This is a genomic window from Stenotrophomonas sp. STK17_22 (genome assembly GCF_051983905.1).
GTDB lineage: Bacteria > Pseudomonadota > Gammaproteobacteria > Xanthomonadales > Xanthomonadaceae > Stenotrophomonas > Stenotrophomonas maltophilia_A.
The window spans coordinates 2,986,728-3,042,949 of sequence record NZ_CP197010.1 but is presented as its reverse complement, the minus strand read 5'-3'; the positions used below and the strand labels follow the sequence as shown (position 1 = coordinate 3,042,949).

Here is a 56,222-nt window from a genome sequence, read left to right as displayed (position 1 = left end):
TCTGCAGCAGGTCGACGTCGGCATTCCACAGGCCCTTGGTCGAGCCGAACACCAGGCGGAAGGCCGAAGAAATGGGCGATTCGGCTTCGTTGCCGGAGTTGCCTTCCTTCATGCCGGGCAGGATGCCGGTATTGCCCGGCAGCTGGCCGCCCGGGCGGGCGAAGCCGTAGGCGAAGTTGCCATTGCGGTTCTGGAAGCTGATGCCGATCTGCTTCAGTGCGGTCTTGTTGAACTCGACCACCTTGACCTCGACCTGGACCACGCCGCCGCTGCTCACCGTGGATGCGTCGGCAAGCAGGCCATCCTTGCCCAGGGCCATGGCGGCAGTCTTCTGCTCCTGCATGTGCGACAGCACGCTCTCGGTGCTTCCCTGCAGCAGGCCCTGATTGTCCTGCTGGGTGAATACCAGCCCGTTCGCGCCGGCATCGGCCGCACCCTGCACCGCACTTTGTACCCGCACCTGCAGGCGCTGTGGTTCGGTCTGCTTGCGGTGCCAGAGCAGGAGCGTGGTGGTGCCCGGCGCCTTGCCGACCAGCAGGGCCTGGCGTTGGCCGCGCAGCATCACGATATCGGCCACGCCCGGATCGGCAATGGCGACCCGCTCCAGATCACCCGGCAGGGTCCAGGGGCGCTGCTCACGCGCCTGCAGCACCAGGTCGTCGGCGGCCACGCTTGTCGCCGGTGCCAGCAGCACCAGCAGCAGGGCCAGCCAGCGCTGGCGGGGGGAAGGGCGTGGACTGCGGCGACGTTCGGTCATGGATGCGCTCGATGCAGGTCAAAGGGAACCACGGGGGGCGGAGCTGTCACCTCGGATGATTTCGATGCCCGATGCGCGTGGGGCGCTGCGCCGTGGTGCGGGTGCGTGTGCCGGGGCATCCTGGGTGCTGCGCGCGGGCGCGTTGCTGCGGCCGGCCAATGCATCGCCGTCGATGCCGGCGAAGGCGTGATTCTCTGGCCGCTGCAGCGCAAGCTGCTGTTCCGCATCCAGGCCACGCAGGGGATCAATCACCCCGCGTGCCTGCGGGAACAGCGCCAGATCGGGCTGGCCGGAATCGGCAGGGTTGCGCAGGGCGAGGAACAGCTTGCCCTGCTGTGCACCCAGCAGCAGCCGGTTGGCATCGGCCACCGACACCGCCAATACCGCGCTGCGTGCCGGCTGGGCGGTCCCGCTGCCCGTGCTCTGGGTGCTGCTGCTTCCGGTGATGTCGGCGGCGCGCGGATCGTTGCGGCCATCAGCCTCGTTGCTGGCAACAGCGTCATGGTTGGCCGGGGCGATGTCCTGCTGGCCATAGCTGAGCACGCGCAGGCGCGACAGCAGCAGGCGCGTCTGCGCTGCGTCGGCCGGGCCGCTGGGGTTGGATTGGGCAGTGCGCAAGTTGAGGAACACGTCGACGAAATCACCGGGCAGGATGCGGTTGCCGGCCCCCACCAGCTCGTCGACCGGGACCGCGAGTGCGCGTTCCCCGGGGCGCAGCTGCAGCGAGAATCCCTGCGCGAGTGCGTTGCTGCTGATCGCCGTGCCTTCGGCGATGTCCTGCACCGGCACCTTTCCGACCACGGCGGAAATGCTGGTGGCGGCACCGGAAACCGGGGCGCTGCGCTGTGCGAGACGCAGTCCGTTGGCAGAGATCGGTTCGCCGGCCGGCAGTCGCGCCACCGCTTCCACCACGGTGATCGCCTGGGCTTCGCTCTGCGTTACCGGGGCAACCGTTGCCGGTGCGGCCGGCTTGCGCCCGATCATCAAGGCGATCACCGCCAGCAGCACGGCCAGCCCGATCAGGGCGACGGCAGCAATGCGGGTCAACTTGAGCATGGAACCGTCTCCTGTACCGAACGTCAGTTGCCGCTGCCGAGGTCGAGCTGAGCGACCGCGACGCTGCGGATGGGAGCCCGCATCACCCACTTGTAAAGCGTGGCGGTGCCGGGCAGGAAGGGATGGCTTGCGTAGTCGTAGCTGACCGTCACGGTCATGCACTGGGCGCTGGCCAGTCCGGCGCAGGGGGCCTGCGCGGAAACCAGAATGGCGTTGTTTCCGCCATTGCTGCAGTCGACCGGCTGACCCGAGAAGTTCAGCAGCCACTGCATCGAACTACGCGCTGCAACGCAGGCGGCAGTACGGCGTTCGTTGGCGCTGCCATAGCGCAGCGATGCACGTGCACCCTCGGCCGAGGCGGTTGCCAACGTCTGCTGGGCCGCCATGATCATTACGCCGGAGAACGTGAACAGCAGCAGCGGCAGCAGGCCCAGCATCAACATCAGCGCGAACTCGATGCTGGCCGCGCCACGTTGCCGGCGTCGGTTGTGGATGTTCATGCCACACCTCCGTACGTGCTGATCAGGACCCAGGCGATGGCGGATACCGCCAGGTAGGCGGCGTAGGGAATGCCTTGGCGTCCCTGGCGGGCGCTCTGCATCCCGCGCAGCGCCGGGTGCGAATGCCATTGCGAACTTGCCCGATGCATATGGGCTTGAAGGCCGATGGGCAGTACTGGACCCAACCGTCGCGATACCAGCACCAGTGCGGCATGTGCGCCCGCTGCCAGGCTGGCCGCGATCCAGATCGGCAGTAGTGCCTGCCAGCCCAGCATCAATCCCAGTACCGAAAAGAACTTGACATCACCGGCGCCCATCCAACGCACTGCATGGAAAGGCAGCAATGCGACCAGGCCGAGCGCCGCGCCGGCAACGTGGGAAGCCCACGGCAGGCGCGGCGCGTTGAACTGTCCGGCGATGAGCACGACAACGGTGATCGCGCATGCGGACAGCAGCCAGGCGTTGGGCACCCGACGGGCGTACAGATCGCTGATCGCGATCCGCAGGCACACACCGATGGCCAGCAATCCCAGCAGTGTCATGGCACCCTCCATTGTCCGTCAGTGGACGGTCAGCCGCCGCCTTCTGCAATGAGCCGCAAGCGCAGCCGACGGCTGCGCGCGGTCCCGGTCAGCCCCCGCCGCCGGCAGGCGGTGCTGCACTACCGGAGGCCTTGGTGGCCAATGCGGAGAGATTGGTGAACAAGGTCTCGAAGAAGGACTTGATCTGCGCATTGCCGACCGCGATCAGGATGCCGGCAATCACAGCCGCCAGCAGGCCGTACTCGAGTGCGGTAACGCCATCTTCTTCCTTCAGGAACTTGCGGATCGATGCGTTCATGACGTTTGTCTCCCTCTACCTGTCTGCTACAGGACACCTGTTGGGCGGTGGCCCGGCTCCGCCGGGATCGTCCGTGGACCTCCGCACGTCCTGGCGGAGGAGGCACGGCGGGATGGACCCGCTGTGCTCAAGCAGGGTGATCGTTTCCAGGCGGGACGCCGTTCGCGCAACCGCGACCGCGCGGCGCGGGGCCGGTGGTCGACGTGTCGAGCGATACGTGCATGGTCATGCTGTCCCCCTGGGTGCGGTCATTATCAAAGACCGGATCACCGTGTTATCGACTTTGCCTGAATGGCGGCCGGCTGCAACCGGAACCTATATGCAAATTCGGCAGAATCCCATTGCTCCTTAATTTTCAGGCCGGGTTCTGTGACGGAAATCCGTTCGCCCGCACAACGATTCATCGACGTGCAGATAATGTGAGGCAGGCTTCAGGTCGCATGCGAAAACCGTGCCAAACGCGACAATCTGATTTTCACCTCTGTATCCATCTTATTCAACGCGGTGCAGATGTTTACCCCGCTGAATTATCGGGCATACTCGCATTCAAGTACTCGCGTTTCTTTTGGGGTCCGCACCTTGGCGGCGCGCATTCCGGTGATGGAATAGATTCCATGAGAGGTGCGCGCCCTGTCAGGCAGTGGGGGCCGTACCGCACGGCGGATAATCGGGGGGACGACACTGTCATGGTCGATGGTGGGGTAGGAGACAGCGACGACAGCGGCCTGCGGTCGATCGACCTGGCGACGCTGAGCGGCGTGCTTCGTGTATGTGATGTCGAACTGCTTCTGCTCGATGGCAATGGGCCGCGGGCGGCCTTCGCGTCACGCGTGCACGAGGAGGCGTTGTTCTGCAGCATCAGCTGTGGATTCCATTGCCGTGGACGTTTCATGCTGCCCCCGGACTGGGCGATGCTGGGGTATCTGCATGCGACCGATGAAACCCTGAGCTGGTGCCATGGCGTACCGCTTGCCCCTGGGATGGCGCTGACCGTGATGCCCGAGGGCATCAGCGAGTTCACCCTGAGCCCGGGCACGCACATGACCCTGATGCTGGTGCCGGTGGCACGGGTGCAACGCAAGCTGACCGAATTGAGCCTGCGCAGCACGCCGCCGGCCGGACAGGCGCTTTCACTGTTCAATCTCGCCAGCGAGGCCGCCCCGCTGGCACAGCATTACCAGCAGCTGCACCTGCAGCTGGGCCAGGGCACGGGCCTGCAGCCGGAAGAAACCGAGCGGCTGCTGCACGAACACGTGCAGGCACTGCTGGGTGCGGGTTCCGCCGAACGCCCAGGTTGCAGCCGTGCGCGGCGCACGCATTATCTGATCGCACAGCGGGCGGAAAACTTCATGCGCCTCAACCTGCGCCGCAATATCTACATGAATGAGATCTGCGACGCTGCCGGTGTCAGTGAGCGTGGGTTGCGCTACGCGTTCGAGGACCTGTTCGGTACGTCGCCCAATCGTTACCTGTCGATGCTGCGCCTGTGCGCAGCCTGCCGCAGCCTGTCGATGGCCGATTCCAGCCGCCGTTCGGTCAAGGCCATCGCCCTCAGTTGTGGCCTGTGGGACCTTTCGCGTTTCGCCGACAACTACCGCAAGGTCTTCGGTGAACTGCCGCGTGACACGCTGATGCGCGCACCCGCGCAGATCGGCCAGCCCGCCTGATCCAGGCCCCATAAGGGTTTCCCGGCGGTTCCTGCCGGAATTGCATATCCGCTTGCCGATATGGTTGCCGCTTCTGCATAACCGGCTGCCGATTCCGACCGTGGATTTGCCGGAATGCGCGATTGCCGTGCCGGAATGAAGTGCGCAGCCGCTGTTGCAAACGCTGAAATGTCAGTCACCTGCCTAACGGCAAGTCCACTGACATTCCAGTTGTTCGCCTACGGGGGAAATGCTCATGAACCGCATCTACCGGCGTGTATGGAACCGCCAGCTCAATGCTCTGGTTGTGGCCTCGGAACTGGCCACCGGCGATAGCGGCGGCAGCGCCGCCCGCGATCCGCGCAGTGTCCTGCTGATGCCGACCGCACTGGCCCTGGCCCTGCTGTGTGCGCTGGCCAGCGGGCATGCAGGAGCATCCGAATCCAATCAGTCGCTGCGTGATCTGCAGGCACTGGCCGCGAAGTACGCGCAGCCGATGCCGGTCAAGGTCGACGCAGAAGTCGCGCTGGCCGCGGCATCGCGCCAGGCGCAGAGCAGTCCGGCGATCAGCGCAGACGCGCGTGTGGGCCTGCAGCTGAGTACGACCTCGCTGCCGATCGTGCGCGACGTGCTGCCGGCTACCGTACAGGTGAAGCTGGCGGCGAACGCCGCGCCGAAGCAGGTCGCGGTTCCTGCACTGGCCGCCGATGTTCGCGCCAATGTCGGGCTGGGGCACGCAGCGTCCAATGTGGCGAAGATGGATGCCTCGCTGGCGGCCAACGTTGCGCCGTCCGCGCATGCGCCGCTCGGTGTGGCTGCGGATGCGCAGGCGAAGGCCAGGGTTGGCATCGCCGGTGCCCAGGTGGCCTCGATCGATACCGGTGCCAAGGCGGCTGCCGCTGTTGCTGGCGCATCCGCTGGCTCGCTGTCCGGCCTCAAGGCGTCCGTTGACGGCAAGGTGGATTCGCAGCTGAAGCTGGCGGGCCACCAGATCGACGGTCAGGGGCAGGTCAAGGCGACGGCAGCGGTCACGTTGCCGGCAAAGGAGGAGCTGCCGGGCGAGACCCATGATCGTGCGATCACCGCAGCTTTCGATACCGGTGTTGCCGGCAAAGTGCGCGTGCAGGCGCCCGATGGCCAGGAAGTCGTGGCCGACCGCAATCTGAAGCTGGCCGGCCAAGCGACTGTGGCAGCGCAGAACAGCGCACTGGGCGTGGGTGGCCTGGTGGGCGGCGTTGTCGGCGCGGCAGGTGGCGCCGTGGGTGGCGTGCTTGATGGCACCGTCGGCAACACGGTTGGTGCGGTGGGCGGAGCAGTGGGCAGCACGCTCAATGGCGCCGTTGGCACGGTTGGTGCAGTCGGCGGCACTGTGGGTGGTGCACTCAACGGCACGGTCGGCTCGGTCGGCAGCACCGTCGGCGGGGCACTCAACGGTGCGGTTGGCACGGTTGGTGCAGTCGGCGGAACTGTGGGTGGTGCGCTCAACGGCACGGTCGGTTCGGTCGGCAGCACCGTCGGCGGCGCACTCAATGGTGCGGCTGGCACGGTGGGTGCAGTTGGTGGCGCCGTGGGCGGCACGCTCAACAATACAGTGGGTGCGGTGGGCAGCACCGTCGGCGGTGTACTCAATGGCGCTACAGGTGGCAGCACCGGCGGCCTCGGTGGCCTGCTGGGCGATACGCTCGGCAATGTCGGCGGCGCCGTCGGTAACCTGCTCAACGGCAACCTCAATGGCACCATCGGCAATCTCGGCAGTGCCGTGGGTGGCCTGGTCGGTGGCACGCTGAGCGGCCTCGGCCTGACCAAGCCCTCGGCGATTCCGCCGACCAGCCCGAAGGCGCCGGCTCCGGCCGATCCGAACGCGGGCCTGATCATCGGCACCGGCGGCCTGGTTGGCAACGTCGGGCAGCTGATTGGCCCGACCACCACCAGCCTGTTTGGCGGCAACGGCTACCTGAGCAACGGCAACCTCAAGCTCAGCAACGCCAACGTGATGCAGACCTACTCGACGGTCAATGTGCTGGGCCTGCCCGTGGTCAACCTGTCGCCGGTCGGCAGCACTCTCAACGGCTTGGGTGGCGCCGTCACCGGCGGTAGCTCGCACCTGACCCTGATCGGTGGTGTCACCTCCGACAGCTACATCTACAACATCAACAACGGCAATCCGGGCGGCCTGCTCGGGCTGCTGCTGCCGAAGGATTCGCCGGCATGGGCGGCCAAGTGCCTGGATATTGTCCTCGCCGACATCTCCTGCTGGGCAGTCAATGCGGCGCAGGACTACCAGGTGCTGATGGGTGACGGCGCCTTTGCCAACGGTTCGAAGGAAGTGGTGATCGGTGCCAATGCCCGCCACGAGCTGCCGAAGGTCGATGCCAACGTCGCCTTCCCGGGCGCCGGCACCAATGATCCGAGCAACCCGACCGGTGTGCCGACCGCGGACTACGCCGCACGCATGGGCCATTCGGTGATCGTCGGCGACAGTGCGGTGGGCACGGCCAACGGGCAGACCCTGCTCGGTGCCGAGGCGACGTCGAACCAGGCCAACTCGGTCGCACTGGGCTACCGCTCGGCCGCGCTGCGCGGTGCCCAGGCCAGCTACAGCGCCTATGGCCTCACTGCGCCGCAGGTCTCGGCCGGTGAAGTGTCGGTGGGTACCGCCGGTGGCGGCGAGCGCCAGATCACCAACGTGGCCGCCGGTAGTGTCAATACCGATGCGGTCAACGTGGCCCAGCTGAAGGGTGCCATCAGCCTGATCGATGATGTGGCGGCCGCTGCGGTGACCTACGATCTGGACGGTGCCGGCAATCCGAACTATCGCCGTGTCACGCTCGGTGCGGGCACCGGCACTACCACCATCGGCAACCTGGCCGGCGGTGCGGTCACCGCCGGCAGCCTGGAAGCGGTCAATGGCGGCCAGTTGGCGGCGACCAATGCGGCCATCGCCAGCTTCTTCGGCGGTCGCGCAGCCTTCGATCCGGCCAGCGGTGCATTCACCGCACCACTGTTCGAGATCAGCACCATCTCCACCGGCGGTGCGATCGCCAAGGGTCTGTATGAGAACGCCACCGATGCCTTCGCCGCGGTCGATGGTTCGCTGGTCAATCTCAACACGCAGATCACCGACATCCGCAACGGTGGCACCAAGTATCTGCGGGTGAACTCGACCGGTACCGAGGCGCTGGCCAGCGGCGCCGACTCGATCGCGGTCGGTACCAACGCCCGCGCCACCGCCGCCAACAGCATCGCGGTGGGTGCCGGCAGCCTGGCTGACCGTGCCAACAGCGTGTCCATCGGTGCCGCCGGTGCTGAGCGTCAGGTCACCAACCTGGCTGCGGGTACCGCAGCGACCGATGCGGTCAATGTCGGCCAGCTGCAGGCGTCGGAACAGGGGGCACTGCGCTATGACCTCAATGGCGACGGCAGCGTCAACTACGCCAGTGCCACGCTCGGCCAGACCGGCACGGCCACCACGCTGCGTAATCTCGGCCCGGGCCAGGTCAGTGCCACCAGCAGCGAGGCCATCAACGGTGCCCAGCTGTTTGCGGCCAACCAGGCCGTGGCCACCCACCTCGGTGGTGGCGCGGCGGTCAACGCCAGCGGCGTGCTGACCGCACCGACCTACTCGATCAACAACGTCGCCGCCAACGGCACCGTGACCAAGGGCAGCTACAACGACGTCGGTACCGCCTTCGATGCGGTCAGCAACTCGCTAGCCAACGTCGCCGACCAGACCGATGAGATCGACAAGCTGGCCGTGAAGTACGACGTCGATGGCAGTGGCAACGTGCTCAACAGCGTGACGCTGACGGGTACCGGCACCGGCGCGGTGAAGATCACCAACGTCGCCGCCGGCAGCATCCTGGCCGGCAGCAGTGATGCCATCACCGGCGACCAGCTGTTCAGCACGAACAGCACCATCGCCAACTACTTCGGTGGCACCACCGCGTACAACGGCACCACCAACGTGTGGACCGCGCCGAAGTTCAGCATCTCCAGCATCGCCACCGACGGCACCTTCACCAGCGGCGACTACAACAATGTCACCGCCGCCTTCACTGCGGTGGACGGCTCGCTGAAGGTCCTCAACCAACGCATCACCAACAACAGCGGTGGCAGTGCCTACCTGGCAGTGAACTCGACCGCAGCGCCTGCAACGGCTGCCGGTGCGGAAGCGGTGGCGGTCGGCCCGCAGGCCAGTGCGGCCGGTGCCAACAGCGTGGCGGTCGGCAACGGCGCCAGCGCCAGTGCCGGCAACAGCGTCGCCCTGGGTGCCGGGTCGGTGGCCAGCGTCGGTGCGCAGAGCGGCTACACCGGCGCCTATGGCCAGACCGGCGCCAGCAACTCGGCCGGTGAGGTTTCGGTCGGCAGCACCGGCAGCGAGCGCAAGATCACCCATGTCGCCGACGGTTCCGATACGTACGACGCGACCAACGTCGGCCAGCTGAAGAACGGCGTGAACTACGCCATCGACGAATCGAAGAAGTACACCGACCAGAAGATCCAGAACATCACCAACGTGGCCGGCAGCTTCCGCGCCAACAACACCAACAACCTGGCCGATCCGTCCGCCAGCGGTGCCAATTCGGCCGCAGGTGGCGCTGGCTCCACCGCCGCCGGTGCCAACTCGACCGCGCTGGGCAATGGCTCGCAGGCGCAGGCCGACAACTCGGTGGCGCTGGGTGCGGGTTCGGTGGCGAACCGGGCCAACACGGTCTCAGTGGGTGCCGCCGGTGCCGAACGCCAGGTGGTCAACGTGGCCGACGGTTCGCAGGCGACCGACGCGGTCAACGTACGCCAGCTGCAGGCCTCGCAGCAGGGCACGATCCGTTACGACACCACGGTGAACGGCGCGACCAACTACAACAGTGTCACGCTGGGCAGCACCAACAGCGGCCCGACCACGGTGCGTAACGTCGCCGCCGGCACCGCCGGTACCGACGCAGTCAACGTCGACCAGTTGAAGTCGGGCATGGCGCAGACCCTGGACTGGTCGAAGGCCTACACCGACGAGCGCATGGGTGGCTTCGAGCGCGACCTGCGCAAGACCGACAACCGCGCCTCGGCCGGTATCGCCTCGGCTATGGCCACCGCAGCACTGCCGCAGCCCAGCGAAGCGGGCCGCAGCATGGCCTCGGTCGCCGCCGGCAGCTACAACGGCGAGTCGGGCGTGGCGGTTGGTATCTCCGGTGTCTCCGAAGGAGGGCGCTGGATCTACAAGTTCAGCGGCTCCACCAACAGCCGTGGCGAGGCCGGTGTGGCCGTCGGTGCAGGCATCCAGTGGTGATCCCCGCCGCCGGGCCGCACGCGCGGCCCGGCATCGCGGAAACGTCCAAAGGGGGAATGACATGAAACAGCATCGCATCGCCCGCACCAGCCAGATGGCCGCAGTGCTGGGCCTGGTCCTGGGAATGGGCCTGCTGGCCGCCTGCCGCAGCCATGCGCCGGCCGCCGAAGGTCCTGCCGAAACCACCGCCGTGCAGTTCCCGGAGGCCTCGAAGGCCTCGTTGAAGGAAGGCATCTATCCCGACGTCGCCGACCTGCGCCGTTTCGCGCCGGGCATGAGCAAGCGCCAGCTGTACACGCTGCTGGGCACGCCGCATTTCAATGAAGGCATGTGGGGCGTGCGCGAGTGGAACTACCTGTTCAACTTCCGCACCGCACAGGGGGCCGAATACTTCACCTGCCAGTTCCAGGTCCGCTTCGACAGCAAGGGCATTGCCCAGGGCGGCTACTGGAAGCCTGAATCATGTGCGGCGGTGCTGGACCCGCCGCGGCCGCCGGCCCCGCCTGCACCGGCGCCGTTGCCGGAGCAGCCGTTGCGCCTGTCCGCCGATGCGCTGTTCGGTTTCGACAGCGCGGCGCTCAGTGCCGAAGGCCAGCAGGCCGTGCAGGGCGTACTGGCGCAGGTGCGCGAGGCCAGTCAGGTGCAGTCAATCCGGGTGACCGGGTATACCGACCGTATCGGCAGTGCCAGCTACAACCAGGCCCTGTCGCAGCGACGTGCCGAGGCCGTGCGCAGCGCGCTTGTGCAGGGCGGCGTGCCTGCAGCCAGCATCAGTGCCGAAGGACGCGGCGCGGCCGAGCCGATCGTGCAGTGCGAGCAGCGCAACCGTCGCGAGCTGATCGCCTGCCTGGCGCCGAACCGGCGCGTGCAGATCGCGGGTGTGGCGCAGCCACGCTGAGAATCCTGCGCCGGGGCAAGTCCCCGGCATCCCGAGTCCCCCCTGACCGCCGGCAGGACGTGGCCACGTCTCCCCCGTTGTCCACGCCTGCCGGCGGCTCAGGTTTTCCATGGTGCACGCGATGAACGCCCAATTCCTGCCTCTTTCCATGAAGACGGAAACCACACTGAGTGTGTACGGCCAGCTCGGCAATCATGCGGTGGTGCGCATTCCCGGGCGGCGACTGCCGGGATTGATCCTGCAGGCAGACACCGTGGCCGGCTTCCTGGCCCAGCTGCAGGAAGCCCAGGCCTGCCTGCGCAGTGGGCGCGCGCAGCGCACCGACGCCGAGCTGGACATGCTGATCGACGTGCTGCAGCAGTGGTATGCGCTGATTGAATCGCGCCTGGCGGACGCCGGCGAGGCGCTGTAGTAGGAAAAAGGGGACGGAGGGGATTAAGTCGTTCTTGCCCCGGCTGTGCCGGAAACGACTTAATCCCCTCCGTCCCCTTTTTTGTATCAGGCGCGGGCGCGGACCAGCCAACAGGCGGCATCGACGCGCACACGGTCGCCTTCGATGAAGGGCGCGAACGCGGCCAGCGCCTTGTTTCGAAGTGTGTCGGCGCGGTCTTCGGGCAGGTTCCGCAGCGCCAAGCCCAACGGGCCCAGCTGGCCGACATAGGTCGGCAGTTCATCGCGGGCGATCGAGCAGGGCAGGTCTACCGCGACCAACTCCACATCCTTCCAGCCGGCGGCCTGCAACAGACGCTGCACGCGCTGGCCATCGGCAAAGGCGAACTGGCCGGGTGCTCCCGGCACCCGCGGCGGAAGCTCAAGTGCATCGCCGATCGCGCGTTCGGCCGTGGTCATGAACGGGTTCTCGTCGGCACTGCGCCAGGCGATGAAACGCAGCCCAGCGCCTGGCGTTGCAGCACGATGCAGGTTGGCGAAGGCGGCCTCGGTATCTTCGAAGAACATCACACCCAGCCGCGACTGGATCCAGTCGAAGTGCGCGGAGGGCAGCGGATGCTGCTGCGCATCGGCCACGATGAAGTCCGCGTCCAGTCCGGCCGCCTCGGCGCGCTGGCGGGCCAGTGCCAGCATCGGCGCGGAGATGTCCAGGCCGGTGCTGTGTGTCGCCGGGCGAGCGGCGGCTGATGCCAGCAGGCTGGCGCCGGTGCCACAGCCGATATCGAGCAGTTGCGTGACGGTTTGCGGAAGCTCGGCCACCAGCAGGTCGGCCATGGGCTGGAACAGGCCGTCGAGGATGGCCTGCTGGGCGACCCAGATCTGGCCGCCAGGGCCATTCCAGAGCGCATTCTGATCAACGGGGGATGTACTGGCCATGGCCTTGTCCTGCCGGGAAGTTGCCCATAGGTTGATGCTTGAAGGCGACTTGAGGTCAAGCCCATGCGTGAACTGGATATCGGCGAGGTGGTGAAGCGCAGCGGCGTGCCGGCCTCGACCCTGCGTTACTACGAGCAGCTCGGGTTGTTGCAGTCGCTGGGCCGTCGCGGCCTGCGCCGGCAGTACGACGAGCAGGTGCTGGAGCGCCTGGCGTTGATCGGCCTTGGCCAGTCGGCTGGGTTGTCGCTGCAGCAGATCGGGTTGTCGCTGCCGCCTCAGCGCGGATGCATTACGCTGGATCGCGAAGCCCTGCTGGCACAGGCCGATGTGCTGCAGCAGCAGATCACCCAGCTGCAGCGGGTGCGCCGCCATCTACAACGCGCGGCGGCCTGCCCGGAAGCGCAGGATGCGCGCCAGTGCGGTTCGTTCCGTAAGTTGCTGCGGGCCCAGCAGCGCCTGGCGGGTGGGTGAACCCGCGCAGCCCCGTCAATCGCGGGTACTGACTTCCCAGGTGGCATGCAGCACGCCCGGCACGTGCTCCATCCGTGCCAGCACCACGTCCAGCTCATCGGCACTGACGGCGGTACTGACCAGCACCGCGATCACATCGGTGGGTGCATCGGCATGCTCGACCACCTGCACATCACCGACCGGATATTGCGCCGCCTCCAGCGCATCGACCAGGCGTTCGCGTACACGTGGCACCGCTTCGGCATCCACACTCAGGCGCACCTCGTAGGTCGCCTCGGTGGCCGTCTCGTTGATCGGGATGCGGTTGATCGCATTCACCAGCGGCCGCAGCAGGGTGTTGCCGGCGATGATCAAGACCGTCAGCAGCACGCCTTCGGCCAGCATGTCCGCGCCGGTACAGCTGCCGACCGCCGCCGAGCACCACAGGGTGGCGGCGGTGTTGAGGCCGCGCACGTTCATGCCTTCCTTCATGATCACGCCGGCGCCGAGGAAGCCGACGCCGGAGACCACGTAGGAGATCACCCGCACCGCCTCGGCGCTGCCGGCGATGCGCATGCCCAGGTCGACGAAGGCAGCGGCGCCGACGGCGACCAGCACGTTGGTGCGCAGGCCGGCGGTGCGTTGCCGGTACTGGCGCTCGGCGCCGATCAGCGTGCCCAGCACGAAGGCGGCCAGCAGGCTGACCACGGTGTCGGCGAAGGGACCGGCCTGGAAGGTTTCAATGAAGCGCATGGCCGGAGTCTACCCGGTCGAGGTGACAGTAGATCCACGCCATGCGTGGATTTCGAGGGGGCCAGAAACGACTTAATCCCCTCCGTCCCCTTTTTGCGGGGTCAGTCGGTGTCCTCGACCCGCTCGCCCATCAGTTCGCGCTGGCGCTTGTCCAGTTCCTCGGCGTAGCGCTTGCGTACGAAGGCTTCGGAGACCACGCCCAGCACCTGGCCGTCGGCGGCGACCACGGCCAGTTCGTCGGCCTGGGTGTGGTCGAAGCGCTGCATCACGGTGACCACGTCCGCGCTTGGCAGCAGTGACACGTCGCGGTTTTCCGCCAGTTCGCCGATCGTGGTTTCGGGCTTCACGCCGTCGCCGTACACGCGCGGAATCTGCACGATCCCGGCGTAATGGCCTTCGCTGTCGATCAGGATCACGCGGCTGCCCGAGCCCAGCGGGAAGCGCTGGCGGAAGGCGGCGGCATCGAGGTCGGCCGGGGCGGTGGCCACGCCCTTGCGCATCAGCCGACCGGCGTTGAGGTTCTGTACCCAGCCGACGTCGCGGGCGCTCTTGATGGTCTCGCCGCGCAGGTGCATGCGCCAGGTCGAGAACGAGTAGCCGAACCACTGCCGCACGAGCGTGCTGGAGACCAGCACCGCGCTCATCACCACGCTGGTCAGCAGGAAGTCGTGCGTGCCTTCCAGCACCAGCATGGCCATGGTCATCGGTGCGCCGACCACCGCAGCGGCCAGCGCGGCCATGCCGGCCAGTGCGGCCGAAGTTGCATCAATCACCGGCACGCCGGTGGCCATCGCCAGCAGGCCGGCGAACAGGGCACCGACCAGGGTGCCCATGAACAGCGAGGCGAAGAACAGGCCGCCACGGAAGCCGAAGCCCAGCGAGATGCCGGAGGCCAGGCACTTCAGGGTCAGCAGGCCGCCGATCCAGATCAGTGGCAGGTGCGTGGTCAGGTCCAGGTGCAGCGCGCCATGGCCGGACGACAGCACCTGCGGACTGGCCAGTGCCAGCGGAATCAGCAGCAGGCCGCCCACCACCGGCCGGCCCCACAGTGGCAACGGGCTGCGCTTGACCGTGCCTTCGATCGAGGCGATCAACCGCATCACCGCGATGCCGACCATCGCGCAGCAGCACCCCAGCAGACCGTAGATGGCGTAGTCGGCGGCGCGGACATCGATGGTCGAGGCAGCGGGCAGCAGATAGGCCTCGATGCCGGCCTGGTCGGCCACGAATGCACCGGCCAGCGCGGCGACGGCTACCGGGGCGAGTGCGGCCGGGGTATAGGCGCCGATGACGATCTCGAAGGCGTAGAACGCACCGGCCAAGGGTGCACCGAAGGCGGCGGCGATGGCACCGGCGGCACCGGCGCCGACCAGGATGCGCACGTCGTTGCGGCGCAGGCGCATCACCCGGCCCAGCTGCGAGCCGCTGCCCGCGCCCATCTGCGTGTACGACGCTTCCAGTCCGACCGAGGCGCCACAGCCGTTGGACAGCAGGGTCTGGGTCAGCACGATCAGGTTGTCGCGCATCGACATGCGGCCGCCATGCAGGGCGTTGGCTTCCACCGCATCCAGCAGGGGCCGCTTGAGCCGGGTGGCAGCCAGGCTGACCAGCCCGACCAGCAGGCCACCGAGCGGCAGCACCAGCAGCGCGGTCCAGGTCAGCGAGGGCAGGGAGCTCAGGCGCATGCCGTCGTCCAGCCCGTACAGGGTGCCCTGCAGCGAGCGTGCGATGCCGGACTGCAGCAGGGTCAGGTAGCCGGCGATCAGGCCGACCAGCAGGGCAAGCGCAATGAACCACAGGTCACTGCCGCGCAGGCGCAGGCGCAGGCCCTGGAAGGCCGCATGCAGGCGCGATGGCGAAACAGGCTGTGACATGGTGGCGGCATGATACGCCGCCACCGTGATCGCCGCCGTCACTGCATCGGGCGGTTACTGCGTCAGAAGCGGTAGCGGCCCTGCACGTAGAAGGTGCGCGGCGCAGCCACCATGCGGCCGGCGTTGCCATCGACGTTGCGGGTATACCAGCGCTTGTCGGCCAGGTTGTTCACGCCCAGCGCGATCTCGCTGTCACCCAGTCCCGGCACCTGCCAGGCCACCTGCGCGTTCCACAGGCGTACGCCCGGCACGCGGCCCACGCGCGCATCGGCGCTCTCGGCCCAAGTGTTGGCGGCGTCGGAGAACTGGCCGCTCTGGTGGGTGCTGGAGACATTGAAGGTCCAGCCGGGCAGTGCGTAGCGGGCGCCGACGCTGTCGGTGTCGCGCGAGTAGAACGGCACGTCCAGGCCGCGGTTGTCACCGGACTGCTGGATCGCCTTGGTCCAGGTGTAGTTGGCGTACAGCTCCAGCCCGGCCAGCGCACTGCCCTCGGCGAAGTGGTACTCCAGCGCGCTTTCCACGCCCTTGTGGTCGGTGGCGCCGATGTTCTGGAAGGTTGGCGGGGTGATGCCCGGCACCTGCAGGATCTGGTTGTCGAAGCGCATCTTGAACACGGTCACTTCCGCGCGCAGTGCACCGTCCTGCCAGCGCGCACCGAGTTCGGTGGTCTTGGCGATTTCCGGGTTCAGCGGGTTGCTGGCGGTCTGTGAGTTCAGCTGGATGTTCTGCACCGGCCCGAACGAGGTGGTGTAGTTGCCGAACACGGTCAGCTGCGGGGTCAGCAGATAGGCGACGTTGAGCGAGGGCAGGGCCTTGTCGTTGCGGCTGCTGAAGGTCGCCGCGCCCCCGGCCTGGCGGCGGTCCATGTCGATCCACTCCATGCGCACGCCCGGGGTGATCCGCCACTGGCCGATCGCGATGCGGTCGTCGATGTAGAAGGCGTGTGCGTCGGTGGCGTTGTCGAAGCGGGTGGTGGCACTGGCCGCGCCGGTGCGGCGGGTGACTGTGTAGCTGCGGTCGTTGCCACGCTCGCGCAGGAAGCGGTAACCGGCGGTGATGTCGTGCACGCTGGCGCCCCAGTGCAGGCGCTGGGTGTAGCGCGGCTCGATGCCGAGCACACGGTAGTCGCGCGGCTGCACGGTCAGCTGGGTATTGGCGGCGTTGATCAGCGAGCTGGCACGGCTGCTTTCGTTGTAATAGGCCAGTACCTCGAACTCGCTGTTGGCCGAGAGCGTATTGGTGTAGCCCAGGTCGATGCCGGTGCGGTGGCCTTTCCAGAAATCGGTGGGGCGCGTGTTCTGGAACGGGTCGGCTTCGTACTGGGCGCGGGTCAGGCCACCCGGGGTCAGCGAGCGCACATCGTAGTAGGAGAGCTTGGCGCGCAGTTCCTGCTGTTCGTCGATGGCGTAGGCGAACTTCAGCGCGAGGTCGTTGAAACGGTCATCGCTGCCCTGGCGCCAGCCGCGGCCATCCTGGCCGGAATAAAGCAGGGCCGCGCCCAGGCCGTTGTCGCCGGTGCTGCCGAGGAAGGCGTTGTACTGGGTGCTGTCACCGCCGCCATGGTCGTAGGCGGTGTAGCGCACACCGGCTTCGCCGTGCAGGCCGGCCTCGGTGGGAATGGCGCGGGTGCTGAAGTTGATGATGCCGCCCACGTTCTGTGGGCCGTAGCGCACCGCGCCGCCGCCGCGTACCACGTCGATCGATTCGATGTTGGACAGGCTGGTCGGCGCGAACGACAGCTGCGGCTGGCCATACGGCGCCACCGCCAGCGGTACACCATCCAGCAGTACAGTCGAGCGCGGCGAGTAGCGCCCAGTCAGGCCACGCACGCCGATGTTCAGCGAGACCGAACTGCCGGCGGTGCCGGAGTTGTCGGTGACCTGCACGCCGGGGATGCGGCGCATGGCATCGCCGATGCTGGCCGCGCCGCTGGCCTCGATGCGCTGGCGGTCGACCACGGTGCGTGCGCCGGCGAAGTGCTTGACGCTGTCATGCAGGCCGGTGCCCAGCCAGCTGCCGGAGACCTGGATGCTGTCCAGCGTGGTGGCACCATCCTGGGCGAAGGCGCGGGTGGCCGGGAGCAGACACAGGGCGAGGGCGGCAGCCAGTGGCAGGCGGGCCGTTTGCGGGACGTGGGTGGGCATCGGTGCGGGTTGTGGAAGGTCGTAAATGAGAATTATTGCTGATTCCATTCGCCAATGGAATGCGCCTCCGGTTCATGCTGACGGGCCGATGGTAAAGTGGGTGATTGCTTCCTGACTCGCTGAGATCTGCCATGTCCCAAGCCGCTTTCTACCCCGTCGGAACCCCTGGCCAGCCGTGGGGAGCGGCGGAACGGGAGGCGTGGCGTGGCCGCCAGCAGCGCCTGCGTCGCTACGACGAGGAGGTGCTGCCGCGCATCGAGGCGTTGGCTTCGCGCTTTGACAAGGTGGCCTACGGCCAGCTCGACTACGCGGGCGAGACCTACACCTTGTTCGCCCTGCGCAGCCGCGACTGGAACCCGGCGCTGCCGGCTGCCCTGGTCACCGGTGGCGTGCACGGCTATGAGACCAGCGGCGTGATGGGCGCGCTGGAGTTCCTCGAAAAGCACGCCGCCGACTATGCCGGCAAGGCCAACCTGCTGGTGACGCCGTGCGTGAATCCGTGGGGCTTCGAGCGCATCAACCGCTGGAACTTCGATGCGATCGACCCGAACCGCAACTTCCGGGCCGACGGCCCGGCCCGCGAATCGACCGCCGTCATCGAACTGATCGCGCCGTACAAGGGCCAGTTCGTGCTGCACATCGACCTGCACGAAACCACGGACAGCGACGAGAGCGAGTTCCGCCCGGCGCTGGCCGCGCGTGATGGCAAGCCGTTCGAGCCAGGCCTGATTCCGGATGGCTTCTATCTGGTGGACGACAGCGAGGCCCCGCAGGCGGCCTTCCAGCAGGCGGTGATCGCCGCGGTGGAAAAGGTCACCCACATCGCGCCGGCCGACGACAGGGGCGAGATCATCGGTTCGCCGGTGGTGGCGCATGGCGTGATCGAGTACCCGCTGGTGAAGCTGGGCCTGTGCGCCGGCATTACCGGGGCGAAGTACACCACCACCACCGAGGTCTACCCGGACAGCCCGCGTGCGACCCCACAGCAGTGCAACGACGCACAGGTGGCCGCAGTGTGCTCGGCGCTGGATTACGCGCTGGCGCACCCCTGATCGGTAGTGCCGGCCGCTGGCCGGCAACTGAAAAAGGGGACGGAGGGGATTAAGTCGTTTGTGGCACAAACGACTTAATCCCCTCCGTCCCCTTTTTCGGTTCACCCCAACGCGTCGGCCCACCATAGTGCGGCTGGGCCTGGCGGCGTGTCGCGGCGCCACAGCAGGTCGCTGTGGATGCGCCTTGGCCAGCCGGGCAGTACCAGTTCCACCAGCCGCCCGCGGTCGTAGCGCTGTACCAGTGCGCGCGGTAGTTCGGCCCAGCCGAGGCCGTCCTCGGCCATCTCCATCACCATCAGGTAATCGGTTGCGGTCCAGGCCAGGCCGGTGACCACGCGGGATTGATCGACTTCCGCGCTCAAGCGCACCTGTCTATGCCGCGCCAGCTGTGCGGCGGCGCGACGGCCAGCGCTGGCCAGCGGATGCTCGCGCGCCACATACACCGACAGTTCGCTGTGGTGCGCCAGCGGACGTGCCACCAGTCCGTCCGGATAGTGCTCCTGCCGTGGCAGCAGACCCAGCGCGGCGCGTCCGTTGCTCACCAGTTCCAGCACGTCCTCGCCCTCGGCATCCAGCCATTCCAGCTCGATCTCCGGGAACGCCTCGGCGAAGCGTTGCAGCACCCGTTGTTCCGGGTCCAGTTGGTAGACGTCGGAGAATGCCACGGTCAAGCGCGGCTCGACCGGTGCGGCCAGGCGCACGCTCAACTGCTGCAGGCGGGTATCGGCGGCGAGGATTTCCTGGGCATGACCGAGCACCTGGCGCCCGGCCTCGGTCAGCTGCGGGTAGCGCCCGCTGCGGTCGAACAGGCTCACGCCCAGGTCGGCTTCCAGGTGGGCGATGGCGGTGCTGACCGTCGACTGGGTTTTGTGTAGGCGTCGCGCCGCCGCCGAGAACGAGCCCAGCGCCGCGGCTTCCACGAAGGCCTGCAGGGATTCAGGGGAGTAGGGCATTGATCCATCGTTCCTGTCGATGGAATCCATTTTGATCCCACCGTAAAAGGCGATGATACTGGCTTCCGTCGCCCCCGTCTGCGGGGCGTTCCGGACCCTCCACGCTCGGCGTGGATCCATTGATGAGGCGGCGTGGTCCCCGCCCTGCAAGGAGCTTCACATGTCCCGTACTGTTCCCGCCCGTGGCGCGCTGGTCGCCTGGGCCTGCCTGACCGTGGCGATCGTCGCCGAAGTGGTCGGTACCTCGTTCATGGCCCATGCCGCCCGCGATGGTGGCTGGACCGGTTACCTGATCATGGCCGGCGCGCTGGCGCTGTCCTACTTCTTCCTCGCGCAGTCGGTGCGCCGCATCGCTGTGGGCGTGGCCTACGCAGTGTGGGAAGGCCTCGGCCTGACCCTGCTCACTGTGGTCGGCCTCACCGTCTTCGGTGAAAGCCTGTCGCTGCAGCAGCTGGCCGGCCTGGTGCTGGCAGTGGTCGGCATCGTCTGCGTCACCCTCGGGGAGGCGCACTGATGAATACCTTGGCGTTGTTTTTCGTGATCTGTTCGGCCTTGATCGACGTCGCCGCCAACATGATGGTGGCCAAGTCGGAAGGCTTCCGCCGCTGGCGCTGGGGCGTAGCTGCGATCGTCATGGTCTGGATCGCCTTTGCCCTGCTGGGCCAGGCCGTGCGTTACATGGATCTGGCCACCGCCTATGCGATGTGGGGTGCGATCGGCGTGATCGGTACCGCTACCTGCGGCCGCCTGTTGTTCGGCAACCGCCTGCGTCCGATCGGCTGGGTCGGCATTGCGCTGGTCACTATTGCAGTGCTGCTGCTGAGTACCGCGAAGTGATGCATCGTTGCGCCAACCAAGGTTGGCGCCTACCAGAACCACGGTTGGCCCCTTCCAGAGCGTGAGCGGCCGCAAGCAAGCGCCCCGGGGATGATCTCCCCGGGGCGTTGCTGTTTCTGAAGCACTCAGAAGCGTGCGGTGAAGTTCAGCCGCGTGGTGCGCCCCGGGCCCGGCATCAGGCTCATCGCCAGCGTGTCCATGTAGTAGGTGTTGCGCAGGTTGCTGACCACCAGCTCCACTTCGCTGCGCGGTGTGAACTGCCAGCGTGCGTAGAAGTCATAGATCGCGGTCGGCAGGTAGATGTTCTGCAGGCCGGTCGAGCCGGTGGTGTTCCAGGGCTTGTCCAGTTCGTGGGTGGGGCCGCTGTTGTAGGTGCGGCGGATGCCGGTATCCAGTCGCTTGTCGAACAGGCGGAAGCCCAGCGTGCTGTGGATCGAGTACTTCGGCGGGTTCTGTGCGTTGACGAACGAGGTGCCGAAGCCGCCGTCCACGCAGTCCGGGGTAGTGTCCAGTTTGCTCCACTTCGCATAGGGGTCTTCGCGCAGGCGCTTGGCGGTGGCCGCATCGCAGGTGCGCGCGCGCTGGTAGTAGCTGGCGGACAGGTCCAGGTAGGCGATGCCGGCGTCATAGGCGGACTGCAGCTCATAGCCGGACACGGTGTAATTGTCGACGTTGTCGACATAGAACGCCCAGTTGCTGGAATCGAAGCGACGGGTGATCGCGTTGTCGATATCGTTCTTGAACCAGGCCACCTTGAACGCCAGGCGGTCACCGTCGCGCCACAGGTCCTGCTTGAGCAGGCTGAAGCCGATGTCCCAGGAACGGTTCTTCTCCGGCTTCAGGTCGGCCACCGGCGCCGAGGTGCTGTTGCCCAGCGTCGACTCGAACAGGCTGGGCATCTTCCAGCCCTGCGCGTACTTCACGTAGAAGAACATGTCCTGGTCGAGGTTGAAGCGTGCTTCGGCATAGGGCGCGAAGCCGTGGCCGGAGCGCCGGATCGCCGGCTTGTAGCCCCAGGCAGTGGGAATCTGCTTGGTATAGAAGCCGTTGGCGCCGCGCGGATCGGGAATGAATCCGTCGAAATCGTAGGCCTGGCCCAGCGTGCTGTCGCCATAGGGCGTAGCGCGCAGCGAGTCATAGGTGTAATTGCCCTGGGCATCCGGGTACCACTCCTTGTACCAGCCGGGCAGCAGCTGGCCGCCCTTGCTCAGGCGCGCGAAGGTGTAGCGCAGGTCGCGCGATTCACTGACGAAGGCCACGCGGTTGCGGTCGCGGGTGCGGTAGTCGGTGAAGCGGCCGCCCGCGGTCAGCGACAGCCAGTCCCACGGCTGCCACTGCAGTGATGCCACCACGCTGGCTTCGCGGCGCGTGCCCGAGCGCAGGTAGCGGTTGTTGTTGAAATCCACCGGCAGCACCGGTGAGTTGGGCGCCGTGTCCTCGTGCTGGAAGGACGCGCCATAGCGCAGCGTCCAGTCGCCCAGAGCATTGCTGAAGCGCGTGGTGTTGCTGCTGTCCACGCCCCAGCGCTGGGTCTTCACGTCCGACTGCAGTCCCGGGCCGTAGGTTTCGCCCAGCGTGTCCGGCATCTGGTCGTTGGGCACGTCCTTGAACAGCGGCGTGTTGGCGATGTTGCTGTTGAACATGCGGCTGGTGGCGGTGGTAAACCACAGCGTGCTGCTCAGGTCCAGCCACGGATGTGCCTCGGGCCGGTAGCGGTGGCGCAGCGAGGTGGCGTTGACCCGCATTTTTCCCGGCTCGAACTGGAACATGGTGTTGGCCTTGTCCACGTAGGTCACCCATTCATTGGACTCACCCACGCGTCCGATCGCCGACGGCATGATCTCGCCGAAGCTGGAGTTGAAGTAGCGGTGGCTCAGCTCCAACCGCTGGTCCGGGTTGGGCGCCCAGGTGAATTTCAGCAATGCCGATTCGTTGTCGGTATGCGTGTTGAGCACCTCATCGCCCGGATGGAAGAGCTTGGATACGGCCTGGCTGGACATGCCGGTACCGCCGCTGGACAGGTGCTGGTTGTCGTAGCGATGCGCACCGTTGCTGCCGGCGAAGAAGTTGCCCTGGCGGCGCCGCGCATAGGCCGCGACCAGCTGCCAGTCTTCGCCACGCTGAGCGAAGGCCACGCTGCCATTCCAGTCGCGCGGGTCGCGCAGGCTGTTGCGGTTGTCGCTGCCGCGCGCGATCTGCTTGAAGGTGCGGGTGCGGTCGATGCTGTTGTCGGCCACGCCGCCGCGCATGCGCAGGCCCCAGGTCTGGCCATCATCGAGGATGTCATCGACGTTCAACGTTTCCATGTAGACCACGCCGCCGATCGCGCTGGCGGCGTTGGCGGCCAGGCTCGGTCCCTTTTCAATGCTGACCGCACTGATCAGATCGGGATCGAGATAGCTGCGCTGCTGCACGCCGGCATAGCCGCGGTACACGTCGATGGCCTGCTGGCCGCCGTCGATGATCACCGGCACCCGGTTCTGGCCCTGCAGGCCGCGGATGTTGACGTCCAGCGCACCGCCGTTGCGAACGTCAGCGGTGTGCACGCCCACTGCACCGGCCAGCACGTCGCCGATCGACTGGCCGCGGAAGCGTTCCAGTTGCTGATGGTCCAGGTGCACGCGCGAGCCGCTGTCACGGTAGACCGCATCGGCATCGGCGAGGCCCCACGGTGAAGTGCCTTCGCTGGCCTGGCCAGCCACGCGCAGGGTGCCGATCTGGCGTACCCCGGCTTCAGCGGTAGGTGCCGCCTGCAGCACCACGCCGCTGGCATCACGCTGGAAGGCCAGGCCGGTGCCGGCCAGCAGCTGCGCCAATGCGGCGTCAGTACCGAGCGCGGCCTGCACACCGCTGCTGTGGCGGCCGCGGGTCAGGCGCGCATCGACAGCGATGGACAGGCCGGACTGCTGGCCGAACGCGGACAGGGCCTGGTCGAGCGGGCCAGCCGGGATCTGCCAGCGGATGGCGGCCGCAGTGTCCTGTGCATGGGCGGCGGCCGGCAGCAGGCACGGGGAGGCCAGGGCCAGGCACAGCGCGATGGCCAGGGGGCGAGGGGAGGGGCAGGGCAGTTTCATGGGGGGCAACATCCGCAATGGGTTCCCTTGTAGTGCCCGGTGAGCGCGCAGAAAGGGAACCGCGATTTCAAAGCGGACGCACGACGGTCCACCACGGCCAGCGCTGCTCGACACGGATCGGCAGGGCGCGGGCCAGCAGATGCAGCGCCTGGGTGCTGTCCAGGCGTGGCAGTACTGCCGTGACCTTCAATGCGGCGAGCGCCGGATCACAACCCAGATAGCCCTGATGGTGGCGGGCCAGCTCATCGATGACGCGGACCAAAGGCGTGTCCTGTACCTGCAGGCGTCCGTCCTGCCAGTCACCGCGCAGAGGATCGGCAGCGACCGTTGTGAGCCCGCCCATCAGGCCGATCCGCACCGCGCCTCCTGCAGCCACATCCAGCGCCGCACCGAACATGGGCAGGCAGCGCACCACGCCCTCGAACACATCCAGGCGGCTGCCCTGCGCCTCACGACCGACCGCGAAGCGGGTGCCGATCGGCTGCAGGCGTGCGCCCGGCACATGCACGGTCAACGGCTGGCCGGCGAACGCAGGGTGATGGCCGGTCTGCAGCAGCAGCTCGCCACGCAGCAGATGCAGGGCGCGGCGGCCGCTGCCGATGTCGATGGTGACTTCGCTGTCCGCGTTGAGCCACAACTGGCTGCCATCAATCAGCCTCCAGTGCCCGGTGCGCCCGGCAACGGTGCGCTGCGTCTGCAGGCCGCGTTGCGCCTGCAGGCCATGCAGGCCCAGCAGTGAAACCGCGCCGATGCCAAGTGCACCACCGAGGCTGCGCAGAGCCTGCCGGCGACGACGGCCTGCGGCATCCAGCGCGGTGGCGGCGGCCGGCGCCGACAGGGGCGCAAAGGACTGCCAGACCGACTCGACCCGACGCCACGCATCGGCATGGCCAGCATCGGCATGCAGCCATGCGTGCCATCGCTGCTGGTCGCTGTCACTCCAGCCCTGCTCGCGCAGCGCGAACCACTCTGCCGCCTGCTCCAGTGCCGGGCTGGCCAATGCGGCACTCATGCCGTGGCATCGCCGGACAGGCGCAGGCAATGCAGCATCGCCTGCGCCATGTATTTCTTGACCATGCGCTCGGACACGCCCAGCTGTTGGCCGATTTCCGCATAGCCCAGGCCGGACAGCCGGGCCAGCAGGAACGCACGGCGTGGCCGCTCGGCCAGGCCGGCCAGCATGTCGGCGATGGCGTGCAGCAGTTGCAGTGCCTGCGTGCGTTCTTCCGCCGATGGATGCACCGGCTCCGGCTGCGCGGCCAAGGCCGTCAGGTAGGCGCGCTCCAGATCCGCGCGCTGCCAGTGATTGACCAGCAGTGCGTGCGCGATGGTGCTGAGGTAAGCGCGCGGCAGGCGCAGTTCGGACGGATCGACGCGACGGCTGAGCAGGCGCAGGAAGGTGTCCTGGGTCAGGTCGGCAGCGCAGTCGGCGTTGTGGGTGCGGCGGCGCAGCCAGCCCAGCAGCCAGCCATGGTGTTCGCGGTAGAACCCCGCCAGCGCGGTGCTGGAGGCGGCGGGCACGGCCATCGGCATCGATCATTAATGAGAATGATTCCCATTATAGGGTGATCGAGCGGTGTACGACAAACCCTGCGCACTTGGCAGCAGGCCGGAGGCGTGCATTTGCGATGCCCGCCGCGCTCGCCGACACTGCGGTCTTTCCACAAGGAGTGCCCGCATGTTCAGTCACATCACCGTCGGAACCAACGACATGGACGTCGCGCATCGCTTCTACGATGCCCTGTTCACCGCATTGGGCGCCCGTCCCGGTGTCTTCGATGACAAGGGGCGCCTGGTGTATTTCAAGGACGGCCGCATGTTCATCGTCACCGCACCGATCGACGGCGAGCCGGCCTGCCATGCCAATGGCGGCACCATCGGCTTCACCCTGGACAGCGCCGATGCCGTGCGTGGCTGGCAGGACGCAGGCGTAAGCCACGGTGGCACCGCCATCGAAGACCCGGCCGGCATCCGCAACATGGCCGGGCGGCAGCTGTTCCTGGCCTACCTGCGCGATCCGGATGGCAACAAGCTGTGCGCGGTGCATGTGATGTCGTGATTGGACAGTACGCGCGTGGCCGCGATGCACGCGGTCCGCGCGCGGCTGCGCTCGCAGGCACGCTTCGGCGCGCGCGTGATAACACGGAATGGTGGGCCGGGCCTGTGACCGCAGGCCGCAACTTCATGCTCTGTCCACTGCGGTTCAGCCAGAATCGGTCGGCTAACCCTTTGATCTACCGGAGAACGCCGCCCCATGGAAGTACTGGAGCCGCAACAATCCCCGGTGCGCACCCTTCGACCTGTGTTCGCCTTCGCGGCGATCGTTGTCGTGGCGTTCGCGCTGTTTGTCAGCCTGTTCCCGCTCGGTGCGGGCCGCCTTCTGGTCAAGGCGCAGGACTGGGCCGCACTCAATGTCGGCTGGTACTACCTGCTGGCGATGACCCTCTATCTGGTGTTCGTGGTCGGCGTGGCGCTGTCCAAGTACGGTGGCATCAAGCTCGGTGCCGACCATGACGAGCCGGAGTTCAGCTATCTCTCCTGGGCCGGCATGCTGTTCGCCGCCGGCATCAGCATCACCCTGTTCTTCTTCTGCGTCTCCGAACCGCTGACCCACTACCTGCAGCCGCCGCAGGGCGATCCGGCGGCCGGTGAGGCTGGTGCGCGCCAGGCCATGCAGCTGCTGTTCCTGCACTGGGGCCTGCATGGCTGGGGCGTGTTCGCACTCGCGGCGATGGCGATGGCCTACTTCGCCTATCGCCACAACCTGCCGCTGGCGCTGCGTTCGGCGCTGTACCCGCTGATCGGCAAGCGCATCAATGGCCCGATCGGCTACACCGTGGACGCGCTGGGCATTGTCGCCACCGTGTTCGGCATCGGCGCCGACATGGGCTTCGGCGTGCTGCACCTCAACGCCGGCCTGTCGCACCTGTTCAACATCCCGCACTCCAACCTGGTGCAGATCATCCTGGTGGTCAGCATGATGGGTGCGGCGGTGGCCGTGGCCGTTTCAGGCGTGGAGAAGGGCGTGCGCTGGATGGCCAACATCAACATGCTGCTGGCGATCGCGCTGGTGCTGTTCATGCTGTGCGCCGGCCCCACCCAGTACCTGCTGAGCACGCTGATGCAGAACCTGGGCGACTACCTCGGCAGCGTGGTCGGCAAGAGTTTCGATGTGTACGCCTATGGCGGCCGACCGGAATGGCTGGGCGGCTGGACGGTGTTCTACTGGGCCTGGTGGATCGGCTGGGCGCCGTTCGTCGGCCTGTTCATCGCCCGCATCTCGCGTGGCCGCACCATCCGCGAATTCGTGTTCGGCGTGCTGCTGATCCCGCTCGGCTTCACCCTGGCGTGGCTGTCGATCTTCGGCAACAGTGCACTGGACCAGGTGCTGCACCATGGCCAGCAGCAACTGGCGCAACTGGCGGTAGATGATCCACCCACCGTGCTGTATGCCCTGCTGGATGGGTATCCGTGGAGCAAGGCGGTGATCGCGGTGACGGTGTTCGTCAGTTTCATTTTCTTCGTGACATCGGCTGACTCCGGCGCGGTGGTGCTGTCCACGTTGTCCTCGCATGGCGGGGCGCCGGAGGATGATGGTCCGCGCTGGCTGCGCGTGTTCTGGGGCACGGTGATCGCGGTGCTGACCGCCGGGTTGCTGCTGGCCGGCAGCATCGATGCGCTGAAATCGGCGGTGGTGCTGGCGTCGCTGCCGTTCTCGGCGGTGTTGTTGCTGATGATGTGGGGCTTGACCCGCGCCTTCAGTGACGAATCGCACCGCAAGCGCGCGCTGCAGTACCGTCCCTCGCCGCTGATCGGTGACGACCGCCACCACCAGGGCTGGCGCCAGCGCCTGAGCCAGGCCATGCACTTCCCGGTGCGCGACCAGGTCTACCGCTTCATGGACGACACCGTGAAGCCAGCGATGGAGGCGGTGGCCGAGCAGCTGCGCGGGCAGGGCTGGGATGTGGCCACGCGGTTCGAGGCCGGCGACATGGAGTTGACGGTGAATCACGGCGAGCAGCAGGACTTCCTGTACCGGGTGATCCTGAGTGGCTACCTGACGCCGTCGTTCGCCGCGCAGCAGCTGCGCAACCAGCGCTACTACCGCGCTGAAGTGCACCTGTTCGAAGGCAGTCAGGACTACGACCTGGTCGGCTACAGCCGCAAGCAGATCATCAACGACATCATCAGCCAGTACGAACGGCACCTGCAGTTCCTGCACCTGAGCCGTTGATGCGGTGGGTGCGGACCGTTGGTCCGCACACCCCTGCAAAGCCGAGCATGGGCTCGGCTCTACAGGGTTTGTCGCATTCGGCACGCGACGCCATCTACTGCCTGCTCGGCAGCCCGCAGCGCATTCGCCAGGTGGAGCCGCTGATGGTGAGCCGCTGCGGCGGAAAAGGGCGCGGCACGGGCCAGTGCATGGTCCTGACACGCATAAACCGGGCAATCGCCAGGCTGGTCGTGCTGCGGCACGCCATCGAGCGCGTGCGCGAGGATGGCGATGAGGCGCAGCAGATAGGCAACGATGTGTGCGAGGGCCTGCTGCTGGCCTGCCGTGGGCTGTCCGAATATGTGGATGAGCAGGCGCAGGTGACTTGAGGCCATCCCGCCGGGCGTGGCCCGCTGTCGGCGCGGCGCTTTGCAAGATTTTGCATGGCGCGAGCTGGGCAACGCGCACAGCATCTGCACACGTCAATCCGGAATGCCTTCGTGTCCTTTCTCACGCCACTGCATCGACCGACACATCTTCTACTGCTGGCCGTGGCCTGCACACTGCCTGCGCAGGCCTTGGCACAGAATTTTTCGACCAAACGCGCTGCAGATCTGGAGCGGCCTCCACTTCAGATCTTGCAGGACGTCATCCTGTGCCGCGCGTCGTCAAGCAGTTCGTACCACATCCGACAAGGTTTCATCGATGGCCTGGATGACCTGAATGGGAATCCTCGCTATGCCAACTGGAGAGGTACTCCACGATCGGACGGCTCAGGCCTTGAGATCGAGTTGCCGGCAGAGATCAGTGTTTTCGGCATGAATACGCGGAAGGTCCTTCTCAACTATGCTTCATTCTGGGCCATCCTTGAGGGTACGTCGCTTGATGACGTGATCCATCGCGGAGGACTCAAGCATAGGGCCGGACTCTATGACACCCACGATATCGTGGGCACCCGACCCGTGGCGCTTCGGACCATGTCAACTGGCATCGCCAATGTCCGCTCCATTGTCGCGCGGACAATGGACAACTCGGGCAACGTTTATGTTGGCTGCGGCGATGTCAGCGAATCCCGCCCGCGGGCAGGCGAATCAGACGACTTGGATACATCGGCTGATTACCACTCCAACGCGGGCAGGTTGAAGATCATTGGCGATTACCTCTCGTGTCGTCTGGAGCGCGCAGACGCCGCTGATTCTGCCGTTGCGCTGGTCCGCAATTATCACCGCGTCCCACCCGCAACACGGTGGAGTGGGCGAGCACTCAAAGACACGTCGGAGTGGCTGCTGCCGGAGCCCATCATGGTGGACGGCATCTCCGTTTCCAGGATCTGGCTCTCAGGTGAACACGCCTATGGTGTGGTAGAAGCAACGCCTTCGAGCGCGCTGGCCGGTCGCTGGGCAATGACGGCGACCGAAAGCGATGCGGTCGAAGCGCTTTTCGTACGCAGGCTTGACGATCGTGTCGCACCCGATGGCTGGATCGAGGAGCGCGAGCGCATTGCATTCCAGTGGGGGCAAGGCGTCACATTGACAGGCTGCAGATATGGCCAGTCCTACCCTGCGTATGGATGGTGGCCAGAATGGGACGAGAATCGGGAGGACGATTGAGCTCCCCTCAGCCCACGGCGCGTGCAGCGCCTTTCGGGAGAATCATCAGGTTCCAGAACGGCGTCGGATCACTCCGGCGCCGTTCCAGATGGAGATAAGCCAAGCATGGCCTCGGCTCTACATCGCCGCGTCAGAACCGGTAGCGCGCGCCCAGCGAGACGAACTGCCCGCGCAAGTTGTACTGGCTGATGTCGAAGCCATTGGAGCCACCCGCCGGGTCGAACGGCGGATCCTTGTCGGTCAGGTTCAGCACCGACAGCGACAGCGTGGTGTTGGGAACACCTTCGTAGGCCACGTACAGATCCAGCTGGTGATACGGCTTGATGCGGTCACGCAGCCCCGGGTTGCTGGTGACCGTCGCCACACGCTGGTCGTAGCCACTCACGTACTGCAGGCTCAGCGTGCTGCTCCAGTCGCCCACCGCCCAGTTCAACGACGTGGTGCCGCGGGTGCGCGGCAGTGCGCCGTGGCGGTTGTTGCCGGCCCCGTCATAGGGCGCCTGGCCGGCCACCAGCGGCTGCTTGAAGCTGAGCAGGTGGGTCCAGCTGCCGGCGACGGTGAAGTTGCCCCAACCGTCGGTGCGGAAGGTACGGCTGGCGTCCAGGTCCAGCCCCGAGGTGGTCAGTTCGCCCTGGTTGGCGTACTGGTTGGTGATGAACTGGATGCGTCCGTTCTCGCGTTGTACGCGGCCCGGGAACAGGGTCGGGTTGTCGACGATGAACTGCGCACTGTCAGGCTTGACCAGGTTGTCCTGTTCGATGCGGTACCAGTCCAGGCCGATGCTGGTATCGCCATCCGGCGACCACACCGCACCCACGTTGAAGTTGCGCGAACGCTCGGCCTTCAGGTCCGGGTTGCCGGTGCGGATGTTGGTCACGCCGCGGCTGCCACCCGGTTGCAGTGGGTCGAACGGATCGATCACCGAGCCGTAGCTGACGGTCTGACCCGGCGCGATCTCCGGCAGCGACGGCGCACGGAAGCCACGCGAGAACGAGCCGCGCAGCAGCAGGCTGTCCAGCGGCTGCCAGCGCAATGCCACCTTCGGCGAGAACGCCTTGCCGAAGTCGTCGTAGCGGTCGCCGCGACCGGCCAGCTGCAGTTCCAGCGTGCGGTGCAGCGGCACGCTCAGTTCGGCGTAGGCGGCACTGACCTGGCGCTCGCCGTTGACCACGTTGATGGCCGGGCGCAGCTCGGTACCCGACAGCACCTGTGCGCTGGTGCGCGCATCCAATGATTCCTTGCGGAACTCGGCGCCCCAGGCGAAGCCGACTGCACCGGCCGGCAGCTCCCACAGCGAGGTCGAGGCCTTCACATTCAACGAGTGCAGCTTGTACCAGCCCGGGCGCTTGGTCTGCAGGCGCAGTGCATCCAGCGCCCCCGGCGTGCTGGACGGGTTGAGGAAGTCGTAGCTGCCATCGCGCAGGATCTGCTCGAATGCGTAGCGGTTGACGAAGTTGTCCACGTACTCGCGCTGTGCACTCTGCGAGGTCAGCGCTGCCACTTCCCAGTCCCAGCGCTCGCCACTGCCACGCACGCCGGCCAGGGCACGGTAGAACACCTGGGTGTTGTCCTTCAGGCGCGGGCCGAGATCGAAGAAGGTGTACTCGAACGGCAGCGGCGTGCTGCCCGGGTTGTTCGGGTGGCCGACCGGCAGCACCGCCGGCACATCGATCAGGGTGCCGGTGGCCGGGTTGTAGGCACGCAGGCCCGGCCCGACGGTCAGTGGCGCGCTGAAGATCTGGTCGGCCTTGTTGTGGCTGTACAGCACATCGGCGAAGGCCTCGACGCTGTCATTGAAGCGGTAGGTCGCACTCAGCGACGCCTGCAGGCGCTCGGCGCCGGGCTGCAGGGTCTTGAACGGCTGCGCATTGAAGGCGCAGGCCTGGCCGGGCAGGGTGCTGCCGAAGTCGCTGTACGGGCGCAGCTGGCTGCCGTCGGGGCAGTTGCCGAACGGTTGCGGCGCACGCGGGTTGCTCAGCCAGTTGCCACCGGCAGTGGACCAGCCGGCAAGGCGACCACCGGGCTTGTCGCGGAAATCGCCGCTGCGGGTATAGGCACGGTCATCGCCATCAAGGCGGTCGCGCTTGAGCAGGTCCAGCCCGAACAGCACGTTCCAGCCCTGCTGTTCCAGATCACCGAAGCCGGCCAGCAGGTTGGCCTTGCGTTCGTTCAGGCCGCCCTGGGGGGCGGTGCCGAAGCCGCCGCCGACTTCCACGCCCTGGAAGTTCTTGCGCAGGATGATGTTGATGACGCCAGCGATGGCGTCGGAGCCGTACACCGCCGAGGCGCCATCCTTCAGCACTTCGATGCGCTCGACCGCACTGATCGGCAGCGCATTGAGGTCAACGAAGGTGTCCTGGGTGTTGAGCGCGAAGCCGAAGTTGGAGACGCGGTAGCCGTTGACCAGCACCAGCGTGTTCTTCGGCGACAGGCCGCGCAGGCCGATCGAGGCCGAGCCGGCGGCGAAGCTGCCGGTGTACTGCTCGTCGAAGCTGTTGCCGGCATTGGCCGACAGGTTGCGCAGCACGTCGGTAAGGGTGGAACGACCGGTCTGTTCGATCTGTTCGCGGCTCACGATCTGCACCGGGTTGGGCCCGGCGGTATCGCTGCGCTTGATGTTGGAGCCGGTCACCAGCACGGTGCCGAGGGTGGTGCTGTCCTTGCCGGAATCGGCGGTTTCAGCGGCGCCGGCAGCGCCGGCGGTGAGGCCCAGCGCGATCGCGCCGGCAAGCAGGTTCAGGGTGGTGCGGTACATGGAAGCGACAACGCCAAACGGGGGAGGAGCCGTCAGTACCGCACGCAGCCACGTGCGCCTTCCAATGACGAAAGCGCATTCAGTTATACATCACAGGTTCTTAACCATTGGAGCGGGTGGTGACTTCGCGCTTTCGGGCGCCGTTGCGGCATTCAACCCCGATCCACTCAATCACCCGAGTGGATTTCAAGGTCGGAGACGAAAATCCAAAGGCTGTCCGGCACTTCGTTGTGGCACGCAAGCCCCATATCCGTGATGCTTCCAGGAAACTGGACCAGCACCCGCAAGCCGCGTTGATGCCTGGCCATGGACGTTTGGGATTCCTCAAGAACAATGGTCCCGTTGGTACCGATCAATCTCCAGTAGTCTTCGGAGGGCCGAACATCGTCAGGTGGGTGTTTGCTCCCGAGAAAGGTTGCCAGCAGCACCTTCCGACCATTCATTCCACTCAACGTGATTTCTTCTTCAGCAAAGACGATCTAGACATTATCCATTGGGATGGGGCGGCGCGTAGCGCCGCCGGATCCAGCGCCTTGCATCAAGGCCGCAGCAGCACCTTGCCATTGCGGCCCGAACCCGCACCGGCCTTTGCTGCCTGGGCGATGTCGTCCAGCGCGAAGATCTGCTCCACAGGCAGGGTCAGTTCGCCGCTCGCCGCACGCTTCAGCAGCTCGCCAACCAGCCGGCGCTTGTCCTCCACTGCCATCGCCTGGCTGACCTTGCTGCCCCAGAAACCCTTCACCGTGGCTTCCTTGTAGATCAGGCCGCCGGCGGGAATGCGCATCGGTTCGCCGCTCATCACCCCGAACGACACCAGGGTGCCGTGGTGGCCAAGCAGGTCGACCAGATCGCCGCTGGCGTCGCCGCCAATGGAATCCACCGCGGCCGCGGCCTGTGCTTCGCCGGTCGCTTCACGCACGCGATCCTTCCAGCCGTCCACCGAAGTGTCGAACACGTGATCGATGCCCAATGCCTTCAACTGTGCGACCGCATCGGCATTGCGCACCAGGTTGGCCACATGCACGCCACGCGCCCGCGCCAGCATCGCCAGCGATTTGCCCACCGCGCCGTTGGCGGTGTTCTGCACGATCCACTGGCCTGCTTCGACGTGCAGGAATTCCAGCAGCATCAGCGCGCTCAGCGGCATGGCGATCAGCTGCGCGGCCATTTCGTCCGGGATCGCCTCCGGCATCGGAATCACCATGCGTGCCGGGGCGATGAAGGCCTCGGCCCAGGTGCCGTGCACCGAGGCGGCGGCCACCCGCTGGCCGATCTGCAGGCCGTCGACGCCATCGCCGAGTGCATCGACCACGCCCAGTGCTTCACTGCCCCCGATCGCCGGCAGCGTTGGCTTGTAGCCATACAGGCCGCGCACGGTCAGCAGGTCGTGGTTGTGGATCGAGGCCAGCACGGTGCGGATGCGCACCTCGCCGGGGCCGGGCTCGGGCAAGGCGGCATCGGCAATGGCAAGGACGTCGGCCGGGTCGCCGAAGGAGGGGTACTGGGCAGCGCGCATGGGCGGTGTTCCGGGGAAAGTTGATGTTGTACCGAACTGGGGACGCAGGCGTTGTCGACAAGGCGCCGCAGGTGCAACACGGCATCCTGCGACTGATCGTCGCGACATGTGCTGATTGCCGTATCTTGTGTTGACGGGCTGGAATATCCCCACTATGTTGTGTCCGTCACTCCCGGTCAGCCGCCGCCGCCGGACATGCAGCAAACGTCCCGCGGCCCGCCCCCTGAAGGCTTGCCGTGTCGACGCGGCCGCCATCGAGCGGACCCAGATCGCCCCCACGGCCCGGATACCGGCCGCAGGCGCAGGCTGTTGCCGACGATCTGGTGTTCCCGCGCTTTGGCATCCCACCCCGACCGCCCCGTGCGCCGGTATCGCGTGCAGGGCCGCCATGGCATCGACCGCCAACGCGCGTGCGAGCCTGGAGTTTCACCACCATGACCGACAGTACCTTCCGCGTGGCCGATCTGGCCGGCGCTGGCGACGCCTTGCGCGCCGGTGGCGAGCGCGTGCCGACCTGGATCACCAAGGAGGCCGGCAACCGTCGCCTGCCGTTCGAGGCCGAGCGCCTGCAGCGCAGCATCGACGCCGTGCATGCCGAGTTCCCGCAGCTGGATGTGAGCGACTACCGCCGTGTAGTGCAGTCGATGGTCGAACGCAAACCGAGCATCAGCGCCGATGACCTGGTCGATCTGCTGATCCGCGAGGCCGAATCGCGCGTGGACCTGGTCGCGCCGGAGTGGGAACAGTTTGCCGCGCGCATCTACCTGCGCCGCCTGTACAAGCGCGCCAGCCGCAACCGCTTCTACGACGTCGGCCTGAAGTACGGCTCCTACGTGGGCCTGCAGGAAAGCCTGGCCGATCGCGGCATCTACAGCAACGACATCCTGCGCTGCTACTCGAAGGAAGAACTGCAGCAGGCCGGCGAGATGATCGATCCGGAACGCGATCGCCTGTTCGCCTACAACGGCCTGTATCTGCTGGCCACGCGCTACCTGGCCAGCGACCGCAGCCGCGAAGTCTACGAACTGCCGCAGGAGCGCTGGCTGACCATTGCGCTGTACCTGATGCAGGAGGAAAAGCCGCGCGAGCGGCGCATGCAGCTGGTCGGAGAGGCGTACTGGGCGCTGTCCAACCTGTACATGACGGTGGCCACACCGACCCTGGCCAATGCCGGCAAGGTGGGCGGGCAGTTGTCGAGCTGCTTCATCGACACGGTGGACGACAGCCTGCAGGGCATCTATGACTCCAACACCGATATCGCCCGTGTGTCCAAGCACGGCGGTGGTGTTGGAGCCTATCTGGGCTATGTGCGCAGCAGCGGCGCGCCGATCCGTGGCGTGGCCAATTCCTCCGGCGGCGTGGTGCCGTGGATCAAGCAGCTCAACAACACAGCGGTGTCTGTTGATCAGCTCGGCCAGCGCAAGGGCGCGGTGGCGGTGTACCTGGACATCTGGCACCGCGATATCGAAGCCTTCATGGACCTGCGCCTCAACAACGGCGACCAGCGCCTGCGCGCGCACGATGTGTTCACTTCGGTCTGCGTGCCGGACCTGTTCATGGAAGCGGTCGAGCGTCGCGCCGACTGGTACCTGTTCGACCCGCACGAGGTGAAGCAGGCCAAGGGCTGGTACCTGCAGGACTTCTACGACGAGAAGCGTGGTTCGGGCAGCTTCCGTGACCGCTACGCCGAGCTGGTGGCCGATGAGCGCATCAGCCGCCGCACGGTGAAGGCCATCGATCTGTTCAAGCGGATCATGCTCAGCCAGCTGGAGACCGGCAACCCGTTCCTGTTCTACCGCGACGAGGTCAACCGCCGGAACCCGAACAAGCACGCGGGCATGATCTATTCCAGCAACCTGTGCACCGAGATCCTGCAGAACATGAGCCCGACGCGGATGATCCAGGAGATCGTCAGCGGCGACCAGATCGTGACTACGCGCCGCGCCGGTGACTTCGTGGTCTGCAACCTGTCCTCGATCAACCTCGGCCGTGCGATCAGTGCGCCGGATGACCTGTTGGCCACCGATGTGCTGGAGCGCCTGATCCCGATCCAGGTGCGCATGCTCGACAACGTGATCGATCTCAATGCGCTGCCGGTGCCGCAGGCCACCATCACCAACCGCAAATACCGCGCCATCGGCCTGGGCACCTTCGGCTGGCACCACCTGCTGGCGCAGCAGGCGATCCAGTGGGAATCACCGGATGCCGAAGAGCTGGCTGACCGCCTCTACGAGCGCATCAACTTCCTGACCATCCAGGCCAGCGCGCAGCTGGCGAAGGAAAAGGGCAGCTACCCGATGTTCACCGGCAGCGACTGGCACAACGGCCGCTACTTCAGTGACCGCGACTACAGCGGCGCGGCCTGGGACAGCCTGGCCCGCGAGGTCGCCACGCACGGCCTGCGCAACGGCTGGCTGCTGGCGGTGGCGCCGAACATGAGCACCGCGCAGATTGCCGGTTCCACCGCGTCGATCGACCCGATCTACAGCGCGTTCTACTACGAGGAGAAGAAGGACTTCCGGCGGCCGGTGGCCGCACCGGGGCTGTCGCTGGAAACCTGGCCGTACTACGAGAAGGGCGCCTACAAGGTCGACCAGTTCGCCAGCGTGCGCCAGAACGCGCGCCGCCAGCGCCACGTCGACCAGTCGATCAGCTTCAACCTGTACGTGCCAAGCACCATCCGCGCCAGCACGCTGCTGGAGCTGCACCTGAGCGCCTGGCGCGAAGGCCTGAAGACCACCTACTACGTGCGCTCCAACGACATCGACATCAGCGAATGCGAGTGGTGCTCCAGCTGACCGCCGGCGACCCACGGTAGTGCCGGCCGCTGGCCGGCAACACGATAGAAAGAGAACGAAGGCAGAAACCCATGGCAACCCCCCTCGACCGCATCAAGATCCTCGAACCGCGCCATCCCAACCGCAGCACCGGCATCATCAACGGCCGCACCAGCGGCATCCTCAACTGGAACGACATTCCGTACCCGTCGTTCTATCGGGCCTACAAGGAGCTGTCGACCAACTTCTGGATTCCCGATGAGGTCGACATGAAGCTCGATGCCCGCCAGTACGGCGAGCTCAATGCGCGCGAGAAGAACGCCTACGACTCCATCATCGGCCTGCTGGCCACGCTCGATTCGCCGCAGACGCGCTTCATCTACAACGTCGCCGAGTACATCACCGACCCGGCCGCGCACGCCAATGCGGCGATCATCGGCCAGCAGGAAGTGATCCACAACGAAAGCTACAGCTACGTGCTGGCCTCGATCACCGACCTGCCGAACCAGAACCGCATCTTCGAGATCGCCCGCACCCACCCGACCATCATCAAGCGCAACGCACCGATCATGGGCGCGTATGACGACTTCATGCGCGAGAAGACCGCCGAGACCCTGCTGAAGTCGCTGATCCAGTCCTCGATCCTGGAAGGCATCAACTTCTATTCCGGTTTCGCCTACTTCTACAACATGGTGCGGCAGAACCGCATGAACGGTACGGGCAAGATCATCAGCTTCATCAACCGTGACGAGCTGGCGCATACCAAGTTCATCAGCGAGCTGATCCGCGCCATCATCGGCGAGAACCCTGAGCTGCAGACCAACGAGCTGACCGCCTACGTGCACCAATCATTCGAACACGCGATCGAGCTGGAGACGCAGTGGTCGTCGGAGGTGCTGGACGGTATCGACGGCATCGACGTGGACGAGATGGTGCGCTACGTGAAGTACCGCGCCAACAAGATGGCCGGCATGCTCGGCATCGAGCGCCTGTACAGCGACACCACCGACAACGTGATGCCGTGGATCAAGGCCTACGCCGACAACTTCACCGAAACCAAGACCGACTTCTTCGAGATGCGCAATGCAAGTTACAAGAAGACCAACGTCGACAACGGCTTCGATGACCTCTGAGCCCAGCGAAGCGCTGAGCATCCTGCTGGTGGTGGCCTCGTTGAGTGGCAACACCCGCGAGCTCGGCCGGCAGATTGCCGAGCGTTGCCGCGCAGCGGGCCATGCGGTGCACTGGCAGGAGGCCGACGACCCGCGCCAGGCGCCGCCTCTGGCCGCCGATGAGGCCGACCTGGTGCTGCTGGGCTGCTGGACCGACAACGCCGGCCGCACGCCGGCGGAGATGAAGGCGTGGGTGGCCGGTATTACGGAGCGCGGCGAGCGGCCACGGCAGCTGGCGGTGTTCGGTACCGGCGAAACGCAGTGGGGGCAGGAGTACTACTGCGGCGCCGTGCACCGGCTGATCCGCTACTTCCGCAGCGACTACCCGCCGCTGGAGATCGAACAGATGCCGCATGGCGTTCGCCATGCCGCGGCCATCGAGGCCTGGACCGACGCGGTCCTGGCCCATTACTGGAGCAACACCGATGCAGATCATCGACGCCACCACGCCTGAGCAGTTCCAGCAGCTGCTGGCCGAACATCCGCGGGTGCTGGTGGATTTCCACAAGGACCAGTGCCCAGGGTGCCGGATGCTGGAGATGTCGCTGCACCGCGTGGCGACCAGCAGTGCAGGGCAGGGCATCACCCTGCTGCGCGTGCAGCTGGAAGTGCTGGGTGAAGCGTTCTTCAGGGGACTGGGGTTGCGGCAGACGCCGACGCTGTCCCTGTTCCGTGACGGCGACGAACGTACCCGCCTGGCCGGGTTCCAGTCGCCGCAGCAGATTGAGGCCGCCATTGCACTGCATCTGTAGAGTCGAGCCATGCTCGACTGCTATTCGCGCGGTGATGGAATGAGTCGAGCATGGCTCGACTCTACAAAGGCATCCACGCATGGCGTGGATCTACTGGCCGCTGAAGGTATCCACCAGCAGCTTCACGTTCAACGCCACGATCACCAGTGCGATCACCCAGGCGATGCTGCCCAGCCAGCGCGGGGCCACCAGCGCACCCATCGTCACTTTGTCGGTCACGATCCGCACCAGCGGGATGATCGCGAACGGCAACTGCATCGACAGCACCACCTGGCTCAGCACCAGCAGCTTTACCGCGCCCTGGTCGCCGAACACCATGATCACCACCACCACCGGAATGATCGCCAGCGCCCGCGTGATCAGCCGCCGCAGCCACGGCGGCAGACGCAGGTGCAGGAAGCCTTCCATCACGATCTGCCCGGCCAGCGTGGCGGTCACCGTCGAGTTCAGGCCCGAGGCCAGCAGCGCAATCGCAAACAGCGTCGCAGCGGCGCCCACGCCCAGCATCGGCGCCAGCAGCTGGTGCGCCTGCTCGATGTCTTCCACGTCGAAACGGCCATTGGCATGGAACACCGCCGCCGCCAGGATCAGGATGCTGGCGTTGATGAACAGTGCCAGGGTCAGTGCAAGGGTGCTGTCGGTCACTGCCCAGCGCAGCGCGCTGCGTCGGCCTTCATCGGTGCGCGGGTAGGCACGGGTCTGCACGATGGACGAGTGCAGATAGAGATTGTGCGGCATCACCGTGGCACCAATGATGCCGATGGCGATGTACAGCGCGTGCGGATCGGTCACCACCTGCGCGCGCGGGATGAACCCGCCCAGCACTTCCATCACCGGCGGTGCGGCCAGCGCGATCTGCACCACGAAGCAGCCGAAGATCACCATCAGCAATGCGATCACGAAGGCTTCCAGCGCACGGAAACCGCGGTTCATCAGCAGCAGCACCAGCAGCGTGTCCAGCGCGGTGATCACCGCGCCCCACAGCAACGGCAGGTCGAACAGCAGCTTCAGCGCGATCGCGGTGCCGATCACCTCGGCCAGGTCGCAGGCGATGATCGCCGCCTCGCACAGCGCCCACAACGCCAGGTTCACCGGCTTCGGGTAGCGGGCACGGCAGGCCTGGGCCAGGTCCATGCCGGTGGCGATGCCGAGCCGCGCAGACAGCGCCTGCAGGATCACCGCCATCAGGTTGGAGATGAGGATGACCGACAGCAGCAGGTAACCGAAGCGCGAACCACCGGCGAGGTCGGTGGCCCAGTTGCCCGGGTCCATGTAGCCGACCGAAATCATGTAGCCCGGGCCGAGGAAGGCCAGCAGGCGGAACCACCAGTGGCCCTTGTCGGGCACCGCCACCGAGGCGTTGAGCGCACCCAGGCTGGCCGGGGTGGAGGCCGAGGGGTCGCGGGATGCCAGGGTGTTCATGGCTCCGAATATAGCTCCTGCTATAGTCATTAGCAATGTGAAACAATCGTCTTTATCGCGTTACTGGTCCAGAATTCAGGTTCAACACCGGAACAACCGGAAGGACAGGCGCAGGCGTGGGCAAGACCGACGATTCGACATCGCTGAAAAGCACCCCCTTGATCGAGGCCGAGCGCCAGGTCGAGAGCTTCCGGCAAGTGCGCGAGGCGCACCGGATGGAGCTGGTGGAGGACTATGTCGAGCTGATCTCGGACCTGCTGGCCGACGGCGGCGAGGCCCGCCAGGTCGACATCGCCACCCGCCTGGGCGTGGCCCAGCCCACCGTGGCGAAGATGCTGCGGCGGCTGGCCCGTGATGGCTGGGTGGTGCAGCGGCCGTACCGCGGCGTGTTCCTGACCCCGGAAGGCGAGGCGCTGGCGCATGCCAGCCGCCAGCGCCATCAGACCGTGGAGCGTTTCCTGCTGGCGCTGGGCGTGGACCCGGATACCGCGCGGCGCGATGCCGAGGGTATCGAGCACCATGTAAGCGAGCAGACGCTGGCGCTGTTCGAAGCGTTCGTGCGCAAGGCCGAAGGCGGGGCGCTGTAACGGTAGCGCCGGGCCATGCCCGGCGGCTGTTCGCGCGGTGATGGAATGAGTCGAGCGTGGCTCGACTCTACAGATCGGGCGGACAATGGGCCTGCTGCTGCGCGCACGCCCGTTTCGTCCATTCCTTCAACACAGGCTGCAGGCCTTCATAGCGGCGCCCGTGCCAGCCATTGGCAAGTACATTCCCGTCTGCATCGATCAGCACCAGATTCGGCGGTGCCAGCCCGGCCAATGCCTGCAGTGCCGGCATGCGCGCGGCGCGGCGCGGGTCCAGCACCGGCCACGGCATGTCCTGCGCGTGCATGTAGCGGCGCAGCGCGGCCTCGCTCTCGTCCAGGCTGACGTACACCACTTCGGTATCGGCTCCGGCCTCGCGCAATGCGTCACGCATGCTGCGCAGTGTGGGTACGAAAGCATGGCAGGGCGCGCACCAGTCGGCGCCGAAGTACAACGCCACCAGTTTCGGTGGCGATGACCACTGCATCGGGCGCAGCGAGCGCTGTTCCGGCCGCATCAGCGAGGCCGAGACCTGCGCATGCAGGTCCGCAGCCATCGCCGGTGCGGCCAGCAGCACGGCACAGGTCAGCAACAACGCTCGTAGTGGATCAGAACGCATAGCGCAGGTTGACGTACCACGAGCGCGCGAAACGCGGCCCGTAGACATAGTCGCTGTCGCGCAGCGCGCCGACTTCCAGATCCTTCTGGCGCTGATCGAACACGTTCTTGACGCCCGCGGCCACCGACACTTCCTGCTGCGCCTGCGCGCCCAGGTGACGATGCCAGCGCGCACCCAGGTCGGTCACCAGGAATGAACGCGTGCGGTGCAGTTCGCCTAGCCGGTTGTTCAGCACCGACATCGGGCCGGTGTGGCGCAGCGCGACGAACGTCTCCCACGGCTCGGCGGGCATCCAGCTGAGCTGGGCCAGGCCGGTCCAGCGTGGGGTCTTCAGGTAGTCGCGGCTTTCGATCACGGTGTCGCCGCCGTCGCCGGTGTCGTCGAAGATGCGCTGTGGTTCGCGGAAGCGCGAGCGGTACCACGAGGCACCCGCGGTCAGGCGCCACTGCGGCGACGGCTGCCAGCCGAGGTTGGTTTCCGCGCCAAGCACATTGGAACCGGACGCGTTGTAGCGCAGCTGGCTGAGCTGGCCGTCATCGCCGCGCTGGATCTCGCCCAGTGCGAAGGTGTCGCGGATGCGCGCATACGAGGCGGTGGCATCCCAGCTCCACACCGGATTGGCCGGGTCCGAGCGCCAGTCGAAGCCGAACAGGGTGGTCAACGCGCGCTCTTCCTTCAGGCCGTCGGTGTTGCGCACGCGCACCTGTTCACCACCCAGCGTATCGACATGCACATCCTCGACGAAGATTTCCGGTGCACGGAAGCCGGTGGCAACGCCTGCCCGCCACTTCAGGTTGGGCGTGGCCTGCCAGGCCAGCGCGATGCGCGGCGAGAACACCGCGCTGTCCAGCTCCGAGCTCTTGTCCACGCGCGCACCCAGCACCAGGTCGACGTTGTCGCGCAGGCTCCACTCGTCCTGGATGAAGGCGCCGAGGTTGTGGAAGGTGGCATCTTCCAGCACCGCCAGCCGCTGGCCGTCACCGCTGCGGTTGTCGTCGCGCAGCGCCTCGTGCTTGTACTGCACGCCGAAGGCCAGCGCGTGCGCGCCCAGCCGCCAGTTCAACTGGCTGTCGATGTAGTGCAGCGGGTTGTGGGTGCGGCCGTACTGGCGCCACGAACGCGAGGCCGCGCTGCCGGCCACGTTGGGGTCCAGCTGCGACGGGTCATAGCCCGGCGCCGACGGATCGGTGACCACGTCGCCCAGGCCGCCATAGAAGCTGTCGCGGTCGATGTCGGCGAAGGCATAGGCCAGGCGGAAATCGACGTCGGCATTGATCTCCTGGTCCCACGACACGCTGCCGCGCCGGTACTTCGTATCCAGCGATTCGGCGATGTTGGCCAGGTATTCCGGCTGGTCCAGGCGGTTGCCTCCGCGGCGGGTTTCATCGGTCACCTGCAGGTCCAGGCGCAGGCGTGTGCCCGGCGTGGGGGCGTACCAGGCCTGCAGCCCGCCGACCTTGAGGTTCTTGCGGGTGATCTCGGTGTAGCCGTCGCCGTTGTAGTCGATGCCGCTGTTCCAGTTGCGCTGGGCGATCACTGACAGGCCCGCGTCTGCGTCCTTGGCGACCAGGTCCAGCCGCACGTCGGCGTTCTTCTGCGGCGTACCCTTCAAGACATCCACGCCGGCCTGCACATGGCCACCGCTGCGCGCCGGCAGCGGCGGGATCAGGTTGATCACTCCGGCCACCGCGCCCGGGCCGTACAGTGCCGAGCCGCCGCCCTTGACCACTTCGATGCGGTCGACGAAGCCTGCCGGGATCTGTTCCAGGCCGTACACGCTGCCCAGCGTGGACAGCAGCGGGATGCCATCGAACAACAGCTGGTTGTAGGCGCCGGGCAGGCCCAGCAGCTGTACTTCGCTGGTGTTGCAGTTCTGGCAGTTGCTTTCCACGCGCAGGCCATTGATCAGCTCTGCGGCGCGCGAGAAGTCGGTGGCCGCACGCAGCGCGATGTCTTCCTTGCGCAGCACCTCGGTGCGGATCGGCACGTCCGACAGCAGGCGTTCGCTGCGGGTGGCAGTGCTGACCTTGACCTGCACACGGTCCAGCTCGGTCGGCTTCGGTGTGGCTGCCAGCGCGGGCAACGGCAGGGTCAGGGCGATGGCGGCAGCCAGAGGCAGCCGGCGGGATAGGGGTCTGGAAACGGGCATGAGGGCGTCGTCCTTGGGAGAGGAAAGGCGGCGAGGGCGACCTGGCTGACGCATATGAAAGCAGAGGGTCATAGATATAGCAAATGCTATATAGATGAGTCCTGGCAATCATGAGGACGAGGGCTCAGGTCGGATCATCGCGGACGACAGTGTTATAACATTACATTGCGTCAGCAAAACCCTGCCGGATGTCATGCCCGGCAGGGTGCGATCGAAATCGAGGAACGCCGCCCCGGTCTGGCCCCCGGGGCGGCGAGGGGCTTACCAGGCGGCGCGCAGGCCCATCTGGGCACCGTGGTTGCGATAGCCGCTGTCGCCACGCTGCACACGCAGGTCACCCCATGCGCTCCAGCGCTGGCCCAGCTGCAGCTGGGCACCGGCCTGCACTTCGTAGCGGTTCTCCGGCGTCTTCGCGTTCAGCGACTCGCTGTTGAAGCGCATCGACGCGTCGCGCTGGCCACGCAGCCAGTTCGCCGCCAGGAACGGCTGCACGCGGTTGCCCTGCAGCGTGCCCTGGCCAAACAGGCGTACGCCGAGGCGGCTGTTGAGGCCGCCGCCGCGACCATCCTCGACCGTGGTGCCATTGTTTTCGACCAGGCTGTCGCCGTCGTAGTCGGTCCAGGTCAGCTGCGCCTGCGGCTGCAGGTACAGCGTGCTGGCCTCACTGCTGCGGATGGCCCAGGCATAACCGGCTTCCAGCGATGCGCTGCGGGTCCTGGAGTCGTAGCTCTCGCGGGCGATGCCTTCGCCCTGCACCTCGTTGTCGAAGCGTGCCGCCTGCAGCCAGCCGTCCACGTACAGGCCGGCACTGCTCTGTGCATCCTGCACCCAGCCCAGGTAGACACCGGCCGACTTGCCCTTGACCTTGCCGCGGGTGCCATAACCGCTCAGATTCGACACCGCCTGCGTGGTCGCCTCGCCGGTGCCGAGCATCACGCCGATCTGGCCACGGCCATCGCCCCAACGCCAGACATCGCTGCCCAGCTGCAGGGTGTTGATGTGGGTACGGGCGTCAACCTGGCCGGCCACGTTCGCCTGCAGCTGGTCACGCCCGGCGCGCACCCAGGTGCCGATGCGGGCGCGGTCGAAGCCGGGCTCGCCGCGGTCGTGGCGGCGCAGCTGGAACATCTGCACGGCCGCGGCCTGGTTGGCCAGGTACGCGCCCGGCTCCGGACGCAGCACGGGGACCGGATCGACGGGATTGACCGGATCCACCGGATCGACCGGATCGATCGGGTCAACAGGATCGACCGGATCCACCGGACCAGTGCCCTGGCACTCCGGCAGCGACGGATTGATATCGCACGGATTGCCGGTGTAGGCCGAGGTCAGGTACCAGTTGCCGTTGGTCGCGCCCGGAGTGCCCTTGCGCAGGAAATACTCGTACATGCCACCGATGGCGCGGCCCTGCATGGCGAAAGTTGCGGTGGAGGTGCCATCGACCTGCACCAGCGGAATGCCGTTGATGGTCTGCGCACCGGCGCCATTGATGTTGTTGACCACGATCCGGGTGCTGCCGCTTGCATCGCCGGTGACGTGCACCTTCGAAGTCGGCGCATCGTCGGCGGCCATCACCGTATTGAAGTGCAGCGTGCCGCCCTGGCCGACATAGTTGCCGTTGACGGTCAGCTGGCGGAACTCACCCGGCCCGAGCAGGATGTCGCTGCCTGCACCCAGAGTGAGATTACCCGTGTTGCTGTCGCCGGACAGCGTCCAGCGGCCGCCCTGGTCGACGATGACGTCGGCCGGGCCGAGGATACGGCCGGTGAGGTCGAGGCCGTCAAGGAAGCGCAGCGTGCCGGTGGCGGTATCGGCGATGGTGATATCGCCCTTGAGCGTGGAGGTGCGGGCGGTGACGTCAAATACTGAGCTAGCGCGCCCTTCGATCACGACATTATTGCTGCTGGAAAGCGTCGATCCGTTTTGGATTGCTACGCGGACAGGGTATCCCGTCGTGGTGCCGCCAATAAGAAGCGCCGGCCCGCTTGTTGCTGCAACATGTGAAGAATCGAGGAGCAGTCCCCAATCCTGCATGCCCGCCGAACCTGCGATTGCGCTGTTCGTGAGGCTGATGCCATAGGCACTTCCGACGACCTTTGTGTTGGCTTTCAGGTTGAGGATTGTGCCAAGGCTGCGAATCCCTTGCGCAAAAGTGCTTCCCTCCGAGTCCAGTCGGCCGCCGCCGCTGCCGGTGAAGGGCCCATTGAAGGTGCTGCCTGCCGTCGTAAGGTGTGGCCGAGTAAGTCCAGCATAGCCTGAGCCGACGAAGATTGAGAGGGTGAATTGGCCATTCACGGTCGAGTTGTGCAGCGTGCCAACACTATTGAGCAGCCGCATGCTGGAAATACTTGCGCCATTCGCAATGACCTGTGCGGGTTGACCTCCAGAATAGTTGGTGTCGATTCGGTTGGTCGTGGCTCCTTCCACAATCAGCGTGCCACCGTTTACGTCGTAGGGTTGAGGTAGTGAGCCTGCATTCACCACAAGAGTCTGGCCTGGATTGACGGTTGCTGCGCCGGCTGCACCAGAAGTGGCAATTAGCAATACTGTGGCGATAGCCCGAGCTAGATCGGATTGGTTCTTGGTGGAAGGAAACTTCGGCGTGAACTGCATCATGCGCATGGGTGTTTCTCCTTGAAGCTCATTGGGGTGGACCTGCATCCGCAGGACCGGAGGCGGCACTGTGCGGATCGGGTCTTGCCTGGGCCATGCAATTAATCTGAAACGACTGCAGCGATACTTGCCGGATTCAAACCCCGTTCAATAACTCACCAAACTGAATGGAGCGCGTGGTCTGAATAATTCAGCGTGCGTGAGAGCGCAGTGAATGGCGCGTGCAGGATGCTCAAGCTGCGCATCTGCAATCTAAATCCGTGACAGTGGCCACAGTTCATCGGCGCCGTGGCGCTGCGTGGCGGGGTTCATGGAGTCGGGTACGGCTCAAAGCCCTTTCCTCTGGAAAGGGATCCGACTCAGGGGCCTCGATCAGCCGCGGCGGAACGCGGCGGGGGTACGGGCGCCGACGATGATCATGCGGATCATCGTGGAGATCTGTTCGACCAGCTCCGGATCCTTCTCCGGTGGCAGGTCCATGGCGGTGGCACCCATCGCGAACACCAGCCGGGTGATGGCCTTGGCCACCAGTTCCGGGGCATGCAGTACGGCGCCATCCAGTGCGGCCAGGCGCACCAGATCGTGCTGCAGCTCTTCCTCGAAATAGTGCAGCTCGCGTTCGACCGCATGCTTGAAGTCGTCCGAGCCGACCGCGCCCTCGCGCAGCAGCACGTGCAGCAGTTTGTCGTCGGCGCGCAGCTGCTCCATGAAGGTCTCCACCGAGACCCGCACCACGCTGGTGGCGGTGGAGGTGGCGCGCTGCCGGGCCTCGCCGATGATGGTGCGCAGCGAGCGGCCGGCCGCATCGATCAGCGCCACGGCCAGTTCGTCCATGTCGCGGAACTGCCGGTAGAAGCTGTTCGGCGCGATGCCAGCCTCACGCGCCACTTCGCGCAGGCTGAGCGTGGACAGGCTGCGGTGCGGCCCGATCAGTTTCAGGGCAGCAGCCAGCAGATCCTCACGGCTCACCGTACGGCGGGCCGGGCTGTTGGCATCTTCGGGCGTCGACAAAGCGGTGGCGGCGGCCATGGGGGTTCCGGTGGGGCGAGGCTGAATCATACCCAATCCGGTTCAATATACACATGTATACACAGGTGTATGTGCGCCCGTATAGTGCGCCCATGAGCGCTGTCGTCCGTCCGTCCCTGTTTTCTCCATACCGCTGGGTCTCGCCGTCGCTGTTCGATTTCTGGGCGGGCCAGCTCAATCCCCTGTGGACCCTGCGCGAGCCGGTGGCCCGCCTGGTCCGGCGCGAGCCGGCCGGCGAGGGCGCGGCGACCCTGGTCCTGCGCACCAACCGGCACTGGACTGGCATGCGCGCTGGCCAGCACGTCACCCTCGGCGTCGAGATTGAAGGACGCCTGTGGCAGCGCAGCTACAGCCCCACCGCACTGGGTCGGCGCGAGCTGGCGATCACCGTCAAGGCGGTCGATGGCGGCCGGGTCAGCCAGCATCTGGTCAATCATGCGCAGCCGGGCGAACTGTTCCGCCTCGATGCCGCCTTCGGCGAATTCCATATGCCGGCCGCGGCGCCAGTGCTGCTGCTGGCGGCCGGCAGTGGCATCACGCCGATGCGCAGCCTGCTGCGCGACACCTGCCAGCGCCCGCTGGCCGCGCCGGTGGACCTGTTCTACTGGGAGCGTACCGCTGCCCATCTGCAGTTTCGTGATGAACTGCAGGCGCTGGCCGCAGCGCATCCGAACCTGCGCGTGCATCTGCTGACCACCCGCGAGGGTGAGGCGCCGGCCGCGCGTATCGATACCCATGATCTGCAGGTGGCCGGCGATGACACGCCGTTGGCGCAGCGCCATGTGCTGGCCTGCGGCCCGGACGGCTTCGTTGCCGCCGCGCGCGAGCGTCTGGCGCACCAGGTCGCCGGCTTCCAGGCCGAAGCCTTCACACCGCCGGCGCCGCTGCGCGATGCCAGCAGCGAAGGTGAGGTGTCGCTGACGCTTGCGCGCAGTGGCCGCCAATTGAGCGTGCCGCGTGGCCGCTCGCTGCTGGAAAGCCTCGAAGCCCATGGCATCAAGCCCAAACACGGCTGCCGCATGGGTATCTGCAACAGCTGCAGCTGTGACCGCGTCAGTGGCGCCACCCGCCACCTGCGCACAGGCGACCTGCAGTCCGAATCGGCACAGCCGGTGCGGATCTGCGTGAGCGCACCGACCACCGACCTGACCCTGGATCTCTGAGGACGCCTGCCATGACCCGCGCTACCGACCGTGCCCTGAGCACCGCCGAGATGCATGCCTTCGGCGAGGAACTCGACGCGATCCGCGACCGTGTGATCGGCAGCCTCGGCGCCTCCGATACCCGCTACATCCGCCGCGTGGCCGCCGCCGTGCGCTGGTTCGGCGTGGGTGGCCGTGGCCTGCTGTTCCTGGCGGCGTTCTCGCCGTTGTTCTGGATGCCGCTGCTGTGGCCGGCCGCGATCACCGGCACGCTGCTGCTGGCGCTGTCGAAGATCTTGGAGAACATGGAGCTGGGCCACAACGTCATGCACGGCCAGTTCGACTGGACCGGCGACCCCAAGCTCAACGGCAACACCTACGAGTGGGACATCGTTGCCACCGCCGACAACTGGCGCAAGACCCACAATTTCCGTCACCACACCTACACCAACGTGCGTGGCATGGACGATGACATCGGCTACGGCCTGCTGCGCATCTTCCCGGAACAGCGCTGGAAGCCGTTCTACCTGCTGCAGCCGATCATCGCGCCGATCTTCGCGCTGCTGTTCCAGTGGGGCGTGGCCGCGCAGGACCTGCGCCTGGGCCGCTGGCTGAAGGGCCGCATGAGCAGCCGTGCGATGTGGCTGCAGACCCGTCCGGTGGCGCGCAAGATGCTGCGCCAGGTGCTGAAGGACTACGTGTTCTTCCCGCTGCTGGCCGGTCCGTTCTTCCTCACCGTGATGCTGGGCAACCTGGTCGCCAACGGCCTGCGCAACATCTGGACCTATGTGATCATCTTCTGCGGCCACTTCACCGCTGAATCGGAAACCTTCCCGAAGGAGTGCCTGCGCAATGAGTCGCGCGGTCATTGGTACCTGCGCCAGCTGCGCGGTTCGTCGAACATCAGTGGTGGCTTCCTGATCAATGTGCTGTCGGGCAACCTCAGCCACCAGATCGAGCACCACTTCTATCCGGACCTGCCGGCCAACCGCTATGCGGCCATCGCCAAGGAAGTGAAGGACATCTGCCGCCGCTACGGCCAGCACTACAACAACGGCTCGCTGCCGCGCCAGTTCGGCCAGGTGGTCTGGCGTATCCTGCGCCACGCGTTCCCGAGCAAGCCGCGCCGCCTGCCGATGTCGGACATCATGTCCGCACCGGCATCGGCCAACGCGGGCTGATCGACTCAGCCCGCCTTCGCCAGGGCCGCCTGTTCGCGGTCCAGGCGACGCAGGAACACCTGCATTTCCTTGCGTGCCTGCTGGTCGCCCTTGCTGCCGGCCACGCTCAGCCCGCGTTGCCACGCTTCGCGCGCCGCCTGCGGCTGGCCACTGGCCAGCCAGGCCTTGCCCAGCAGCTTCCACGCCGCCGAATACTGCGGATCAAGGACCACGCAACGGCCCAGATGGGTTGCCGCGCGCACCGGGTTGCCGGCATCCAGCCAGCCCTTGCCCAGGCCGAAGCGCAGCAGCGCGCCGTCCTTGCCGCTGGCGAGCATGCATTCCAGAGCCTCGATGTTCATCAGCGCACCTCCACCAGCAGCTCGGCCGGTCCCGGCTGGAAGCGGCCGCGATGGAACAGCAGTGGCGCGCCGCCGTTTTCGTGCACTTCGATGATGCGGCCGGCCAGCAGCAGGTGATCGCCCACCGGCCACTGCGCATGGCGGGTGCAGGTGAGATGCGCTACCGCACCGGCGATGCGTGGCGGGGCGTCCTCGTCGTCATCCAGCAATGCCAGACCGTCGAAGCGGTTGCGTACCTGCGGATCGGCAAAGCGCCGGGCCAGTGCTTCCTGGTCGGCCGCCAGCACGCTGATCGCAAAGCGGGTGGCGCGCTGGAAGGTGGAAAGACTCTGCGCGTGCAACGCCAGGTTCCACAGCACCAGTGGCGGCTGCAATGACACCGGCACGAACGAATTGATGGTCAGGCCGATGGGCTTGCCCTGCGCATCGCGCGCGCAGACGATGGCTACGCCGGTAGGAAAGTGGCCGAGCAGCCGCCGCAGTGCCCGCGGCGGCATCTCGACCGACGGCACCGGGGCCGGGGCGGGGAAGACCCCCGCCCACGGCCCGGCGTACGGCAGTGTCTCGCCGCTCATGAGGCCCGGGCCTGGCGGTAGCGCCGGCCGACCTCGGCCCAGTTGATGATGTTGAAGAACGCACCGATGTAGTCCGGGCGGCGGTTCTGGTAGTGCAGGTAGTAGGCGTGTTCCCAGACGTCCAGTGCGAGGATCGGGGTATTGCCGGACAGGCCGACCGTTGCACCCATCAGCGGGCTGTCCTGGTTGGCGCTGCTTTCAACCTTCAGGCGGCCGTCGCGATCGCTGGTCAGCCAGGCCCAGCCACTGCCGAAGCGGGTCTGCGCGGCCTTGGTGAAGGCCTCCTTGAAGGCATCGAAGCCACCCAGATCGCGGTCGATGGCGGCGGCCAGCTCATCATCGGGCGTGCCGCCGTTGGCGCTGAGCACGGTCCAGAACAGGCTGTGGTTGGCGTGGCCACCGCCGTTGTTGCGGACTGCGCCACGCTGCGCCTCGGGCACGGCATCGAGGTTGGCGATCAGCGCCTCGACCGGCTGCTCGGCGATGCCGGCCTGCTCGATGGCGACATTGAGGTTGTTGACGTAGGTCTGGTGGTGCTTGCTGTGGTGGATCTCCATCGTGCGCGCATCGAAATGCGGCTCGAGGGCGTCGTAGGCGTAGGGGAGCGGGGGAAGCGAGTACGACATCGAAGCAATCTCCGTGGGGAAGGCCAGACGGGCTGGCCGTGGGGAGACTGTTATCGCACCTCAACATTGGTTGAGGTCAATAGATCAAGAGGTCAAGACGGAGGCATGGTAGTGCCGGCCGCTGGCCGGCATTCAGCGAAGGTCGGGTTGCCGGCCAGCGGCCGGCACTACCAGAACCCGCTTTCCGAACCCTCACCGGCGCGCTGAAGCGCTGCCCCCGCCCCCTCCCACACGGATTAACAAAAGCGCCGGCAGGCGAACCCGCCGCCAGCGCTTTCATCAACTCAGCTCAACCAGTCCTTGCACGCGCCATCCACCTGGTCACCGCACGCCTGCTGCATCCGCTGCTGCAGCCGTGCCAGCGTCTCCGCACCCTGGTGCTTGCCGCTCCACGCCTTCAACTGCCCGGCAAGTCGCTCGAAGCGCTGGCGAGTGCGCTGGTGGTAACCCGACGGCTGTGCCTCCAGTTCGGCGATCAGCGACGCGGTCGCCTGCTCGATGCGTGGTGCATCGTCCGGCGCCAGCTTCAGCAGGCCTTCCACGTACAGCACGCCCCATTGCACGCGGGTGGCCGGGCCCTGTGCACCATCGTAGGCGCGCTTCAACCACTCCAGCGCGCCGGCGGCGTCGCCGCGTTGCTCGGCCAGTTCGGCCAGCTCGGGCATGTAGTAGTACGGCTGCTCGCTGCGCTTCAGCTCGGCCAGCAACAGTGTCTCGGCACCCGCGTCGTCACCTACCTCGCGCAATGCGTACACCGCGCTGCTGATCGTGGCCTGGCGTGCATGCGCATCGGTGGCGGCGGCATCGGCAGCGGCCACGCGCTGCTTGACCCGCTCGACCAGCGGCGCGGGCAGTGCGCCCTTGGGCTGTTGCTGGCGGGCCAGCGATACTTCGGTCAGCGCACGCGACAACGCGTCGTCGGCGCGGTCACCGCGCTCGGCGTCTGCACGCTCCAGTGCGACCAGCAGCTGCTGTCCGAGCGTGTTGCTGGTGGCCGGCCCGGCACTGGCCTGCTTGACCAGCTGCACGCCTGCATAGCCGAGCAATTCACGGTTGCGGCGCACTTCCGCCGGTTGTGCCAGTACGGCCTGCAGCAGCTCGCGCACTTCGGTGGGCGAGGCATCGGGCTTTTCGGCTGTAGCCAGAGCCAGCAGGGCGAAACGGCGCTGCAGGGCGGCGTCGGGTGCCGCCTTGGACAACTGGCGCAGCACATCCTGGCTCCTGCGCTCGCCGGCCAGGCGGTTGGCGTCCACTTCCCAGCCATAGTCGCCCAGCACCTGCCAGTCTTCGGCGGCCAGCCGGTCCGGCGTTGCCAGCGCTGTGGCCAAGGTGGCGGCAACAGCACTGCGGCGGCCTGCAGCGACGGTCAGGGCCCGGGTCAGTTCGGCGGCGTCATTGCCACCGGCCACGCGGGTGATTTCGTTGCGCTGTGGGTCCAGCACGATCAGGGTCGGATAGCCGCGTACGCCGAAGCGTTCGCCCCAGGCCTGCGCACCTTCCTCGTCGCCATCCAGGTAGACGGGAACGAATTTGCTGGTCAGCGCGATGAAGGCCGGGTCCTTGAACAGGCCCGCCTTGAGCTGGTTGCACGGCGGGCACCAGACCGCACCCCAGTACAGCAGCACCGGCTTGCCGCTGTCGGCGGCTTCGGCGAAGGCATCGTCCACATCGCCCTGGCGCCAGGCGATGGCGGATGCCGGCGCGGGTGCCTCGGCGGAGTTGGCGGTGGATACCGGGGCCGGGGTGCAGGCGCTCAGCGCCGAGGCCAGCAGCAACACGGAAAGCGCGACGCGCATCGGCAGCATCTCGAAGGGCAGGGTGACAGGCCATTGTAGGAACCGCCGGGGAGCCTGCTGATTCAGTTTGCTTATGACAGGCGTGCCGCAGGGCATGACGCCCACCGGGCATTGCCGGACGGATGCCTTCAGGCCGCTGCCCGCACCATCTGCTGGTACACCAGCCCGTTGATCTCGCCGACCTCGCCATCCAGCACAAAGCCATAGCGCAGGTAGGTAGGTACTGCGTTGAGCGAGGCGCGCACCGTCAGTACCGGCTCGCGTACCTGCGGCAGCACGGCTTCGAACAAGGCATGGCCGATGCCCTGGCCCTGGCAGGCGGGATCGACGAACAGCATTGCCAGGTGCCGGCCCTCCTTCAGTTCGACCACGCCGACCACGCGCGCATCCTGTTCGGCCACCAGGATGTGGTTGTCACCCTGCAGGCGCGCACCAAATGCGTCGGCTGCTGCGACACTGCCGAAGGTGGCGATACCGGCAGCGCTGAGCGAAGGCGCCACCGCTGCAGTGAACGCAGCCAGGCACACCGCGCTGATCGCGGGCAGGTCATCGACGTGGGCAGGGCGGATCGTCGGCATGCAGTGTTCTTCCAGTGGTGGGCGGCGCGTCATCGTCGCCGCAGGCCTGCGCGCTAAGCTGGCGGCATGAGTGATTTCAATCCTGCTTACGTTGCCTTGTTTCCGCAACAGGGTCTGAGCCTGGGCCTGATGACGCCTGTCGCCGCACATGGGCTGGCCGATCCGCATGAAGCCAGGCGGATCGCACGGCTGGCCGATGATCTTGGCTTCGCCGCGCTATGGACGCGCGACGTGCCATTGATGGTGCCGCAGGGCCCGGATGCAACAGCGAGTGCGCTGGATGACCCGTTCCTGTGGCTGGGCATGCTGGCTGCAGCGACCGAGCGCATCGTGGTCGGCAGTGCAGCCATCGTGCTGCCATTGCGCCAGCCGCTGCAGGTGGCGAAGTCGGCCTTGAGCCTGGACCGGATCAGTGGCGGCCGCTTCGTGCTGGGCCTGGGTTCGGGTGACCGCCCGGAAGAATTTGCCGCGTTCGGTGAGGATCTGGAGGGCAGGGCGGCGGCGTTCCGTGAGCGCTGGACGTTGTTGCGCGCAGCGTTGTCACCAGAGGCCGATGAACGGACCGCCGTACTGCAGGCGACCGGTGGTTTCGACGTGTTGCCGGCGCCGGCAACGCGGATTCCGATGCTGGTGGTGGGTACTGCGCGGCAGAGCCTGCAATGGATCGCGCGTGAAAGCGAAGGCTGGGCCACCTATCACCGCGAGGAGGTTGCGCAGGAAGGACGCATCGGCCTGTGGCAGCAGGCGCTCGTGCAGCGCGGCGGGCCAGGCAAGCCGTTCGTGCAGTCGATGCTGCTGGACCTGCAGGCGGATCCGCAGGCGCCAGCCGAGCCATTGCCGCTGGGCCTGAAGGTCGGCCGCGACGGGCTGCGCGACTATCTGCGGCGCGTGCATGCGCAGGGTGTGGCGCACGTGATGTTCAATCTGGTCGACAACGGACGGCCGATGGACGCGGTGCTGCGCGAGATCGGCGAGCAGGTTCTGCCGGATGTGCTCCGGTAGGTGTCCACCTTGGTGGACACGTTCCAGCAGTCGAGCACGGCTCGACTCTACATGGGGTTCGCATCTGCGTATCATTCGCATTTGATATCCCGATGCTGGAGCTCCGCATGACCCAACGTTCCCCCATGCACTCGGCTGGACGCCTGTTCGCGGCGGTCGCTTTCATCGAGGCCGTGACCTGGGCCGGCCTGCTCATCGGCATGTGGATGAAATACGGCCCGATGGCCAACGTGGCGCTGGTGAAGTTGTTCGGGCCGCTGCATGGCGTGGCCTTCCTGGTCTACGTGGCGGTCACTCTGTTCGCGGCGGTGCGGCTGCGCTGGCCGTGGTGGGCCAGTGCCCTGGCCCTGCTGGCAGCGATCCCGCCGCTGGTGACGCTGCCGCTGGAGTGGTGGTTCAAGCGCCGTGGTCTGCTGGGCCTGCGTGCAATGCGCTGAACCCACTGTTGCATGATCATTTAAGAGAATGGGTATTAAATGCAAATACGAGCCGTTATCATTTAAGGATGGCATCGGGCCCTGAGCAGGACTGATGCCGGGCGGGGGCGTACAGACGCGCCCGGCCATCCTTTCCTGTTACGGCTGGTGTTTCATGCACGCACGTCCCGTCGTTCCCGGCTTGCCGGCGCTGGTGTTGGCTGCCCTGATCGGCACCATGGCGATGATGTCCTTCGTCGCCGTGATCGGCCCGGTGGTCCGCATGCTCGGTTTGTCCGAGTGGCATGCCGGCCTGTCGGTCACCGCCGCCGGTGTGTTGTGGATGCTGGCCGCGCGCCCGTGGGGCCAGCTCAGCGACCGCATCGGCCGCAAGCGCGTGCTGATGCTGGCGATGAGTGCCTACACCGTGGTCTACATCGCGCTGGCGGTGTTCATCGACGTGGCCCTGCAGGCGGTGCCGCCTGTGTTGGTATCGGTGCTCGTGCTGGTCGGTGCGCGTGGCCTGATCGGCCTGTTCTACGCCGCGGTGCCTCCTACCGCTGCCGCGCTGATCGCCGACAAGGCACCGACCGGGCAGCGTGCGAAATTCCTAGCCCGCCTGGGCAGCGCCAACGCACTCGGCATGGTACTTGGCCCGGCCGCCGCTGGCTGGCTGGCCTATACGAATCTGTCGCTGGCGCTGTATGTGGCCGCATTGTTGCCGCTGCTTGCGCTGGCATTGCTGGCGTGGCGGTTGCCGGCCACACCGCCGGTGGAGAGCGCTGCTGCGCAACGCCGCCAGCCGATGAGCCGTCTCGATCCACGTCTGCGCCTGCCACAGCTGGCGGCGTTCATCGCCATGGTCTCGGTGACCATCGCGCAGGTGACGGTCGGCTTCTTCGCGATCGACCGCCTCGGTCTGGATGCAGCGGCGGGCGCGCGCATGGCCGGCATTGCACTCACAGCGGTTGGCGTCGGCCTGATCCTGGCACAGGCACTGGTGATGAAGCTGGAGGTCCATCCACGCCGCTGGATCGTCCTTGGCGCCCTGATTTCCGGCATTGGCTTTGCCTCGGTGGCAGGCGTACAGCAGGGCTGGCAGTTGCCGGCGGCGTACGCGCTGGCCGCGTTCGGCATGGGCTTCGTATTCCCCTCGTTCCAGGCGCTGGCCGCCGATGCGGTGGAGGCGCACGAGCAGGGCGCCGCCGCCGGCACCGTCGCTGCCGCGCAGGGGCTGGGCATGGTGGCCGGGCCGATGCTCGGCACGCTGTTGTATCGCGGCGGGCCAAGCCTGCCTTACCTGCTGGTCGGCGCGCTGCTGCTGTTGCTGTGCGCGCTGGCCGCAGCGCATCGGATGAAGGAGACCCCATGAACGATTCCCTGATGCAGGGCGCGTGGCCAGAGGCTGCGCCAGCGCCGCAGGAGAACACCGACGACGCGTCGCTGTTCCTGCTGCAGCATGCGGGCCAGCACGTGCACGCACGCGGGTGCCGCGCCGCGCTGCCGAGTGGCGCGCTGGCAACCCTGGCTGAGCGCGTTTCGGAGTTCTTTGCCCAGCAGCGCGGTGGTCCGGGCCTGTTGGTTGGCGCGGTGCCGTTCGAACCGCGCGCGGACGATGCGTTGTACCAGCCCGAGCGCCTGCTGCCTGCGCTGGCACTGCAACCGCAGGCCGCACCGCCGCTGGACGGCGCCCTGCGGGCCGAGCCTGTGCCGCAGGACTATGCGTCAGCGGTTGCCGCGGCGGTGCAGGTCCTGCGTGCGCCCGAGCAGAACCTGCACAAGGTGGTGCTGGCGCGCAGCCTGTTGGCGCGCACCCGCCAGGCGCTGTCGCCGGACGTGCTGCTGGCACGCCTGGGCGCGGATCCGTCGGTGGCGACCTACGCGGTGCCGTTGCCGGTGGAGCTGGGCCA

The 56,222-nt window shown here is 66.5% G+C and carries 49 protein-coding genes (2 of these 49 cut by a window edge); 23 read left to right on the top strand and 26 right to left on the bottom strand.

From position 1 onward, the window contains the following. From ACSYS9_RS14145 to ACSYS9_RS14125, 5 genes are all read right to left on the bottom strand, one after another. Window positions 1-757 carry the 5' portion of a type II and III secretion system protein family protein gene (locus tag ACSYS9_RS14145; RefSeq protein ID WP_049398479.1) on the bottom strand. Its footprint begins 602 nt before the window's first position, so the window shows 757 of its 1,359 coding nt (coding positions 1-757); the start codon lies at window positions 755-757; its stop codon lies off the left edge, out of view. Between the two features lie 18 nt (window positions 758-775). Continuing rightward, window positions 776-1,813, bottom strand: coding sequence for a Flp pilus assembly protein CpaB (gene cpaB, locus ACSYS9_RS14140; RefSeq protein WP_071229089.1), 1,038 nt, complete (start codon window positions 1,811-1,813; stop codon window positions 776-778). Window positions 1,814-1,836: 23 nt separating this feature from the next. Continuing rightward, the gene (locus ACSYS9_RS14135; protein WP_049398481.1) at window positions 1,837-2,313 is read right to left on the bottom strand and encodes a TadE/TadG family type IV pilus assembly protein; all 477 of its coding nucleotides are present in this window, start codon (window positions 2,311-2,313) and stop codon (window positions 1,837-1,839) included. Further along, on the bottom strand, window positions 2,310-2,855 hold the full coding sequence (locus ACSYS9_RS14130; RefSeq protein WP_032128071.1) for an A24 family peptidase: 546 nt from the start codon (window positions 2,853-2,855) through the stop codon (window positions 2,310-2,312). The genes ACSYS9_RS14135 and ACSYS9_RS14130 overlap by 4 nt, the downstream gene beginning before the upstream one ends. A gap of 88 nt (window positions 2,856-2,943) precedes the next feature. Beyond that, a complete protein-coding gene (locus ACSYS9_RS14125) occupies window positions 2,944-3,153 on the bottom strand; it encodes a Flp family type IVb pilin (protein ID WP_049398483.1) in 210 nt (69 codons plus the stop codon). A 686-nt stretch (window positions 3,154-3,839) separates the two neighbouring features. On the opposite strand from ACSYS9_RS14125, the gene ACSYS9_RS14120 reads away from it, so the two are divergent. The 4 genes from ACSYS9_RS14120 to ACSYS9_RS14105 all read left to right on the top strand — a co-directional run bounded on the left by ACSYS9_RS14120 (window position 3,840) and on the right by ACSYS9_RS14105 (window position 11,393). Continuing rightward, a complete protein-coding gene (locus tag ACSYS9_RS14120) occupies window positions 3,840-4,820 on the top strand; it encodes an AraC family transcriptional regulator (RefSeq protein WP_032128070.1) in 981 nt (326 codons plus the stop codon). A 235-nt stretch (window positions 4,821-5,055) separates the two neighbouring features. Continuing rightward, window positions 5,056-10,083, top strand: coding sequence for a YadA-like family protein (locus ACSYS9_RS14115; protein ID WP_071229088.1), 5,028 nt, complete (start codon window positions 5,056-5,058; stop codon window positions 10,081-10,083). A 61-nt stretch (window positions 10,084-10,144) separates the two neighbouring features. Continuing rightward, window positions 10,145-10,981, top strand: coding sequence for an OmpA family protein (locus ACSYS9_RS14110; RefSeq protein ID WP_071229087.1), 837 nt, complete (start codon window positions 10,145-10,147; stop codon window positions 10,979-10,981). 121 nt (window positions 10,982-11,102) lie between these two features. Then, window positions 11,103-11,393, top strand: coding sequence for a DUF6959 family protein (locus ACSYS9_RS14105; RefSeq protein WP_019659952.1), 291 nt, complete (start codon window positions 11,103-11,105; stop codon window positions 11,391-11,393). 86 nt (window positions 11,394-11,479) lie between these two features. On the opposite strand, the gene ACSYS9_RS14100 is transcribed toward ACSYS9_RS14105, so the two are convergent. Next, window positions 11,480-12,307 (bottom strand): class I SAM-dependent methyltransferase, encoded by an 828-nt coding sequence (locus tag ACSYS9_RS14100; RefSeq protein WP_071229086.1) that lies wholly within the window; start codon window positions 12,305-12,307, stop codon window positions 11,480-11,482. A 63-nt stretch (window positions 12,308-12,370) separates the two neighbouring features. Between ACSYS9_RS14100 and ACSYS9_RS14095 the strand changes: the two genes are divergently transcribed. Further along, complete coding sequence (locus ACSYS9_RS14095) at window positions 12,371-12,778, top strand: MerR family transcriptional regulator (protein WP_049423068.1); 408 nt, start codon at window positions 12,371-12,373, stop codon at window positions 12,776-12,778. Window positions 12,779-12,793: 15 nt separating this feature from the next. Here ACSYS9_RS14095 and ACSYS9_RS14090 read toward each other — a convergent pair whose 3' ends face one another. The 3 genes from ACSYS9_RS14090 to ACSYS9_RS14080 form a co-directional block, all read right to left on the bottom strand. After that, complete coding sequence (locus tag ACSYS9_RS14090; protein WP_024957423.1) at window positions 12,794-13,510, bottom strand: MgtC/SapB family protein; 717 nt, start codon at window positions 13,508-13,510, stop codon at window positions 12,794-12,796. Between the two features lie 101 nt (window positions 13,511-13,611). After that, complete coding sequence (locus tag ACSYS9_RS14085) at window positions 13,612-15,384, bottom strand: chloride channel protein (RefSeq protein ID WP_071229125.1); 1,773 nt, start codon at window positions 15,382-15,384, stop codon at window positions 13,612-13,614. Between the two features lie 62 nt (window positions 15,385-15,446). Further along, a complete protein-coding gene (locus tag ACSYS9_RS14080) occupies window positions 15,447-17,528 on the bottom strand; it encodes a TonB-dependent receptor family protein (protein ID WP_071229085.1) in 2,082 nt (693 codons plus the stop codon). A 131-nt stretch (window positions 17,529-17,659) separates the two neighbouring features. On the opposite strand from ACSYS9_RS14080, the gene ACSYS9_RS14075 reads away from it, so the two are divergent. Then, window positions 17,660-18,580, top strand: a complete 921-nt coding sequence (locus ACSYS9_RS14075) for a M14 family metallopeptidase (protein ID WP_071229084.1) — start codon at window positions 17,660-17,662, stop codon at window positions 18,578-18,580. 101 nt (window positions 18,581-18,681) lie between these two features. On the opposite strand, the gene ACSYS9_RS14070 is transcribed toward ACSYS9_RS14075, so the two are convergent. Further along, window positions 18,682-19,533, bottom strand: coding sequence for a LysR family transcriptional regulator (locus ACSYS9_RS14070; protein WP_071229083.1), 852 nt, complete (start codon window positions 19,531-19,533; stop codon window positions 18,682-18,684). 160 nt (window positions 19,534-19,693) lie between these two features. Between ACSYS9_RS14070 and ACSYS9_RS14065 the strand changes: the two genes are divergently transcribed. Together ACSYS9_RS14065 and ACSYS9_RS14060 are read left to right on the top strand one after the other, a co-directional pair. Beyond that, a complete protein-coding gene (locus ACSYS9_RS14065) occupies window positions 19,694-20,047 on the top strand; it encodes an SMR family transporter (RefSeq protein WP_010485170.1) in 354 nt (117 codons plus the stop codon). After that, window positions 20,047-20,370, top strand: a complete 324-nt coding sequence (locus ACSYS9_RS14060) for a DMT family transporter (RefSeq protein ID WP_032128064.1) — start codon at window positions 20,047-20,049, stop codon at window positions 20,368-20,370. Before ACSYS9_RS14065 ends, ACSYS9_RS14060 begins: the two co-directional genes overlap by 1 nt. A 125-nt stretch (window positions 20,371-20,495) precedes the next feature. Here the strand turns inward: ACSYS9_RS14060 and ACSYS9_RS14055 are convergent, their stop codons facing one another. The 3 genes from ACSYS9_RS14055 to ACSYS9_RS14045 all read right to left on the bottom strand — a co-directional run bounded on the left by ACSYS9_RS14055 (window position 20,496) and on the right by ACSYS9_RS14045 (window position 24,971). Then, a complete protein-coding gene (locus tag ACSYS9_RS14055; protein WP_071229082.1) occupies window positions 20,496-23,444 on the bottom strand; it encodes a TonB-dependent receptor in 2,949 nt (982 codons plus the stop codon). 67 nt (window positions 23,445-23,511) lie between these two features. Then, window positions 23,512-24,456 (bottom strand): FecR family protein, encoded by a 945-nt coding sequence (locus tag ACSYS9_RS14050; protein WP_071229081.1) that lies wholly within the window; start codon window positions 24,454-24,456, stop codon window positions 23,512-23,514. Further along, on the bottom strand, window positions 24,453-24,971 hold the full coding sequence (locus tag ACSYS9_RS14045; protein WP_032130501.1) for a sigma-70 family RNA polymerase sigma factor: 519 nt from the start codon (window positions 24,969-24,971) through the stop codon (window positions 24,453-24,455). Before ACSYS9_RS14045 ends, ACSYS9_RS14050 begins: the two co-directional genes overlap by 4 nt. A gap of 151 nt (window positions 24,972-25,122) precedes the next feature. Here ACSYS9_RS14045 and ACSYS9_RS14040 point away from each other — a divergent pair, with 151 nt between their 5' ends. From ACSYS9_RS14040 to ACSYS9_RS14025, 4 genes are all read left to right on the top strand, one after another. Continuing rightward, entirely contained in the window at window positions 25,123-25,503 is a 381-nt protein-coding gene (locus ACSYS9_RS14040) for a VOC family protein (protein ID WP_006372781.1), read from the top strand. A gap of 195 nt (window positions 25,504-25,698) precedes the next feature. Next, window positions 25,699-27,678 (top strand): choline BCCT transporter BetT, encoded by a 1,980-nt coding sequence (gene betT, locus ACSYS9_RS14035; protein WP_049400600.1) that lies wholly within the window; start codon window positions 25,699-25,701, stop codon window positions 27,676-27,678. Between the two features lie 47 nt (window positions 27,679-27,725). Continuing rightward, window positions 27,726-28,046: a hypothetical protein gene (locus tag ACSYS9_RS14030; RefSeq protein WP_223276940.1), complete on the top strand. Its 321-nt coding sequence runs from the start codon at window positions 27,726-27,728 to the stop codon at window positions 28,044-28,046. 111 nt (window positions 28,047-28,157) lie between these two features. Beyond that, a complete protein-coding gene (locus ACSYS9_RS14025; RefSeq protein WP_143048245.1) occupies window positions 28,158-29,267 on the top strand; it encodes a hypothetical protein in 1,110 nt (369 codons plus the stop codon). 130 nt (window positions 29,268-29,397) lie between these two features. Here ACSYS9_RS14025 and ACSYS9_RS14020 read toward each other — a convergent pair whose 3' ends face one another. The 3 genes from ACSYS9_RS14020 to ACSYS9_RS14010 form a co-directional block, all read right to left on the bottom strand. Further along, window positions 29,398-32,022 (bottom strand): TonB-dependent receptor, encoded by a 2,625-nt coding sequence (locus tag ACSYS9_RS14020; RefSeq protein WP_071229078.1) that lies wholly within the window; start codon window positions 32,020-32,022, stop codon window positions 29,398-29,400. Between the two features lie 167 nt (window positions 32,023-32,189). Then, complete coding sequence (locus tag ACSYS9_RS14015) at window positions 32,190-32,465, bottom strand: hypothetical protein (RefSeq protein ID WP_143048244.1); 276 nt, start codon at window positions 32,463-32,465, stop codon at window positions 32,190-32,192. A gap of 95 nt (window positions 32,466-32,560) precedes the next feature. Continuing rightward, entirely contained in the window at window positions 32,561-33,538 is a 978-nt protein-coding gene (locus tag ACSYS9_RS14010) for a zinc-binding dehydrogenase (RefSeq protein ID WP_071229076.1), read from the bottom strand. A 434-nt stretch (window positions 33,539-33,972) separates the two neighbouring features. On the opposite strand from ACSYS9_RS14010, the gene ACSYS9_RS14005 reads away from it, so the two are divergent. From ACSYS9_RS14005 to ACSYS9_RS13990, 4 genes are all read left to right on the top strand, one after another. Further along, window positions 33,973-36,336 (top strand): ribonucleoside-diphosphate reductase subunit alpha, encoded by a 2,364-nt coding sequence (locus ACSYS9_RS14005; protein ID WP_071229075.1) that lies wholly within the window; start codon window positions 33,973-33,975, stop codon window positions 36,334-36,336. Between the two features lie 71 nt (window positions 36,337-36,407). Beyond that, window positions 36,408-37,448 (top strand): ribonucleotide-diphosphate reductase subunit beta, encoded by a 1,041-nt coding sequence (locus ACSYS9_RS14000; protein ID WP_024957408.1) that lies wholly within the window; start codon window positions 36,408-36,410, stop codon window positions 37,446-37,448. Further along, complete coding sequence (locus ACSYS9_RS13995) at window positions 37,438-37,941, top strand: flavodoxin (protein ID WP_081352344.1); 504 nt, start codon at window positions 37,438-37,440, stop codon at window positions 37,939-37,941. The genes ACSYS9_RS14000 and ACSYS9_RS13995 overlap by 11 nt, the downstream gene beginning before the upstream one ends. After that, window positions 37,913-38,239 (top strand): thioredoxin family protein, encoded by a 327-nt coding sequence (locus ACSYS9_RS13990; protein ID WP_032130003.1) that lies wholly within the window; start codon window positions 37,913-37,915, stop codon window positions 38,237-38,239. The genes ACSYS9_RS13995 and ACSYS9_RS13990 overlap by 29 nt, the downstream gene beginning before the upstream one ends. Window positions 38,240-38,329: 90 nt before the next feature. Here the strand turns inward: ACSYS9_RS13990 and ACSYS9_RS13985 are convergent, their stop codons facing one another. After that, window positions 38,330-39,661, bottom strand: a complete 1,332-nt coding sequence (locus tag ACSYS9_RS13985; RefSeq protein ID WP_071229074.1) for an Nramp family divalent metal transporter — start codon at window positions 39,659-39,661, stop codon at window positions 38,330-38,332. Between the two features lie 116 nt (window positions 39,662-39,777). Here ACSYS9_RS13985 and mntR point away from each other — a divergent pair, with 116 nt between their 5' ends. After that, a complete protein-coding gene (gene mntR, locus ACSYS9_RS13980) occupies window positions 39,778-40,248 on the top strand; it encodes a manganese-binding transcriptional regulator MntR (protein ID WP_071229073.1) in 471 nt (156 codons plus the stop codon). 67 nt (window positions 40,249-40,315) lie between these two features. Here mntR and ACSYS9_RS13975 read toward each other — a convergent pair whose 3' ends face one another. The 4 genes from ACSYS9_RS13975 to fabR all read right to left on the bottom strand — a co-directional run bounded on the left by ACSYS9_RS13975 (window position 40,316) and on the right by fabR (window position 46,655). Continuing rightward, window positions 40,316-40,864: a thioredoxin-like domain-containing protein gene (locus ACSYS9_RS13975; protein WP_440568047.1), complete on the bottom strand. Its 549-nt coding sequence runs from the start codon at window positions 40,862-40,864 to the stop codon at window positions 40,316-40,318. Beyond that, a complete protein-coding gene (locus ACSYS9_RS13970; protein WP_071229071.1) occupies window positions 40,854-43,013 on the bottom strand; it encodes a TonB-dependent receptor plug domain-containing protein in 2,160 nt (719 codons plus the stop codon). Before ACSYS9_RS13970 ends, ACSYS9_RS13975 begins: the two co-directional genes overlap by 11 nt. Before the next feature lie 261 nt (window positions 43,014-43,274). Next, window positions 43,275-44,903 carry an autotransporter family protein gene (locus ACSYS9_RS13965; protein ID WP_256201506.1) on the bottom strand — a complete coding sequence of 543 codons (1,629 nt, stop codon included), beginning with the start codon at window positions 44,901-44,903 and terminating at the stop codon, window positions 43,275-43,277. Between the two features lie 1,095 nt (window positions 44,904-45,998). Further along, complete coding sequence (gene fabR / locus ACSYS9_RS13960; protein WP_005409961.1) at window positions 45,999-46,655, bottom strand: HTH-type transcriptional repressor FabR; 657 nt, start codon at window positions 46,653-46,655, stop codon at window positions 45,999-46,001. A 92-nt stretch (window positions 46,656-46,747) separates the two neighbouring features. Between fabR and ACSYS9_RS13955 the strand changes: the two genes are divergently transcribed. Both ACSYS9_RS13955 and ACSYS9_RS13950 read left to right on the top strand, forming a co-directional pair. Then, on the top strand, window positions 46,748-47,818 hold the full coding sequence (locus ACSYS9_RS13955; RefSeq protein ID WP_071229069.1) for a ferredoxin reductase: 1,071 nt from the start codon (window positions 46,748-46,750) through the stop codon (window positions 47,816-47,818). A gap of 11 nt (window positions 47,819-47,829) precedes the next feature. Then, window positions 47,830-48,978, top strand: a complete 1,149-nt coding sequence (locus tag ACSYS9_RS13950; RefSeq protein ID WP_071229068.1) for a fatty acid desaturase family protein — start codon at window positions 47,830-47,832, stop codon at window positions 48,976-48,978. Between the two features lie 5 nt (window positions 48,979-48,983). Here ACSYS9_RS13950 and ACSYS9_RS13945 read toward each other — a convergent pair whose 3' ends face one another. From ACSYS9_RS13945 to ACSYS9_RS13925, 5 genes are all read right to left on the bottom strand, one after another. After that, window positions 48,984-49,319: a tetratricopeptide repeat protein gene (locus ACSYS9_RS13945; RefSeq protein WP_008267331.1), complete on the bottom strand. Its 336-nt coding sequence runs from the start codon at window positions 49,317-49,319 to the stop codon at window positions 48,984-48,986. Next, window positions 49,319-49,894 (bottom strand): flavin reductase family protein, encoded by a 576-nt coding sequence (locus ACSYS9_RS13940; protein ID WP_033833194.1) that lies wholly within the window; start codon window positions 49,892-49,894, stop codon window positions 49,319-49,321. The genes ACSYS9_RS13945 and ACSYS9_RS13940 overlap by 1 nt, the downstream gene beginning before the upstream one ends. After that, window positions 49,891-50,520 carry a superoxide dismutase gene (locus ACSYS9_RS13935; protein WP_071229067.1) on the bottom strand — a complete coding sequence of 210 codons (630 nt, stop codon included), beginning with the start codon at window positions 50,518-50,520 and terminating at the stop codon, window positions 49,891-49,893. The genes ACSYS9_RS13940 and ACSYS9_RS13935 overlap by 4 nt, the downstream gene beginning before the upstream one ends. A 284-nt stretch (window positions 50,521-50,804) precedes the next feature. Further along, window positions 50,805-52,325, bottom strand: a complete 1,521-nt coding sequence (locus ACSYS9_RS13930; RefSeq protein WP_071229066.1) for a thioredoxin family protein — start codon at window positions 52,323-52,325, stop codon at window positions 50,805-50,807. Window positions 52,326-52,444: 119 nt separating this feature from the next. Next, window positions 52,445-52,894, bottom strand: a complete 450-nt coding sequence (locus tag ACSYS9_RS13925; RefSeq protein ID WP_065723495.1) for a GNAT family N-acetyltransferase — start codon at window positions 52,892-52,894, stop codon at window positions 52,445-52,447. Between the two features lie 66 nt (window positions 52,895-52,960). Between ACSYS9_RS13925 and ACSYS9_RS13920 the strand changes: the two genes are divergently transcribed. From ACSYS9_RS13920 to ACSYS9_RS13905, 4 genes are all read left to right on the top strand, one after another. Continuing rightward, the gene (locus ACSYS9_RS13920; protein ID WP_071229065.1) at window positions 52,961-53,896 is read left to right on the top strand and encodes a TIGR03571 family LLM class oxidoreductase; all 936 of its coding nucleotides are present in this window, start codon (window positions 52,961-52,963) and stop codon (window positions 53,894-53,896) included. 107 nt (window positions 53,897-54,003) lie between these two features. Further along, entirely contained in the window at window positions 54,004-54,333 is a 330-nt protein-coding gene (locus tag ACSYS9_RS13915) for a DUF3817 domain-containing protein (protein WP_223276944.1), read from the top strand. A 154-nt stretch (window positions 54,334-54,487) separates the two neighbouring features. Continuing rightward, window positions 54,488-55,684, top strand: coding sequence for an MFS transporter (locus ACSYS9_RS13910; RefSeq protein WP_071229063.1), 1,197 nt, complete (start codon window positions 54,488-54,490; stop codon window positions 55,682-55,684). After that, window positions 55,681-56,222 carry the beginning of an isochorismate synthase gene (locus tag ACSYS9_RS13905; protein WP_071229062.1) on the top strand. Its footprint extends 652 nt past the window's final position, so only the first 542 of its 1,194 coding nucleotides appear in the window; the start codon lies at window positions 55,681-55,683; its stop codon lies off the right edge, out of view. Before ACSYS9_RS13910 ends, ACSYS9_RS13905 begins: the two co-directional genes overlap by 4 nt.

Coding starts and splice junctions, on each gene's coding strand:
- ACSYS9_RS14045 (WP_032130501.1), bottom strand. CDS start 24,971: ATGGCCGTGCCCGCCGCCTCCAGCACCGCGCTGGCGGGGTTCTACCGC.
- ACSYS9_RS14080 (WP_071229085.1), bottom strand. CDS start 17,528: ATGCCCACCCACGTCCCGCAAACGGCCCGCCTGCCACTGGCTGCCGCC.
- ACSYS9_RS13955 (WP_071229069.1), top strand. CDS start 46,748: ATGAGCGCTGTCGTCCGTCCGTCCCTGTTTTCTCCATACCGCTGGGTC.
- ACSYS9_RS14020 (WP_071229078.1), bottom strand. CDS start 32,022: ATGTACCGCACCACCCTGAACCTGCTTGCCGGCGCGATCGCGCTGGGC.
- ACSYS9_RS14090 (WP_024957423.1), bottom strand. CDS start 13,510: ATGCGCTTCATTGAAACCTTCCAGGCCGGTCCCTTCGCCGACACCGTG.
- ACSYS9_RS14120 (WP_032128070.1), top strand. CDS start 3,840: ATGGTCGATGGTGGGGTAGGAGACAGCGACGACAGCGGCCTGCGGTCG.
- ACSYS9_RS14040 (WP_006372781.1), top strand. CDS start 25,123: ATGTTCAGTCACATCACCGTCGGAACCAACGACATGGACGTCGCGCAT.
- ACSYS9_RS14065 (WP_010485170.1), top strand. CDS start 19,694: ATGTCCCGTACTGTTCCCGCCCGTGGCGCGCTGGTCGCCTGGGCCTGC.
- ACSYS9_RS13945 (WP_008267331.1), bottom strand. CDS start 49,319: ATGAACATCGAGGCTCTGGAATGCATGCTCGCCAGCGGCAAGGACGGC.
- ACSYS9_RS14125 (WP_049398483.1), bottom strand. CDS start 3,153: ATGAACGCATCGATCCGCAAGTTCCTGAAGGAAGAAGATGGCGTTACC.
- ACSYS9_RS14015 (WP_143048244.1), bottom strand. CDS start 32,465: ATGAATGGTCGGAAGGTGCTGCTGGCAACCTTTCTCGGGAGCAAACAC.
- ACSYS9_RS14060 (WP_032128064.1), top strand. CDS start 20,047: ATGAATACCTTGGCGTTGTTTTTCGTGATCTGTTCGGCCTTGATCGAC.
- ACSYS9_RS13975 (WP_440568047.1), bottom strand. CDS start 40,864: ATGCGTTCTGATCCACTACGAGCGTTGTTGCTGACCTGTGCCGTGCTG.
- ACSYS9_RS14010 (WP_071229076.1), bottom strand. CDS start 33,538: ATGCGCGCTGCCCAGTACCCCTCCTTCGGCGACCCGGCCGACGTCCTT.
- ACSYS9_RS14070 (WP_071229083.1), bottom strand. CDS start 19,533: ATGCCCTACTCCCCTGAATCCCTGCAGGCCTTCGTGGAAGCCGCGGCG.
- ACSYS9_RS13915 (WP_223276944.1), top strand. CDS start 54,004: ATGACCCAACGTTCCCCCATGCACTCGGCTGGACGCCTGTTCGCGGCG.
- ACSYS9_RS13935 (WP_071229067.1), bottom strand. CDS start 50,520: ATGTCGTACTCGCTTCCCCCGCTCCCCTACGCCTACGACGCCCTCGAG.
- betT (WP_049400600.1), top strand. CDS start 25,699: ATGGAAGTACTGGAGCCGCAACAATCCCCGGTGCGCACCCTTCGACCT.
- ACSYS9_RS13910 (WP_071229063.1), top strand. CDS start 54,488: ATGCACGCACGTCCCGTCGTTCCCGGCTTGCCGGCGCTGGTGTTGGCT.
- ACSYS9_RS14100 (WP_071229086.1), bottom strand. CDS start 12,307: ATGGCCAGTACATCCCCCGTTGATCAGAATGCGCTCTGGAATGGCCCT.
- ACSYS9_RS14085 (WP_071229125.1), bottom strand. CDS start 15,384: ATGTCACAGCCTGTTTCGCCATCGCGCCTGCATGCGGCCTTCCAGGGC.
- ACSYS9_RS14095 (WP_049423068.1), top strand. CDS start 12,371: ATGCGTGAACTGGATATCGGCGAGGTGGTGAAGCGCAGCGGCGTGCCG.
- ACSYS9_RS14075 (WP_071229084.1), top strand. CDS start 17,660: ATGTCCCAAGCCGCTTTCTACCCCGTCGGAACCCCTGGCCAGCCGTGG.
- ACSYS9_RS13995 (WP_081352344.1), top strand. CDS start 37,438: ATGACCTCTGAGCCCAGCGAAGCGCTGAGCATCCTGCTGGTGGTGGCC.
- ACSYS9_RS14135 (WP_049398481.1), bottom strand. CDS start 2,313: ATGAACATCCACAACCGACGCCGGCAACGTGGCGCGGCCAGCATCGAG.
- ACSYS9_RS13920 (WP_071229065.1), top strand. CDS start 52,961: ATGAGTGATTTCAATCCTGCTTACGTTGCCTTGTTTCCGCAACAGGGT.
- ACSYS9_RS13990 (WP_032130003.1), top strand. CDS start 37,913: ATGCAGATCATCGACGCCACCACGCCTGAGCAGTTCCAGCAGCTGCTG.
- ACSYS9_RS13940 (WP_033833194.1), bottom strand. CDS start 49,894: ATGAGCGGCGAGACACTGCCGTACGCCGGGCCGTGGGCGGGGGTCTTC.
- ACSYS9_RS14110 (WP_071229087.1), top strand. CDS start 10,145: ATGAAACAGCATCGCATCGCCCGCACCAGCCAGATGGCCGCAGTGCTG.
- ACSYS9_RS13985 (WP_071229074.1), bottom strand. CDS start 39,661: ATGAACACCCTGGCATCCCGCGACCCCTCGGCCTCCACCCCGGCCAGC.
- ACSYS9_RS14000 (WP_024957408.1), top strand. CDS start 36,408: ATGGCAACCCCCCTCGACCGCATCAAGATCCTCGAACCGCGCCATCCC.
- fabR (WP_005409961.1), bottom strand. CDS start 46,655: ATGGCCGCCGCCACCGCTTTGTCGACGCCCGAAGATGCCAACAGCCCG.
- ACSYS9_RS14115 (WP_071229088.1), top strand. CDS start 5,056: ATGAACCGCATCTACCGGCGTGTATGGAACCGCCAGCTCAATGCTCTG.
- ACSYS9_RS14050 (WP_071229081.1), bottom strand. CDS start 24,456: ATGAGTGCCGCATTGGCCAGCCCGGCACTGGAGCAGGCGGCAGAGTGG.
- ACSYS9_RS13925 (WP_065723495.1), bottom strand. CDS start 52,894: ATGCCGACGATCCGCCCTGCCCACGTCGATGACCTGCCCGCGATCAGC.
- ACSYS9_RS14105 (WP_019659952.1), top strand. CDS start 11,103: ATGAACGCCCAATTCCTGCCTCTTTCCATGAAGACGGAAACCACACTG.
- ACSYS9_RS13930 (WP_071229066.1), bottom strand. CDS start 52,325: ATGCTGCCGATGCGCGTCGCGCTTTCCGTGTTGCTGCTGGCCTCGGCG.
- ACSYS9_RS14055 (WP_071229082.1), bottom strand. CDS start 23,444: ATGAAACTGCCCTGCCCCTCCCCTCGCCCCCTGGCCATCGCGCTGTGC.
- cpaB (WP_071229089.1), bottom strand. CDS start 1,813: ATGCTCAAGTTGACCCGCATTGCTGCCGTCGCCCTGATCGGGCTGGCC.
- ACSYS9_RS13970 (WP_071229071.1), bottom strand. CDS start 43,013: ATGCCCGTTTCCAGACCCCTATCCCGCCGGCTGCCTCTGGCTGCCGCC.
- ACSYS9_RS14130 (WP_032128071.1), bottom strand. CDS start 2,855: ATGACACTGCTGGGATTGCTGGCCATCGGTGTGTGCCTGCGGATCGCG.
- ACSYS9_RS14030 (WP_223276940.1), top strand. CDS start 27,726: ATGGGCTCGGCTCTACAGGGTTTGTCGCATTCGGCACGCGACGCCATC.
- ACSYS9_RS14005 (WP_071229075.1), top strand. CDS start 33,973: ATGACCGACAGTACCTTCCGCGTGGCCGATCTGGCCGGCGCTGGCGAC.
- ACSYS9_RS13950 (WP_071229068.1), top strand. CDS start 47,830: ATGACCCGCGCTACCGACCGTGCCCTGAGCACCGCCGAGATGCATGCC.